At 63.3% G+C, this 55,900-nt stretch carries 52 protein-coding genes, 1 tRNA gene and 3 pseudogenes (1 of these 56 cut by a window edge); 25 read left to right on the top strand and 31 right to left on the bottom strand.

The genetic code is table 11. The features are described 5' to 3' along the window. Both aroB and NKG99_RS22060 read right to left on the bottom strand, forming a co-directional pair. A protein-coding gene (aroB, locus tag NKG99_RS22065) for a 3-dehydroquinate synthase (protein ID WP_352870729.1) crosses the window boundary here: on the bottom strand, positions 1-698 show its 5' portion. It extends 445 nt beyond the left edge of the window; only the first 698 of its 1,143 coding nucleotides appear in the window; the start codon lies at positions 696-698; its stop codon lies off the left edge, out of view. Then, complete coding sequence (locus NKG99_RS22060) at positions 695-1,306, bottom strand: shikimate kinase (RefSeq protein ID WP_352870728.1); 612 nt, start codon at positions 1,304-1,306, stop codon at positions 695-697. Before NKG99_RS22060 ends, aroB begins: the two co-directional genes overlap by 4 nt. A 210-nt stretch (positions 1,307-1,516) precedes the next feature. Here NKG99_RS22060 and NKG99_RS22055 point away from each other — a divergent pair, with 210 nt between their 5' ends. From NKG99_RS22055 to NKG99_RS22035, 5 genes are all read left to right on the top strand, one after another. Then, positions 1,517-1,669, top strand: coding sequence for a histidine kinase (locus NKG99_RS22055; protein WP_183454671.1), 153 nt, complete (start codon positions 1,517-1,519; stop codon positions 1,667-1,669). A gap of 17 nt (positions 1,670-1,686) precedes the next feature. Beyond that, positions 1,687-2,604 (top strand): site-specific tyrosine recombinase XerD, encoded by a 918-nt coding sequence (locus NKG99_RS22050; protein WP_352870727.1) that lies wholly within the window; start codon positions 1,687-1,689, stop codon positions 2,602-2,604. 99 nt (positions 2,605-2,703) lie between these two features. Further along, complete coding sequence (locus tag NKG99_RS22045) at positions 2,704-3,654, top strand: acetyl-CoA carboxylase carboxyltransferase subunit alpha (protein ID WP_352870726.1); 951 nt, start codon at positions 2,704-2,706, stop codon at positions 3,652-3,654. Positions 3,655-3,871: 217 nt separating this feature from the next. After that, positions 3,872-5,170 carry a L,D-transpeptidase family protein gene (locus NKG99_RS22040; RefSeq protein WP_352870725.1) on the top strand — a complete coding sequence of 433 codons (1,299 nt, stop codon included), beginning with the start codon at positions 3,872-3,874 and terminating at the stop codon, positions 5,168-5,170. Between the two features lie 8 nt (positions 5,171-5,178). Next, entirely contained in the window at positions 5,179-5,421 is a 243-nt protein-coding gene (locus NKG99_RS22035; protein ID WP_352870724.1) for a sulfurtransferase TusA family protein, read from the top strand. Between the two features lie 3 nt (positions 5,422-5,424). On the opposite strand, the gene NKG99_RS22030 is transcribed toward NKG99_RS22035, so the two are convergent. Together NKG99_RS22030 and NKG99_RS22025 are read right to left on the bottom strand one after the other, a co-directional pair. Further along, complete coding sequence (locus tag NKG99_RS22030) at positions 5,425-6,555, bottom strand: CobW family GTP-binding protein (protein ID WP_352870723.1); 1,131 nt, start codon at positions 6,553-6,555, stop codon at positions 5,425-5,427. Positions 6,556-6,643: 88 nt separating this feature from the next. After that, positions 6,644-7,807, bottom strand: coding sequence for a D-alanyl-D-alanine carboxypeptidase family protein (locus tag NKG99_RS22025; RefSeq protein ID WP_352870722.1), 1,164 nt, complete (start codon positions 7,805-7,807; stop codon positions 6,644-6,646). A gap of 216 nt (positions 7,808-8,023) precedes the next feature. Here NKG99_RS22025 and NKG99_RS22020 point away from each other — a divergent pair, with 216 nt between their 5' ends. The 3 genes from NKG99_RS22020 to NKG99_RS22010 all read left to right on the top strand — a co-directional run bounded on the left by NKG99_RS22020 (position 8,024) and on the right by NKG99_RS22010 (position 10,094). After that, the gene (locus tag NKG99_RS22020; RefSeq protein ID WP_352870721.1) at positions 8,024-9,187 is read left to right on the top strand and encodes a M20 aminoacylase family protein; all 1,164 of its coding nucleotides are present in this window, start codon (positions 8,024-8,026) and stop codon (positions 9,185-9,187) included. 85 nt (positions 9,188-9,272) lie between these two features. Continuing rightward, positions 9,273-9,349: transfer RNA gene (locus NKG99_RS22015), tRNA-Arg, on the top strand. Positions 9,350-9,482: 133 nt separating this feature from the next. Next, positions 9,483-10,094 (top strand): cytochrome b, encoded by a 612-nt coding sequence (locus NKG99_RS22010; RefSeq protein WP_352870720.1) that lies wholly within the window; start codon positions 9,483-9,485, stop codon positions 10,092-10,094. Here NKG99_RS22010 and NKG99_RS22005 read toward each other — a convergent pair. From NKG99_RS22005 to NKG99_RS21995, 3 genes are all read right to left on the bottom strand, one after another. Then, positions 10,077-10,511, bottom strand: a complete 435-nt coding sequence (locus NKG99_RS22005; RefSeq protein WP_352870719.1) for a YqaA family protein — start codon at positions 10,509-10,511, stop codon at positions 10,077-10,079. The two genes, NKG99_RS22010 and NKG99_RS22005, sit on opposite strands and share 18 nt — an antisense overlap. 6 nt (positions 10,512-10,517) lie before the next feature. Beyond that, positions 10,518-12,026 carry a multicopper oxidase family protein gene (locus NKG99_RS22000; RefSeq protein ID WP_352870718.1) on the bottom strand — a complete coding sequence of 503 codons (1,509 nt, stop codon included), beginning with the start codon at positions 12,024-12,026 and terminating at the stop codon, positions 10,518-10,520. Between the two features lie 214 nt (positions 12,027-12,240). Then, complete coding sequence (locus tag NKG99_RS21995) at positions 12,241-12,594, bottom strand: cupin domain-containing protein (RefSeq protein WP_352870717.1); 354 nt, start codon at positions 12,592-12,594, stop codon at positions 12,241-12,243. Between the two features lie 158 nt (positions 12,595-12,752). On the opposite strand from NKG99_RS21995, the pseudogene NKG99_RS21990 reads away from it, so the two are divergent. Next, a pseudogene (locus NKG99_RS21990) lies at positions 12,753-13,175 on the top strand (carbohydrate kinase); the annotation flags it as partial. Then, positions 13,171-13,839, top strand: a pseudogene (locus tag NKG99_RS21985) (TIGR01459 family HAD-type hydrolase); the annotation flags it as partial. The pseudogenes NKG99_RS21990 and NKG99_RS21985, both read left to right, overlap by 5 nt. Here the strand turns inward: NKG99_RS21985 and NKG99_RS21980 are convergent. Next, the gene (locus tag NKG99_RS21980) at positions 13,826-14,836 is read right to left on the bottom strand and encodes a sugar-binding transcriptional regulator (RefSeq protein WP_352870716.1); all 1,011 of its coding nucleotides are present in this window, start codon (positions 14,834-14,836) and stop codon (positions 13,826-13,828) included. The pseudogene NKG99_RS21985 and the gene NKG99_RS21980 overlap by 14 nt on opposite strands. A 158-nt stretch (positions 14,837-14,994) precedes the next feature. Between NKG99_RS21980 and NKG99_RS21975 the strand changes: the two genes are divergently transcribed. After that, the gene (locus tag NKG99_RS21975) at positions 14,995-15,795 is read left to right on the top strand and encodes a hypothetical protein (protein WP_352870715.1); all 801 of its coding nucleotides are present in this window, start codon (positions 14,995-14,997) and stop codon (positions 15,793-15,795) included. A 15-nt stretch (positions 15,796-15,810) separates the two neighbouring features. Here NKG99_RS21975 and ptsP read toward each other — a convergent pair whose 3' ends face one another. From ptsP to NKG99_RS21950, 5 genes are read right to left on the bottom strand one after another with little or no spacing between them, the layout of a single operon-like run. Further along, positions 15,811-17,790 (bottom strand): phosphoenolpyruvate--protein phosphotransferase, encoded by a 1,980-nt coding sequence (gene ptsP, locus NKG99_RS21970; protein ID WP_352870714.1) that lies wholly within the window; start codon positions 17,788-17,790, stop codon positions 15,811-15,813. Between the two features lie 57 nt (positions 17,791-17,847). Further along, a complete protein-coding gene (locus NKG99_RS21965; RefSeq protein WP_352870713.1) occupies positions 17,848-18,228 on the bottom strand; it encodes a PTS glucitol/sorbitol transporter subunit IIA in 381 nt (126 codons plus the stop codon). 27 nt (positions 18,229-18,255) lie between these two features. Next, the gene (gene srlE / locus NKG99_RS21960; protein WP_352870712.1) at positions 18,256-19,254 is read right to left on the bottom strand and encodes a PTS glucitol/sorbitol transporter subunit IIB; all 999 of its coding nucleotides are present in this window, start codon (positions 19,252-19,254) and stop codon (positions 18,256-18,258) included. 16 nt (positions 19,255-19,270) lie between these two features. Then, complete coding sequence (gene srlA, locus NKG99_RS21955) at positions 19,271-20,032, bottom strand: PTS glucitol/sorbitol transporter subunit IIC (protein WP_352870710.1); 762 nt, start codon at positions 20,030-20,032, stop codon at positions 19,271-19,273. A 60-nt stretch (positions 20,033-20,092) separates the two neighbouring features. Further along, positions 20,093-20,530, bottom strand: coding sequence for a transcriptional regulator GutM (locus tag NKG99_RS21950; protein ID WP_352870709.1), 438 nt, complete (start codon positions 20,528-20,530; stop codon positions 20,093-20,095). Between the two features lie 195 nt (positions 20,531-20,725). Here NKG99_RS21950 and NKG99_RS21945 point away from each other — a divergent pair, with 195 nt between their 5' ends. Beyond that, positions 20,726-21,367 (top strand): hypothetical protein, encoded by a 642-nt coding sequence (locus NKG99_RS21945; protein WP_352870708.1) that lies wholly within the window; start codon positions 20,726-20,728, stop codon positions 21,365-21,367. A gap of 91 nt (positions 21,368-21,458) precedes the next feature. After that, positions 21,459-22,133: an HAD family hydrolase gene (locus NKG99_RS21940; protein WP_352870707.1), complete on the top strand. Its 675-nt coding sequence runs from the start codon at positions 21,459-21,461 to the stop codon at positions 22,131-22,133. A 4-nt stretch (positions 22,134-22,137) separates the two neighbouring features. On the opposite strand, the gene NKG99_RS21935 is transcribed toward NKG99_RS21940, so the two are convergent. From NKG99_RS21935 to NKG99_RS21910, 6 genes are all read right to left on the bottom strand, one after another. Next, positions 22,138-23,301 carry a DUF930 domain-containing protein gene (locus NKG99_RS21935; RefSeq protein WP_352870706.1) on the bottom strand — a complete coding sequence of 388 codons (1,164 nt, stop codon included), beginning with the start codon at positions 23,299-23,301 and terminating at the stop codon, positions 22,138-22,140. Between the two features lie 163 nt (positions 23,302-23,464). Then, a complete protein-coding gene (locus NKG99_RS21930; protein ID WP_352870705.1) occupies positions 23,465-24,223 on the bottom strand; it encodes a 5'/3'-nucleotidase SurE in 759 nt (252 codons plus the stop codon). Then, positions 24,220-25,386 carry an MBL fold metallo-hydrolase gene (locus NKG99_RS21925; protein WP_352870754.1) on the bottom strand — a complete coding sequence of 389 codons (1,167 nt, stop codon included), beginning with the start codon at positions 25,384-25,386 and terminating at the stop codon, positions 24,220-24,222. Before NKG99_RS21925 ends, NKG99_RS21930 begins: the two co-directional genes overlap by 4 nt. Next, positions 25,386-26,465 carry an ABC transporter ATP-binding protein gene (locus NKG99_RS21920; RefSeq protein ID WP_352870704.1) on the bottom strand — a complete coding sequence of 360 codons (1,080 nt, stop codon included), beginning with the start codon at positions 26,463-26,465 and terminating at the stop codon, positions 25,386-25,388. Before NKG99_RS21920 ends, NKG99_RS21925 begins: the two co-directional genes overlap by 1 nt. Beyond that, positions 26,453-28,156: an ABC transporter permease gene (locus NKG99_RS21915; RefSeq protein WP_352870703.1), complete on the bottom strand. Its 1,704-nt coding sequence runs from the start codon at positions 28,154-28,156 to the stop codon at positions 26,453-26,455. Before NKG99_RS21915 ends, NKG99_RS21920 begins: the two co-directional genes overlap by 13 nt. Positions 28,157-28,248: 92 nt before the next feature. Continuing rightward, a complete protein-coding gene (locus NKG99_RS21910; RefSeq protein ID WP_352870702.1) occupies positions 28,249-29,235 on the bottom strand; it encodes an ABC transporter substrate-binding protein in 987 nt (328 codons plus the stop codon). Between the two features lie 262 nt (positions 29,236-29,497). Between NKG99_RS21910 and NKG99_RS21905 the strand changes: the two genes are divergently transcribed. Beyond that, positions 29,498-30,469, top strand: a complete 972-nt coding sequence (locus NKG99_RS21905; protein WP_352870701.1) for a sugar-binding transcriptional regulator — start codon at positions 29,498-29,500, stop codon at positions 30,467-30,469. 30 nt (positions 30,470-30,499) lie between these two features. On the opposite strand, the gene NKG99_RS21900 is transcribed toward NKG99_RS21905, so the two are convergent. The 5 genes from NKG99_RS21900 to NKG99_RS21880 form a co-directional block, all read right to left on the bottom strand. Next, positions 30,500-30,868 carry a hypothetical protein gene (locus NKG99_RS21900; protein WP_352870700.1) on the bottom strand — a complete coding sequence of 123 codons (369 nt, stop codon included), beginning with the start codon at positions 30,866-30,868 and terminating at the stop codon, positions 30,500-30,502. A gap of 109 nt (positions 30,869-30,977) precedes the next feature. Continuing rightward, a complete protein-coding gene (locus tag NKG99_RS21895; protein ID WP_352870699.1) occupies positions 30,978-32,387 on the bottom strand; it encodes a pyruvate dehydrogenase complex dihydrolipoamide acetyltransferase in 1,410 nt (469 codons plus the stop codon). Between the two features lie 3 nt (positions 32,388-32,390). Then, complete coding sequence (locus tag NKG99_RS21890) at positions 32,391-33,389, bottom strand: alpha-ketoacid dehydrogenase subunit beta (protein WP_352870698.1); 999 nt, start codon at positions 33,387-33,389, stop codon at positions 32,391-32,393. Further along, the gene (locus NKG99_RS21885) at positions 33,389-34,417 is read right to left on the bottom strand and encodes a thiamine pyrophosphate-dependent dehydrogenase E1 component subunit alpha (RefSeq protein ID WP_352870697.1); all 1,029 of its coding nucleotides are present in this window, start codon (positions 34,415-34,417) and stop codon (positions 33,389-33,391) included. The genes NKG99_RS21890 and NKG99_RS21885 overlap by 1 nt, the downstream gene beginning before the upstream one ends. 2 nt (positions 34,418-34,419) lie before the next feature. After that, positions 34,420-35,748 (bottom strand): NAD(P)H-dependent oxidoreductase, encoded by a 1,329-nt coding sequence (locus NKG99_RS21880; RefSeq protein WP_352870696.1) that lies wholly within the window; start codon positions 35,746-35,748, stop codon positions 34,420-34,422. A 150-nt stretch (positions 35,749-35,898) separates the two neighbouring features. Between NKG99_RS21880 and NKG99_RS21875 the strand changes: the two are divergent. Then, a pseudogene (locus tag NKG99_RS21875) lies at positions 35,899-36,033 on the top strand (Lrp/AsnC family transcriptional regulator); the annotation flags it as partial. A gap of 17 nt (positions 36,034-36,050) precedes the next feature. Here the strand turns inward: NKG99_RS21875 and NKG99_RS21870 are convergent. Beyond that, positions 36,051-36,584, bottom strand: a complete 534-nt coding sequence (locus NKG99_RS21870) for a TetR/AcrR family transcriptional regulator (RefSeq protein WP_352870695.1) — start codon at positions 36,582-36,584, stop codon at positions 36,051-36,053. A 145-nt stretch (positions 36,585-36,729) separates the two neighbouring features. Here NKG99_RS21870 and NKG99_RS21865 point away from each other — a divergent pair, with 145 nt between their 5' ends. Then, a complete protein-coding gene (locus tag NKG99_RS21865; protein ID WP_352870694.1) occupies positions 36,730-38,067 on the top strand; it encodes an efflux RND transporter periplasmic adaptor subunit in 1,338 nt (445 codons plus the stop codon). Next, positions 38,064-41,147, top strand: coding sequence for an efflux RND transporter permease subunit (locus NKG99_RS21860; RefSeq protein ID WP_352870693.1), 3,084 nt, complete (start codon positions 38,064-38,066; stop codon positions 41,145-41,147). The genes NKG99_RS21865 and NKG99_RS21860 overlap by 4 nt, the downstream gene beginning before the upstream one ends. A 111-nt stretch (positions 41,148-41,258) precedes the next feature. Here the strand turns inward: NKG99_RS21860 and NKG99_RS21855 are convergent, their stop codons facing one another. Beyond that, positions 41,259-41,714, bottom strand: coding sequence for a L,D-transpeptidase (locus NKG99_RS21855; RefSeq protein WP_352870692.1), 456 nt, complete (start codon positions 41,712-41,714; stop codon positions 41,259-41,261). Between the two features lie 355 nt (positions 41,715-42,069). On the opposite strand from NKG99_RS21855, the gene NKG99_RS21850 reads away from it, so the two are divergent. Together NKG99_RS21850 and NKG99_RS21845 are read left to right on the top strand one after the other, a co-directional pair. Then, positions 42,070-42,402, top strand: coding sequence for a hypothetical protein (locus NKG99_RS21850; protein ID WP_352870691.1), 333 nt, complete (start codon positions 42,070-42,072; stop codon positions 42,400-42,402). Between the two features lie 55 nt (positions 42,403-42,457). Then, the gene (locus NKG99_RS21845; protein WP_352870690.1) at positions 42,458-42,625 is read left to right on the top strand and encodes a hypothetical protein; all 168 of its coding nucleotides are present in this window, start codon (positions 42,458-42,460) and stop codon (positions 42,623-42,625) included. Between the two features lie 72 nt (positions 42,626-42,697). On the opposite strand, the gene NKG99_RS21840 is transcribed toward NKG99_RS21845, so the two are convergent. Next, on the bottom strand, positions 42,698-43,399 hold the full coding sequence (locus NKG99_RS21840) for a winged helix-turn-helix domain-containing protein (RefSeq protein WP_352870689.1): 702 nt from the start codon (positions 43,397-43,399) through the stop codon (positions 42,698-42,700). A gap of 46 nt (positions 43,400-43,445) precedes the next feature. Here NKG99_RS21840 and NKG99_RS21835 point away from each other — a divergent pair, with 46 nt between their 5' ends. Both NKG99_RS21835 and NKG99_RS21830 read left to right on the top strand, forming a co-directional pair. Next, the gene (locus NKG99_RS21835) at positions 43,446-44,219 is read left to right on the top strand and encodes a response regulator (RefSeq protein WP_352870753.1); all 774 of its coding nucleotides are present in this window, start codon (positions 43,446-43,448) and stop codon (positions 44,217-44,219) included. 79 nt (positions 44,220-44,298) lie between these two features. Further along, positions 44,299-46,386, top strand: coding sequence for an ATP-binding protein (locus NKG99_RS21830; protein WP_352870688.1), 2,088 nt, complete (start codon positions 44,299-44,301; stop codon positions 46,384-46,386). Positions 46,387-46,502: 116 nt separating this feature from the next. Here the strand turns inward: NKG99_RS21830 and NKG99_RS21825 are convergent, their stop codons facing one another. After that, positions 46,503-46,913, bottom strand: coding sequence for a hypothetical protein (locus tag NKG99_RS21825; protein WP_352870687.1), 411 nt, complete (start codon positions 46,911-46,913; stop codon positions 46,503-46,505). A 494-nt stretch (positions 46,914-47,407) separates the two neighbouring features. Here NKG99_RS21825 and NKG99_RS21820 point away from each other — a divergent pair, with 494 nt between their 5' ends. Next, a complete protein-coding gene (locus NKG99_RS21820; protein WP_352870686.1) occupies positions 47,408-48,610 on the top strand; it encodes an aromatic ring-hydroxylating oxygenase subunit alpha in 1,203 nt (400 codons plus the stop codon). 202 nt (positions 48,611-48,812) lie between these two features. On the opposite strand, the gene NKG99_RS21815 is transcribed toward NKG99_RS21820, so the two are convergent. Then, complete coding sequence (locus NKG99_RS21815) at positions 48,813-50,234, bottom strand: aminotransferase (protein WP_352870685.1); 1,422 nt, start codon at positions 50,232-50,234, stop codon at positions 48,813-48,815. A 271-nt stretch (positions 50,235-50,505) separates the two neighbouring features. Here NKG99_RS21815 and NKG99_RS21810 point away from each other — a divergent pair, with 271 nt between their 5' ends. Genes NKG99_RS21810 through NKG99_RS21800 form a run of 3 tightly spaced genes read left to right on the top strand, consistent with a single transcriptional unit; the run spans position 50,506 to position 53,355 of the window. After that, complete coding sequence (locus NKG99_RS21810; RefSeq protein WP_352870684.1) at positions 50,506-51,423, top strand: ABC transporter permease; 918 nt, start codon at positions 50,506-50,508, stop codon at positions 51,421-51,423. Continuing rightward, entirely contained in the window at positions 51,420-52,244 is an 825-nt protein-coding gene (locus NKG99_RS21805; protein ID WP_352870683.1) for an ABC transporter permease, read from the top strand. Before NKG99_RS21810 ends, NKG99_RS21805 begins: the two co-directional genes overlap by 4 nt. A gap of 37 nt (positions 52,245-52,281) precedes the next feature. Then, positions 52,282-53,355, top strand: coding sequence for an ABC transporter ATP-binding protein (locus tag NKG99_RS21800; protein ID WP_352870682.1), 1,074 nt, complete (start codon positions 52,282-52,284; stop codon positions 53,353-53,355). On the opposite strand, the gene NKG99_RS21795 is transcribed toward NKG99_RS21800, so the two are convergent. Further along, positions 53,319-54,629 carry a flavin monoamine oxidase family protein gene (locus tag NKG99_RS21795; RefSeq protein WP_352870681.1) on the bottom strand — a complete coding sequence of 437 codons (1,311 nt, stop codon included), beginning with the start codon at positions 54,627-54,629 and terminating at the stop codon, positions 53,319-53,321. The two genes, NKG99_RS21800 and NKG99_RS21795, sit on opposite strands and share 37 nt — an antisense overlap. Further along, a complete protein-coding gene (locus tag NKG99_RS21790; protein WP_352870680.1) occupies positions 54,626-55,702 on the bottom strand; it encodes an extracellular solute-binding protein in 1,077 nt (358 codons plus the stop codon). Before NKG99_RS21790 ends, NKG99_RS21795 begins: the two co-directional genes overlap by 4 nt. Positions 55,703-55,900 lie beyond the last annotated feature (198 nt).

Raw genomic sequence — 55,900 nt, 5'->3', positions numbered from 1 at the left:
TCGGCCTTGGCGCGGCAGGCTTCGGCAATAGCCTGCGCCCTCTCCGGTCCGCCGGCAAAAACCTGCACCCAGTTCTCTTCCAGCCAGGTGAAAAATTCCGGCCGGTCGATGAGCCCGTATTTGGCGAGCTCGGCATAGCCGGCGCGGAATTCGCGGATCGGCAGCGTGTCGAGCACTCCGGTGTCGGCCAGCACCAGCTTCGGCTGATGGAAGACGCCGACAAGGTTCTTGCCGCGCGCGCTGTTGATGCCGGTCTTGCCGCCGACCGAGGAATCGACCTGTGCCAGCAGTGAGGTCGGGATCTGCACGAAATTCATGCCGCGCCGCACGATTCCGGCGGCAAAGCCGGCGAGATCGCCGATAACGCCGCCGCCGAAGGCGATGACGATGTCGCCGCGTTCCAGTTTCGCAGCCAGCACGCCGTCGACCACCTCTTCGAGATGGGCAAAGCTCTTGGTCTTCTCGCCGGGCGGCAGCGTGATGACGGCTGGTTGGATGCCGCTCGTTTCGAGGCCGGCCTTCAGCGCATCGAGATGCGCTGCCGCGACATTGGCGTCGGTGATCACAGCGGCGCGCGTACCCGGCAGGCGGCGCGCAATCTCGGCACCGGCGCGCGACAGCAGCCCCGAGCCGATCAGGATGTCGTAGGTCCGGTCGCCAAGGCCCACTTCGACAACAACGGGTTCATCGACGCTCACGATCGCACCTCGCCTGTCGCGGCAGTCTCATCGATGCCGAAATGCCGGCGCAGCGCGTCCACCACCTCGGTCGCGATGACCTCCTTGCGGTCGTCGCGGGTCGGCACGGTGACGTCAGATGTCGCGTAGACCGGATAGCGCTCGCTCACCAGCCGCTCCAGCACGGCGCGAGGATCGGCACTTTTCAACAGCGGCCGGTTCTGCTTCTTGGAGACGCGGTCCATCAAAAGATCGAGTTCGGCCTTCAGCCAAACCGACACGCCTTGCGCGGCGATAGCCTCGCGCGTCTGCGCGTTCATGAAGGCGCCGCCGCCCGTCGACAGCACTTGCGGGCCGTTTTCCAGCACGCGCAGGATGACGCGCTGCTCCAGCGCTCTGAACTCGGTCTCGCCATAGCGCTCGAACAGTTCCGGAACGGTCATGCGCGAGACGCTTTCGATCTCCTGGTCGCTGTCGATGAAGGGCAGCGCCAGCATCGTCGCCACCTTGCGGCCGATCGCCGTCTTGCCGGCGCCCATCAGCCCGACAAAGACGATGGAACGGCCGCCCAGCCGGCCAAGCAGCGCGGCGTGGGTCTCGTCTGGGGGATTTGCTGGCAGCGCGTTCATCGAATGCTTCGAGGGCCCTCTTTGCCGGCGTATCGACATGAAAAGCCCGTTTGCGTCAAGCGTGGCAAGCACCTTGAGCCCGATATGGGCTGGCTGGGTCCGCATCGGAAGTTGCTAACAGGCCTCAGCTTCTTCCTTGAATTGGGCGGATTGGCGTCCCATAAGGGCACAGGGTTTGGAAACGCAGAACAAGAAGACGGGCGAAAATTGATGCCGACACTGTTTCGCTTTGTCGTGATAACAGCGATTCTAGCTGGCATTGCCTATGGTACGATGTTCGCGCTGGTGATGTTCGTGGAGCCCAAGAAGGGGGAAATGAGCGTGCGCATCCCCGCGGAAAAGCTGAACCCCAAGAAAAGTTGAATGACAAGAAAAGCTGAATGAACAGCGCCGCCCGCATCGAAGCCTTTCTGGAAATGATGAGCGCCGAGCGGGGTGCGGCCGAAAACACGCTTTCCTCCTACCGCCGTGACCTCGAAGACGCCTCGAGCGAGATCGATGGCGGGCTCGCCGGCGCGGCGGCCGCCGACATCCGCGCCTATCTCGATGACATCGCCGCGCGCGGCTTTGCCGCCACGTCGCAGGCGCGCAAGCTGTCGGCGATCCGCCAGTTCTTCAAATTCCTCTACGCCGAAGGCCTGCGCGGCGATGACCCGACGGGCACGCTGGACAGCCCGAAAAAAGGCCGCCCGCTGCCCAAGACGATGAGCGAGGCCGACACCGGCCGGCTGATCGACCGCGCGGCACTTGAGGCCGGCGGTTTAGGGCTCGGCAACAGTGAGTGGCTGGCGGCACTGCGCCTGCATGCGCTGGTCGAGGTGCTTTATGCCACCGGCCTGCGTGTTTCCGAGTTGGTCGGCCTGCCGGTGACGGTGGCACAGCGCGACGACCGCTTCTTCATGGTGCGCGGCAAGGGTGACAAGGAGCGCATGGTGCCGCTCTCGGTCAAGGCGCGCACGGCAATGAAGACCTGGCTTGCCGCCCGTGCCAAGGTTCCAGCCTTCGCCGACAGTCCATTCCTGTTCCCGGCCGCATCCGACAGCGGCTATCTCTCGCGCCAGGTCTTCGCCCGCGACCTGAAAGGGCTGGCAGCGAGGGCCGGCATCGCCTCGGCGAAAATCTCGCCGCACGTACTGCGCCATGCTTTCGCCAGCCATCTCCTGCAGAACGGCGCCGATCTCAGGGCCGTGCAGCAGTTGCTCGGCCATGCCGACATATCGACGACACAGATTTATACCCATGTGCTGGAAGAGCGGCTGGTGCGGTTGGTCAACGATCATCATCCGCTTGCCGACTAGGCCTCATATCGCTATGTGAGGACGACGTTTCACCGCCCGGAGCCTTGGATATAAGGGTTCCGTCAGCCATTGCCTTCCGATGTATCGGTCCGCCCACGCATGTATAATTACCTCGATTTCGAAAAGCCGGTGCAGGACCTCGAGGGCAAGATCCTCGAGCTGAAGAAGCTCGCCGAGAATGGCGAGGCGGTCGATGTCGGCGACGAGATCAGCCGTCTCGAGAAGCGCTCCCGCGACGCGCTGCGCGACGCCTACAAGGCGCTGACGCCATGGCAGAAGGTGCAGGTCGCGCGCCATCCCGACAGGCCGCATTGCGTCGACTACATCAAGGGCCTGTTCAACGATTTCACGCCGCTGGCCGGCGACCGCAATTTCGGCGAGGACCAGGCGATCGTCGGCGGCTTCGCCCGCTTCCGCGGCGAGCCTGTTGCCATCATCGGCCAGGAAAAGGGTTCCGACACGACCAGCCGCCTGAAACACAATTTCGGCTCGGTGCGGCCGGAAGGCTACCGCAAGGCGGTGCGGCTGATGGAACTCGCCGACCGGTTCAACATCCCGCTACTGACACTGGTCGACACCGCCGGCGCCTACCCCGGCGTCGGCGCCGAGGAGCGCGGCCAGGCGGAAGCCATCGCCCGTTCGACCTCCACATGCCTTAGGCTCAGGGTGCCGTCGATCTCGGTTGTCATCGGCGAGGGCGGTTCGGGCGGCGCCATCGCCATCGCCACCGCCAACCGCGTCTACATGCTCGAACACTCCATCTATTCGGTGATTTCGCCGGAGGGTGCGGCCTCGATCCTGTGGCGCGACACGACGCGATCCAAGGACGCGGCGACGAACATGAAGATCACCGCCCAGGATCTTCTTGAGCTGAAGATTATCGACGCCATCATTCCCGAGCCGCTCGGCGGCGCGCATCGTGGCGCCGAAACCGTGATCGCCGCGACCGGCGACCTCATCGCCCGGACGATGAAGGAATTTGCCGGAGCCAACACCGATTTTCGCGAGCAGCGCCGCGAGAAATACCTGGCAATGGGCCGCAGCCTCTGACCACAGGCAACCTTGCCCGCCACAATTGTGGCGGCGAGGAGCATTTTTGCCACAAAAATGCCGCTGCATTCGGCTCAATGAGACTGCCGCAGGGGGACGCGTCGGCACTTGCGGTAAGGAATTTGTTAGGGTTAACGGGCTTAGGGTCCGTCCACGTTCAGTGCAGTAGCCGGGTATGAATTGCCCTCGCGCCAGAGAAAAGACGATATCCGCAGCCATGTTTGTCAAGCTTGCCCGCACCGGAATCCTGATCGCCGCCCTCGGCGTTGCCGGGTGTAACAATTCGTCGATGAAGGATTTTGCCCCGGAGGCCAACAAGCCGCTGCCCGACAAGATCCTCGCCGACATGAGGGCCAAGGGCATGGTTCGCACCTCGTCGGTGATGGCCCGCATCTTCAAGGAAGAAGGCAAGCTCGAAATCTGGAAGGCCAAGACCAACGGCCGCTACGACATGGTGGCCAGCTACGACATCTGCAAATGGTCGGGCAAGCTCGGGCCGAAATACACCGAAGGCGACCGCCAGGCGCCGGAAGGCTTCTACACGGTGCGCCCGGCGCAGATGAACCCGCGCTCGAACTACCATCTGTCGTTCAACATCGGCTATCCCAACGCCTACGATCGCGCCAATGGCCGCACCGGCTCCAATTTGATGGTGCACGGCGCCTGTTCGTCGTCGGGCTGCTATTCGATGACCGACGCGCAGATCGAACAGATCTACGCCTTCGGCCGCGACGCCTTCCAGGGCGGCCAGACCGAATTCCAGATCCAGGCGTTTCCGTTCCGCATGACCGCCGCCAACATGGCACGCTACCGCAACGATCCGAATTACGAATTCTGGAAGATGCTGAAGGTCGGCTACGACAATTTCGAGATCACCAAGGTGCCGCCGAAGGTCGATGTCTGCGAGAAGCGCTACGTCTTCAACCAGGTTGCCGCCGACGGCCAGACATTCGATCCGACCGGTGCCTGCCCGGCGACGACGCAGCCTGATTCGCTGAAAAGCGCCTACAACTCCTACATGAGCACCTACGACGCGGCGTTCAGCGGCGCGGTCAAGGCCAGCGTGCCGGCGCCCAAGCCGACCATCGCCGGCATCAAGGAAGCCAGCATCGTCTCCGACTGGTCCAAGCGCAGGGCGCGCGGCGAACGCGTGCCGATCGACCCGCCGTCGCTCAACAACGACGGCTCGGTCACCGAAACGGCGCGCATGGGCCGTATCGATTCGCCGGCCGGCCGCAAGATGGCCGCCCTCGACGCCGAACGAGCCGCCAAGCAGAAGGCCGAGGAGCGGAGGCTGGCTGCGATAGAGGCGGCCAAGCAAGCCAAGGAAGCCGCCAAGGCTCAGGCTCTGGCTGAAAAGGAGGCCGAGAAGGCCGCCAAGGAAGCCCCTGTCGCCACCGCGACCATCGCGACCCCTACCGAAGCCGCGCCAGTGGCTGAAACGCAAGCGGCGAGTGCCGACGAGAGCCGGGTGACGAAGCTGAAGAACAAGTTGCTCGGCATGTTTGGCGGTTGATCTCACCCGTGGCTGATCGCGCCGTTGTCTATGACCTCAAAGGACTGAACTGCCCCCTGCCCGTGCTCAAGGCGAAGAAGCGCCTTGCCGGCATGCAACCGGGCAGCCGGTTGTGGTTAGAGACCACCGACCCGCTCGCCGTCATCGACATTCCGGCATTCTGTTCCGACAGCGGCCACCAGTTGATTGAAACGGCGGCAATGTCCGGTGGTCATCGCTTCCTGGTCGAGCGCGGAAAACAGCAATCGTAGAGTTCAACGTCCGGCAATCGCCAGCGGATTGTTTTCCAGCGCCGCGCGGTCGGGCGTATCGATTGACGGCCGGTTGGTGAAGGCGGCGAACAGCCGGCGGATATAATCCTCCGGCATGTCGAGCGTGATCAGCACCAGCCGCGTGCCGCGCTGGCCATCCGGCCAGGCCGGCAGTTGCACCGGCGGATGCAGGATTTTTTGCACACCATGGATCACCAGCGGCCGCGACGGGTCTTCGCTGAGTTCGATGACGCCCTTCATCCGCAGCAGGCGCTCGCCATGCGTCGAACGCAGCAGGTCGAGAAACATCTCGATGGCTGAAAACGGCACCGGGCCGTCATGCACCAGCGAATAGGAGCGCACACGCGAATCGTGCCGATGGCCGTGGTCATGGCCATGTTCGTGATCATGCCCATCATGATGATCGTGGTCGTGATGATGATGGTGGTGGTGATCGTGCGCTGCTTCCTCGCCAAGCCAGCGCCGCACATCAGCGGATTTGGTGGCGGGATTGTAAAGGCCGCAGTCGAACAGCGCCGCCACTCCTGTTCCGGTGTCGGCGGCATCGAACAGTTCGGCGCCCGGATTGATGTGCCGCAGGCGCGCGCGCAGCGTTTCCAATTCGCGGGGGTCGCTGAGCAGATCGGCCTTGCTGAGCACGATACGGTCGGCAACGGCAACCTGCTTGACCGCCTCGACATGGGCATCGAGCGTGGCATTGCCGTTGACCGCATCGACCAGCGTGATGACGCCGTCGAGCCGGAAAGCCTGGACCAGCGCGGGATGCGCCATGATCGACTGCAGCACAGGCGCCGGATCGGCCAGCCCGGTGGTCTCGACGATGACCCTGGCAAGACGGGCGATGCGGCCGGTCTGCAGCCGGTCGACCAGATCGGCCAGCGTATCGACCAGTTCGCCGCGCACCGTGCAGCACAGGCAACCGTCGGAAAGTTGGATGATGCCGTCGGAAGACTGCTCGACCAGCAAATGGTCGATCGCCACCTCGCCGAACTCGTTGATGATGACCGCCGTGTCGGCCAGCGCCGGATCCTTCAACAGCCGGTTGAGCAGCGTCGTCTTGCCGGCTCCGAGGAAACCGGTCAGCACCGAGACGGGGATCGGGAAGCCGCTCATTGATCTCTATCTGCCTGTTTGAGCATGTCTTTTCCGAAAAACGGTATCAAAGTTTCGCTGTCGCGGACCTTCGGTTCGGCATCAGGCTTTAGTTCGCAACCTTGACCGGCTGGTCGCCCTGCGCGGCGGAGCCGGCAATCTTCGGGCCCGCGCCGGTCGGCGCCGGTCTGTCGGGCCGCCAACTCGGAATAGGCACGTCGGCGTATTCCTGGCCGCCCTGGTCGAGAATAGCTTTCGGCGCTGGACCCGTGGCGCCGCCAAGGCCGACGGCAACCAGCGTCGGCACATGGTCGAGCTTTTTCTGATAGGGCGATTTCGGCACGTTCTTGGCAACAACCGGCGGCGCTTCGGATTGTTCCTGCGGCGCCTTCCTCTTGCAGACCTCGTCCTGCATGTCGTTGGGCGAGACCGTGTCGCCATAGGGCGCCAGCGTGGTGACGGTGGCCGACCCAGCGGCAGACGTGTCAAAACCCTGGTCGAGCAGTCTCGCGGCGGCCTCGGCACGGGTGACCGCCGATTTCTCGCCAAGCACCACCGCGACCAGCGTGCGCCCGTTGCGGGTCGCCGAACCGATCATGTTGAAGCCGGAGGGGCAGACAAAGCCGGTCTTCATGCCATCGGCGCCGGGATAACGGCCGATCAAAAGATTGTAGTTCGCGATCGCCTTCTTGCCGACGGCAAGCCCTTCTATCGAAAACCAAGACGCATATTGTGGGAACTCGCGCCGGATCGCCATCACCAGGACGGCAAGGTCGCGCGCCGTCGTGTACTGGTCCGGCGAATAGAGCCCATTCGGATTGACGAAATGCGTGCCGTTCATGCCGAGCCGGGTGGCTTCGGCGTTCATCCGTTCGGCAAAGGCTGCCTGCGAACCGCCGACATTCTCGCCGACGGCCATGGCGATGTCGTTGGCCGATTTGACCAGCATCATCTTCAGCGCGTTGTCGAGCCGCATCACCGAGCCCGGCTTGAAGCCCATCTTGCTTGGCGGCTCGGAAGCAGAATGTTTCGTCACCTTGATCGGCGAATCAAGCTGGACCTCGCCGGCCGCGATCGCCCGAAAGGTCACATAAGCAGTCATCAGCTTGGTCAACGACGCCGGATACCAGCGCTTGAATGCATCCTGATGCTGCAGGATCTGGCCGCTGCCGAGGTCGAAAACAACCACCGGATTGGCCCGCGCAGGCCCGGCCAGGACCGACAGCGCGATTGTGCCAGCCGAAAATAGCTTGAGGAAATGCCTGTGCCGCATGATCAAATCCGAAATCGCCTCTTGCCGTAGTCGCCCCTGGCTCCGTAAGATTTCGTTACGCGGTCGCCAGCATGATAGGTCCGACCCTCAAAAACCGGACCGCATCGATGCGGTGCTATTTACCCTATGTGACGCCAAGATGGCAAAGTGCCTGGCGATCACAATTGCAAGGCAGCGGCCAACACCCGCCTGTCCCAACAGCGAGATGGAACCATCATGCCAATCCTGAACCGTGCCGCCGAAATGCAGGACGAAGTTGCCGGCTGGCGCCGGCATCTGCACCAGACGCCAGAATTGAACTTCGACGTCTTCAAGACCGCTGCCTTCGTCACCGAAAAGCTGAAGGCCTTCGGCTGCGACGATGTGGTCACCGGCCTTGGCAAGACCGGCGTGGTCGGCATCATCCGCGGCCGCCAGGGCCAAGGCCCCACCATCGGCCTGCGCGCCGACATGGACGCGCTGCCGCTCAACGAGATCACCGGCAAGTCCTACGCCTCGACCATTCCCGGCAAGATGCATGCCTGCGGCCATGACGGCCACACGGCAATGCTTTTGGGTGCCGCGAAATATCTCGCCGAGACGCGCAACTTCACAGGTTCGGTGGCGGTGATCTTCCAGCCGGCCGAGGAAGGTGGCGGCGGCGGCAACGAGATGGTCAAGGACGGCATGATGGACCGTTTCGACATCTCAAAAGTGTTCGGCATGCACAACATGCCAGGCCTGCCTGTCGGGCAATTCGCCATTCGCCCGGGCCCGATCATGGCCGCCACCGCCGAATTCACCATCACCGTGCGCGGCAAGGGCGGCCACGCGGCGATGCCGCACGGCACGATCGACCCGATCGTCATCACCAGCCAGCTGGTCGGCGCCTTGCAGACGATCGCCTCACGCAGCACCGACCCGGTCGAGGCGGTGGTGGTGTCGGTGACTAAATTCCATGCGGGTGACGCCTACAACATCATCCCGGAAACCGCCGAAATCGCCGGCACCGTGCGCACCTTGCGCAAGGAAATCGCCAAGAAGTCCGAAGAGCGCATCCGCACCATTTGCGACGGGCTGGCGACCGCGTTCGGCGCCAAGATCGAGGTCGATTATCAGGCAAATTACCCAGTGACCTTCAACCACGCGGAAGAGACGGTGTTTGCCGGCGACGTCGCGATCGGTGTCGCCGGCGACGCCCATGTCCACCGCGGCATCCAGCCGGTGATGGGCGGAGAGGATTTCTCCTATATGCTGGAAGCCCGCCCTGGCGCCTTCATCTTCATCGGCAATGGCGACACCGCCGGTCTCCACCACCCGGCCTACGACTTCAACGACGAGGTCATCCCGCACGGCATGAGCTACTGGGTGAAACTGGCGGAAACGGCGCTAGCGGCCTGACGCCTACCGCGCGGAGAGCTGGCCGAATTGCGTTCGGCCGGCCTCTTGGCGAAACGATCCGAAGCGGCTATGTGTCTGCCCGCGTGGTCCCGTAGCTCAGTAGGATAGAGCGGCAGATTCCTAATCTGTAGGTCACAGGTTCGATTCCTGTCGGGATCACCATGCTTTTCAATGGCTTAGTGAAGAACCGCCATATTTTTTGCGAAACTAGGCCCGTTGGAGAGGGTGAAACCATCACGCCCTCATGCGCGCATTTGACAATCGTCGGGCCTCGGATGTGAGAGAGAACCCTCGCTTGCGCTGGCATTTTGGCATTCGTATTCTGCATTGGCTAACCGTGATCGCGCTCGCGGCGCAGATAGCCATTGCCTTCGGGCCGATGAACGGGCCGGGTATGGCGACGATGAACTGGCTTCCGCTCCATATGTCGATCGGCGTGACGATCCTTGCCATCATTGTCCTCAGGCTTTGCTGGCGCGTCCTCACCCAGGCTCCTGCCGGGCAAACTTCACAGCCCGTACGATTTGCGACTTCATTCTTCCACGTGCTTCTCTACGTCACGATTCTCGCCGTCCTGATAACGGGATGGCTGGGCTACCGGCCAATGCCTTTCATGCCTCCCGCACGGCTTTTCGGATACTTGCCTGTCCCGCCGGCGCCATCCGTCGGAGCGGCAAGGGCTTTCGCGTTCATCCACGCAAAGCTGGTCTGGATACTGCTTGGATTCGTCGGCATTCACATCCTGGCTGCGTTTGTGCATTTCGTGCTGCTTCGCGATGATGTCATGTACACCATGCTCTTTGGACGTTCGGACATCGTTTCGCGCAAAGAGGACATCGCTTCGCGCAAAGAGAAAGCGCAGCTTGCTGTCGACGATGACGCCGGCAGCTCACGCAATCGCCCATAATCCTCCCGCAATGACAGCCGCGTATCGCGCCGCCTTGCCCAAGGCGACGAGAACAACGAACACGCCGAGATTCACCCGTGCCGCGCCTGCCGCGATGGTGAAAGCATCTCCGATTACCGGAAGCCACGCAAACAGCAGCGTCCATTTGCCAAATCGTCGGAAAGTCCGGCTTGCCTGCTCATAACGATCGGGAGTGACCGGAAACCAGGGTCTGAGCCGGAGCGTATCGACGCCACGCCCCACAATCCAGTTCACCACGGAGCCGAGCGTGTTACCAATCGTGGCGACTGTCAGAAGCAGCGCCGGATCACCACGACCCGATGCGATAAGGCCGGCGAGGACCACCTCCGACGAGACCGGCAGGATGGTTGCGGCGAGGAACGCGCTGATGAACAGCGCGCCATAGAGCGTCACCACGCCGGACTATGCCCGCATGTCTACAACGCCCATCATGCCCAGCTGCTCATGCTCGAGGATGTGGCAGTGATACATTCTCGGCCCCGGCCGATCCTGCCGCAACAGCAGCCGCACCGTCTCTCCGCGTGCGACGTTGACGGTGTCTTTCCAGGCGCGATAGGCCGGCTTTGATATCTTGCCGCCGCGCTCGTGCTCGACCACCTGGAACTGCGTCCCATGCACATGGAATGGATGATCCATGTCCGCCTTGTTGACGATCTCCCAGAGTTCGACCTGTCCAGCTTTGCCGACGACGTCGACGCGGTTCATGTCGAAAGCGACGCCGTTGATCAGGAACCCCATCTCCATGCCGGTGGCATTCATGGTCATGGTCTCGGTGAAGACGAAGCGACGGCTGACGCCAGGAATGCCGAGGGCCGCGATTGGCCGCAGCCTGTCGGGCAGTGGCGGGACCGGCTCGGCCGGCGTCTCCGAAACATTGACCGTAAAGAGCGTCAGGCCGGCATCGGCGGGACGTCCAGGACCCATCCAGCCGCGATCGTAGTCGAGCGTGTACAGCGTGACGGGGCCAGGCTTCTCGAAGGAGACAATCAGTTCAAGCCGTTCCGCCGGGCTAAGCAGGATGTCGTCGGCTGCCACTGGCGCCTCCAGCAGACCGCCGTCCGTTCCGATGATCGTCATGGCCGCACCGTCGAAGGAGAGCCGCAAGAAGCGCGCGTTGGTCGCGTTGTAAAACCGGAAGCGCCGCTTCGTGCCGAAAGGGACCGTCAGCACCGGATTCTTCTGCCCGTTGACCAGCACATGGTCGCCGACGCGCCCATTCATCAGGTCGGTCATCGTATTGTCCGGCATCGTGCCATCGGCTGCGAGGCGTAGATCCGTGAACACCAGCACGGTGTCGCCGTAAGCGGCCGGGATCGGATCGGCCTTCGGCTTGACCACGAACGCGCCGGCAAGGCCGCGATAGACCTGCTCGGCCGTCTTGCCGTGCGGATGCGGGTGATACCAGTAGGAACCGGCGCTGCCTTCCGGCAGGTCGAAGCTGTAAGTGCGATCGGTGCCCGTTGCGACCGGGTCCATCGGATTGCCGTCCTGGTCGGCTGGTACCGGCATGCCGTGCCAATGAATGGTGCTCGCCTCGTCCGCAATCCGGTTGGCGAAGGTAATCTCGACCCGGTCGCCCTCGACCGCCTCGATGAGCGGCCCGGGGGAGATACCGTTATAGCCGAGGATCGGCGTGTCCAGCCCTTCTAAAAAACGCACCGTGGTGGACCCAGCCGTCAGCCTCGCCTTGAACAGGCCGGGCGTGCTGGCTTCGTTGGCGAGGCGGGACAAGTCGCGAAGGGCTTCTCCTTCCGGCAGCACGGCTGAGCCTTGCGGCGCGGCGCCCATATCGTGGCCTGCGTGGCCGCCCATATCCACGTCAGGCATGTCGTCCATCTTCATCTGGGCGACGGCACGCTCGCTCACGAGAACCATCGCAAGACCTGCCGCCAGAAAACCGCGTCGATGCATCTGCCGTCTCCCCGATCAGTCCTGGAATGCCAAGGATGATCCTAAGAAGAAGACTGCCAATACCCGGTCAGGTCAATGCGGCGTTTAGGCCATCTGATCGGCCCAGCATCATGGCCATTGGAAGCTCGTCGGTGATCGAGCAGCCTGCGCAACCATTGCGCCAAAGACCCGCCATGGGCACCGACCGTCAGCGGCTGACGCGAACAGGACCGTCTCAGCCGACCCTGACGACAAAATGCTTCGTCACCGGCTCGATGATCTTCCAGGTTCCCTTGAAATCGGCTTCCACGACGAAGGCGTCGCCGGGGCCCACTTCGACCGGCGTGCCGCCGTCGGGGGTGATGATGATGCGGCCGGCGATCATGTGCACGAACTCGTAGTCGGTGTAGGTCGCGTGATAGGTGCCGGGCGTCGCCTGCCAGGTCCCCGACAACACCTTGCCGTCCTCGGTCGTGTGCTGCACGGCGGTTTTCATGGTCGGCTTGCCCTCGACCACTACCCAGCCGGCCAGATCGCCGGCTTCCGCGTTTTCGACGGCGCCGAATTTGAGGATCGTGCTGCGTGTCATGTCCTTGGCTCCGTCTATGCGTTGTGGGCGTTATTTGCCTGGACGGTCAGATATCCGATGCACCTGCCGCGGGCAATGCCGCCGGCAGTGCCAGGCGCCCGCGCATCCGGTTTGGGCCTAGGGTTTGTGCCGGGCCGAAACCAGCTCGGCCTTGCGCCCTCACCGCGGCCGCCTCGGAGCTGTTCGGCCTGCCGCGCGATGTGGCCGTTGTCGCCGGCACCACGGACGGCTGCGCCTCGTTCCTGGCGACCGATGCTGCGGCCATCGGCGACGGCGTCACGGCGCTGGGATCCTCGCTGACCATCAAGATCCTGTCCGACAAGCCGATTTCGGCGCTTCGCTTCGGCATCTACAGCCATCGGCTCGGCAATGCCTGGCTGGCGGGCGGCGCGTCGAATTCGGGCGGCAAGGTGCTGGCCCAGCATTTTACGCTCGCGCGTATCATCGAACTCAGCGCGGCAATCGACCCGGGGACCACGACCGGCCTCGACTACTACCCGCTCAGCGCCGCTGGCGAGCGCTTCCCGATCGCCGATCCGGCGTTGCCGCCACGCCTCCTGCCCCGGCCAGCGGCGCAAGCGGGCGCAGCCCAATGAAAGCCGGCTCATAAAACTTGGCTTCGAACCGCGAAGCTGGGACCATTTTGTCTCCTTCGGAGAGGTGGCGTGGCGATCCTTTCATGACATGGCGGCATCGGGAAGGCTGCGCCCGGGGACAAAATGCCTGCTGATCAGCCGCGACGACGACCGCACGGCCATCGAGGGCCTGCCTTTTATACTGACCGAGGCCGGCGAAGACGCCGAACTGGTGCTGCTCTCGGCCAGCGGGGGCGACCGCTACGATCTCGACCATTACCGCCGGCTGCTTGGCCCGGCAGCGGCGCGGCGCGTGCCATGCTTCTGCACCAACCCCGACAGGATCATGCTGACGGCGGTCGGCCCCCGCTTCGGCGCCGGCGAGATCGCCGATCTCTACGAAAGCCTTGGCGGCAACGTCATCCGCATCGGCAAGCCCTACAGGGCGATTTTCGACGTGGCCCTGACGCTGGTCGGCGACCCGGAGCGCCGTGGCGTGGTCTGCGTCGGCGACAGCGTCGAGCACGACATATCGGGGGGAAAAAGCGCCGGAATCGCCACCGCGCTGGTGCTAAGTGGAATACTGGCGGACACTTCAGATCTCGCCGCCGTTTTCGACGAACAGCAGGCCTGGCCGGACTATATCACCGAAAGCTTCAGCTTCCGGTGACCGCTTCCAGCATGCGCCGCGCGCTTTCCTCGTCGGTGATCAGGATCGTCGGTGCGATCAGGGTCATGGCGCCGAGCAGCGCCTCGGTCTTCTCCGCACCGCCGGAGGTGAGGATGCGGATCGGCGCCTTGCGCAGACGGTCGACATCCACCGACATCACGTGGCTGTTGACGGGATGGTCGACCAGATCGCCATTGAGGTCGAAGAAATGGAACAGAAGGTCGCCAACGGCGCCACGCGCAAGCAGGGCCTCCCGATCCGCTTCCTTGAGAAAGCCGCCGCGAGAGAAGGTGGTGGCCGAGGCGATGCCGCCGACGCTCAGCAGAACGGCATCGAGCACGTTGGCCATTTCAAAAACCTCCTGCAGGCCGCATCGCTCGACCAGCGCGATCTTGGTCTCGACGCTGTCGACGACGGCCGGCGTCGGGATCAGATAGCCGTCGCCCTGGAAGATTTGGGCGAAGCGCCAGGCGAACTCCGCCGGGTTGTAGCGCCGCACGACGCCGACGCCGCCAAGCAGAGAAATGACCTTGAAGTCGGTGAGCGACTTGGCGCTGATGAAGGGCAGGCTCGAGAACAGCGTCCGGCCCCAGCCCACGCCGACCCGCATGCCGGATTTCATCGTGTCGGACAGGAAACTGCCGGTCTTGGCGCTGATTGCCGGCAACGGATCGGCGTCGGGCGTGGAAAGCGGCGCCACCAGCGCCTGCTGCAGCCCGAACGTCTTTTCCAGCGCGCGCTCCAGCCGCACGATTTCGGACAACTCGCTTTCGATGCTGATCTTAACCTCGTTGCGCGCGCGGGCGTCCGCCAGCATGCGTACGATGGTGACGCGGCCGACGCCAAGCACATCGGCGATCTCGTTCTGCGTCATCTGCTCGACGAAATACATCCAGGCGGCGCGGATCCTCAGGCGATCCGTCCGGCTTTCGCTGGCGACCTGCTCGGTTGCCTCGCCTCGGCCGTTTTCGCTTTCGCCCTGTCGTCGCCTGCCCACGCTTGTCTCTCCCCCTGCGGCAATGGACGAGCGCGCCGTCGCCGATTCTGCATGCTGGTCTAGTATCGCCTATTGATCTACCAATCGATAGGAACAATGTAGAGGTGATGGCCGCCACCTGTTGGCGGCCATCCGCAGCAATTTCGAGGCGATCCGCGATGCTCCGACAAATCTCCGAAGATGTCCGCGTCAATCTGAAAGACCGGCTGCGGGAAGTCCGCGACGTGATCCGCCAGAGCCGCCATGACGGCAGCGGCGACGCCAGTGTCCTGCGCGAAGCAACCAGCCATCTGCCGTCGTTTCCGGGCAAGGGCATCGAAGGCCTGCTCAGCCATGCCGCGAGTGCCGTCGATGAAGCGCTGTCGATCGCTGAATCCTTCGTCCCGCATGAGCGCCCGATAGAGGTGGACGGCACGACGGTAAAAGGCCTCGGCACCTATTTTCCGGTCGGCAATGAGGATCGCCAGCTGAGCGCGGAGCGCCTGTTCCGGCGCGATATGTACTATCTGACCAAGGCAGTGCTTGCCGGCCTGAACATCGACAATGCCCGCATCCACGAAGCCGATTTCGCGGCCGTCCATGCAACGATGCGCAAGCGGCATGGCGACCTTTTGGCCGCATTGGCCGCGCCGGGCGCCGGACTGCAGGCGATCGCGGCCATTTGTTCGGCGTTGCTGGTCGAGTGCCTCAACCAGCGTCCCGTTCGCTTTGCCGAGACCGCGCCGGAAACGCCGGCGGTGGGCGGCCAAGCGCTCGACATAAGCTGCCTGGCGCCGCTCGCTTTGGCTTGCGGCCTGGCCACCACCGGCAGGGACGGTTCGCCGGAGCCGGATATGCTGGAGATCGCGATCCTGGCAGCCGATATCCGCCACGACCGCATCGTTCAGGCCTGCGCCAGGGCGAACCCGATCAGTGAATTGACACCGGTTTTCGCCACCTTGCTTGCCCATTTGCCGTAATTATCGAGACCTCGGCTAGCCTTCCGCCGCCATCGCCATGATCGTTTTCTTGGCGCGCTGGATCGAGGCCGGGCTCATCGAGAGTTCGGTCAGCCCCATCCTCACGAAGGTCGCAATGAGATCGGGGCGGCCGGCCGCCTCACCGCACATGCCGACCATGATGCCGGCGGCGACGCCGGCTTTGGCCGTCATGTCGATCGCCGACATGACGGCCGGATTGGTGACATCGTTGAGCTTCGCCACGGTCGGGTTGAGCCGGTCGGCGGCCATGATGTACTGGGTGAGGTCATTGGTGCCGATCGAGAAGAAAGCGACCTCCCTGGCCAAAGCCGGGGCGATCAGCACGGCGGCCGGGGTTTCGATCATCACGCCGAGATCGAACGTCGCATGTGGCACGCCTTCGGCTTTCAGTTCGGCGGCGCATTCATCGACCAGAAGCCGCGTCTGCCTGACCTCACCAATATCGGACACCATCGGCAGCATCACCTTGATGTTGCCGTGGACGGCCGCCCGCAGCAGCGCCCGCAGCTGGCGCTTGAAGATGTCGGGCCGGTCGAGGCACATGCGGATGCCGCGCCAGCCGAGGAAGGGGTTTTCCTCATCGGGAAATTCGATGCCGGCAATCGGCTTGTCGCCGCCAATGTCGAGCGTCCGCACGATAACCGGATACGGCGCAAAAGCCTTGGCCAGCGCCGCGTAGGTTTCCGCCTGCATGTCTTCCGAGGGCAGGTGCATGTGGCGCATGAACAGAAGCTCGGTGCGGAACAGGCCGACGCCCATGGCGCCGGCCTCCAGCGCCGCCTCGATTTCCTCCAGCGAGCCGATATTGGCCGCGACTTCGATGATCCTGCCGTCGGCGAGCTTCGGCGTCACCGTCTTGAAGACGGTCAGCCCGGCGCGCTCCCTTGCCGCCGCTTCGACGCGGCCGGCGAAGTCGGCGCGGGTCGCCTCGTCGGGGTCGATGATCACATGGCCGGCATTGCCGTCGAGCGCGACTTCTCGCGCCGTGCGCAAGGCATTGACCTGATCGCCGAGGCCGAGCACCGCCGGAATGCCGTGCGAGCGGGCGATAATGGCGATGTGCGAGGTCGCGCCGCCATGGCCGCAGACCACGCCGCCGATGCGCTTCAGCGGCGCGCGCGCCAGATCCCAGGCGCCGATGTCGTCGGCAATCAGGATAGCCCCTTCGGGGATGTTTTCGAGGCTGACATCGTCCTGCCCCAGCAGCACCAGGCAGATCTGCCGGCCGACCGCCTGGACGTCGTCCGCCCGCGCGTTGAGATAGTGATCGTCGACAGCGCCGAAATCGGCGGCGATGGTGGAAGCTGCTGTGATGACAGCCGAAATCGCATCGTTGCCGCCCTTGATCAAGGTCTCGGCCTCGCCGGTCAGGCTGTCGTCGGCGGCGATGTCACGAAGCGCGGCGACGATGCCGCGGTCTCCAGCCGACAGGCTGTCCTGCGCCAACGCATGGTCCATGCGCGCCTGGACGGCGCCAACGGCGGCGCGGAACCTGTCGATCTCGCCGGCAATCTCCTCCGCCTGCAACATGCGGCCTTGTCCGGCAATATCGGGCGGGAAATGCGCAAAGGCCGGTCCGATGGCAAATCCTTCGCTTGCGGCTACACCACGCAAGCCGGTTGCTCGACCAAGCGTCGCCGGCACGGATTCGGGCGCTGGCGCGGGTGCCATTTCCTGCCCATTCGCCGGGCTCTGCGACTCAGCTTCATCATCCAGGCCCGCTCTCGGATTTTCCAGATAGCCGATCAGCGCCTCGATCGCCTCGATGGCGTCGGCGCCGTTCGCCCGCACAGTGACTTCCTGGTTCTCCTTGACCGCCAGCAGCATGAGCTTGACCGAACTCTTGGCGCTGACCGCCTTGCCGTCCTTGACCAACTCGACATCGGATTCGAAACCCTTGGCGAGCTTGACGAACCGCGTCGCGGGACGGGCGTGCAAACCTTCATGCACTCTGACGATGGTCGAGCGTTCCATGGCAAATACTCTGCTTTTCTTGGCGCCACCGCCAGACGGGTGACGGCTCGGATACTGTCAGGCGGCGATGGTGATGATCGTGCCGGTCTTCAGGGCGGCCACGAGCGCTTCCGGATCGACCGGCGATGCGCAGATTTCCCCTGGCCTCTCGGCCTCGGCGGCGCCGTTGAACGAGATGACGACATGGCCCATTTCAACCACCTTGCTCCAGGCGCTGGCGCCGATCGCCGTTATGGCAGCTGAAACCGGGCCGAGGGTGATCGACGCGCCCTTTTGAGGCGCGCCGTCGCTGGGTCCGTGCTCCGTCTTGTGGAGCACGGAAACCTCTGCAAGTTCCGGCGGCGAGCCATCCGCAAACAGTATGACCACGCCCGCTTCGGCGAGGTCCGCCACTTCGGGGCCGATGGCGGTGACCCGTGTTCTCAGAAGAACCGTCATATGGCGAACCTCATTTTGTACCTGTCTCTAGAACACGATCAGGCTGACGACCCAGGCGATCAGCACCGAGACCGGGCCCATGATCTGGCGGCTGATGAGCACCGCCGGAACCCCGATTTCGATCGTCTTCGGTTTGGCTTCACCGAGCGCCAGGCCGACGGGGACGAAGTCGCAGCCCACCTGGGTATTGTAGGCAAACAGCGCCGGCAGCGCCATTGCCGGCGAAATCGTGCCGTTGGCGATCTGCGGGCCGATGATGGCGACACCGATGACCTGCGCGATAACAGCGCCCGGCCCGAGGATGGGCGACAGGAACGGCAGGCCGCAGATCGCCGAGATGATCAGCAGGCCGACGATGTTGTTGGCCAGCGGACCCATCGGCTGTGCCAGCACATCGCCGATACCGGTGTAGAGGATCAGGCCGATGAGCATGGTCACGAAGGCCATGAACGGCAGCACGTTGCGGATGACCTGATCGATGGTGCGGCGGCCGGCGTTGAAGAAGATGCCGACGATACGACCCATGACGCGGCCGATCGTGCTGATGAGGCCGATCAGCCCGCCCTCGCTAGGCAGCGCCGTCGGCGTCGCATTGGTGTTGCTCGAACTCATCGCTGCTGCTCCCCCTGCGGTCGTGACCGTTTCGGATCCGTCCGCCATTGTGATGTTGGCCGGCTTCACGCCCGAAACGTAGATGTCCTCGGTGATGAACTGGGCCAGCGGCCCGGACTGACCGACCGGCGTCAGATTGACGGTCGGGATGCGCTTGCGCGGATAGACGCCGCATCGTGCGGTGCCGCCGCAGTCGACGACGACAACCGCCATCTCGCTTTCGATCGGCGGCGCCCTGAACCCGTCGACGGCTTCGGCACCAGTCATATCGGCGATGAGTTGCGCCACGGGATGAATGCCACCGCCGGTCACCGAAACAACCTTGCTTCGCTGCGCGGTCGGCTCGATGACCAGCGGGCCACCCCAGCCGGTCTTGCCCTGGGAAATCCGTACCGCTTTGTATGTCCTGTCCATGATGTCCTCCCCGCCCTTACAGCTCGACGCCCTGGCGGCGTGCCATGATGGCGGTGATGCGTTCGGTCAGCATGCCCTTGAGCAGGATGATGACGAGACCGACGATGGCGTACCAGATCGCCACCTTGACGTGGTAGCCGGCCACGACGACGCCCTTCTTCTCCAGCTCCAGCAGCGCGACGAGAATGCCGCCCCAGACGAAATATTCGCCGGGATTGATGTGCGGGAACAGGCCGAGCGGCGGGTGCACATAGGACACGGCCGCGTCATAGAAGGCCGGCTTGTGCTTTTCTTCCAGGAACGATCCGAACGTATAGGCCATCGGATTGGTGAGGAAGAACACCGCAAGCAGCGGCAACAGCGTGTAGCGAGTCAGTGCGATCCGGCCGGCGCCGCGCGCCAGGCCATGCACGCGCTCTTCGCCGACCAGTTCGGTGACGGCGTAGAAGGCCGTCATCAGCACCACCAGCGTCGGAATGATGCCGGTGACGAAGCCGGCGAACACCTCGCCGCCCTTCTGGAAGATGCCGATGAAGTACTTGCCGATGGCGGTCAGCCAGCCGAGTTGCTCTTCCTGCTGGACGTCTTTCAGCTTTTCCTTGAACTCATCGACGGTGATGGGTCCGCTGTCCGCTTGCGCCAGGACAACGAGATGGTCGGAGGCATGCTCGACAGCGAGCTTGCCATGCAAAGCAGCATCCGAGACCATGGCACCTGCGACATGCAGATTGTGCACGGCCATGTCGGCATGCTGCGCCAACAACGAAAATACAGACATTTCTCCTCCTTATGCCGCCCGCCGGTTAATCCCAGTCGGTGCGCGGCGTCCTCTCGTCCTCTAGGCCCTTGCTACGTTCAAACCGGACAGACCCGGCTTCTTCCCCGGCTCCGACCGTGTTTTGTCGATCTGTTCGATCGCCCGTTTCACGGCCTCGGCCACACCGGATTCCCCCTCCCCCATGATTGCAGGGTTGGACCGGAGCCGATCGAGGGGAACGCCCTCGAACTCTTCATGTCTTTTGAATTTGGTGAACACGGAACGGCCGCTCATCACCATCAGGCGGCGCACGACCAGATCGGGTGTCACCACGACAAGCGCGATGGTGCCCTTGGCCAATCGACCGCGAAAATTGCCGGCTCCGACGAAGCCATCCTTGTACTGATCGGTGACGCCCCTGAAGACATCCGAATAGTGCCGCATCTGCAGCCAGACGCCGAGCGATTGCAGCGCCCACACGATAACCAGCAGAAGCAGTCCCCACTGCCAAATCGCCATTCGGTTCTCCTCCCGAAGCCTCAGTTGAACCGCACCTTGGACCAGCACGCGACAACAGCAAAGTGAGAACATTTGTTTCCGAGAATGTCAATATGTATGATATTGACCTTATCTGCCATCATCCACAGGAACGCTGACAGATTTCGGCGACGGCGCCATTGTGCTACCCTGGCCGGGAAACAGGATACGAGGAATATGGATCTGCCCTTTAGGGACGAACTGGCCTTAATGCCCGACCTTCGCCATCGGTTGCGGCAGCTGCGCTGGTTCCGCGCCACCTTTCGCGGCAGCGCCAAGGTGGTTTCGGAGACTTTTGGCGTGCGCTTTGAAATCGACGAGGCCAAGCTCACCAGGGCCTTTCTCGACTGGGTCGAGATCATGGAGGCGCAGAAGCGCTTCGCCGCGATCGACCGCGCCGACTTCATCGTCTTTGCCGCCGGCCTCGTGCTGCGCGAGCTGATCAAACAGGCGCCGGCCAGGGAAATCTCCGGCCTCACTCAGCTGATCGAGACGGAAACGAATGCCGGCACGCTGGAAATCGTCCGCTTCTGGCCGGAGGGTTTCCTCTACACCAACTACTGCGTCTCGGTGATTTCGGCGATCCACGAGCAGGAATTCGGCACGGCACCCAGCATCGACAAATGCGCCGACGACCTGCGCACCTGGTGGTCTTATCGCGAGAACGTGACCGAGGTGCCGGCGTATGCGGTGGCTTTCCTCGACCGCTTCCTCGGCGCCGAGCCGAACTGGATAACGCCGGATCGAGCGCAGTCCCGGCAAGCCATGCAACGGGCGCTCGGGACTTCCCGTGCGAGCGATGCGCTGCGCCAGCTTTGAGCCCGTCGGCTTGTGGCCCAAACACCCGCGCTATTGAACATTTGATTTTTTGCCGATAGCGATGTGCGGAATTGACTCGATGGAGAAGCGCGTGGCGCGACCAAGGCCTATTATTTTCGATTGCGACGGCGTTCTCGTCGACAGCGAACCGCTGGCCGCCAGGGCCTATGAGCGCGTCTATGAAAAGCACGGCATGCCCGGCGTCCATGGCGGCATTATCGCCCAATGCGTCGGCATGAAGCAGTCCGACATCATCGCCAAGATCAAGGATTTGACCGGCCACCAGTTTCCGGCGGCGGCGGATGACGATATCTGGGCCGAGACCAAGGTGGTGTTTTCGCAGGAATTGAAACCGACACCGGGCATCACCGCGTTTCTGCGGACTCTTGCCGGCGACCGCTGCGTTGCCTCGTCATCCTCCGTCGAGCGCATCAACCACAGCCTGGCCGTTACGGGACTGGCGCGATTTTTCGGCGATGCGATCTACAGCTCCTCGATGGTCAAGAACGGCAAGCCCGCGCCGGACATTTTCCTGTTCGCCGCCGACAAGATGGGCGCCAACCCCGCCGACTGCATCGTCATCGAGGATTCGCCCTTCGGCATCCAGGGCGCCGTCGCCGCCGGGATGACGGCGATCGGCTACACCGGGGGTGGTCATACCTACGCCGAACATGGCGCACGGCTGATGGCGGCGGGTGCCGATTTCGTCTGCGTCGACTGGCATGAAGTTAGCCGGCAATTGGCTGGACTCGGTGTTCCTGCCTGATCTGCTAGCGAACAGGCAGTCCAAGACGGACCCAATCGCCAGGCGGGATCACTGGCCCGACACGGAAATTGAAAGACAAGACCCTCGTCGCATCGCTGTCGACCTCGCATCGAAAGCCCAGATGATACCAGGTGGTTGTCGTGCGGAAGGCTACATCGGGGGCGTCGAGGATGTTGCCAGCCTTCAGCGGAACACTTGGGATCAACTCGGGAAAATAGGAGGCATCCAGCAATTGCTGCTGCAACGCGCTGGCGCAAAGTTTGGCTGCCCGCTTGCCGCGAGGCACTCCGGCCATCGAGCTTGTGGCCGACGCGTCGCCGGTCGCGCCCTGTGAGTAGAGCTTGCGGACGCCCGGAAGGTCCGAATAGCGCCGCGATGCAGCGGCTACGTCCGTGGAACTTGGCCTCCTAGCGCTCTCGCTTGCGGACTTCGAGACCTTTGAAGGCTCGGGCTTTGGCGCATTTGCAGGCCTGGGCTTCGGCGCTTCGGCTGATGTGGGAAGCTCGATTGTGGGAAGCTCGGCCTCACTGTCGCTACCGGCCGTAGCCAATGGCGTTGGTGCCTCGGCCGTTTGCTTGTTTGCGTCGTGCGCGTCTTGTTGGACTGCCTGCTGTTTGTCTACGTCCTGGGCTGAAGCTGCCTGTTTCTCCTGCGTGGGCTCGGCCTGCTTGGCTGCGGTTGCCGGCTTCTCGCCGACTCTGGTTGAATCTGCCGGCGCGATGGATTTTTCCTCTGCCTGCTTCGGCACGACAGGCTTCGAATCCTCATCCTTGGCCGGCGCGGGCGAATTGTCTTCAGCGCTGGCCCCATCCAGGGATTTCCTGGGGCCGCCATCCTTGTCGCCGAACTGAAAAACGGGCTTCAGGACTTCGATTGGAGGGGGCTTGCGCGCCTGCTTTTCCGACGGAGGCGGTTTTTCAACTTTCTGTTCGGGCGGCTTTTCAACCTTCGGTTCCGGCGGCTTAGGGGGCAACACGGGAGCAGGTCTCGGCTTCGGCTGCTCGGGCGGAGGCACGAGCGCGACATTGACTGGCTGCTCCTCCTGCGGCTGTTCCGGAGGCGTGGGTATGCCATATACCAGGAGCGCCGCGACAAGCGCATGCAGGATCAGCGATGCGGGGATGCCCCACAACAGATTCCGACGCCGTTCTCCTGTCTCGCCCTTCATCCTGACCGATGTGGAATGAAATAGCGGCGGCTTCAAGCATAAGCACTGGATTGGCGCAATTTGGCCCCTGAGAGGTTGGTGATCTGGATCACCACGCGCAGGGCCTTGCTATCGAGGCGCGACTCAACAAGCGGCCGCCCGTCCGATTTCATCAGACCTGGGATCAGCTAGCTTGCTGCGGGCCCAGGACCCCGTTCAGAAGCCCCTGGTCCAGCCGCGTTTCTCCAAACCAGTTCAGCCGGTTGATGCTGATGAAGCCTGCATCGATCGCCGCGTTTTCGTCGCCCGGCTGGCTGGCATGGTCGCGGCCGCGCGGAATGGTGATGACCGTGCGATTACCATCGCTCTCCATGATCTCGGCCTTGCGGGCGATCTTGTCGCGGCCGATGCGCGGCTGCCTGACTTCGGCCGGCAGCGAAGTCGGCAGGTTGATGCTCAACCAATGGCCATCCGTCGCCCAGTCGGCACGCGACCGCCACAGTGAGGCGATCAGTGTGCCCAGCCACTGGTCATCGGCATCGGTGAAGTGAGGGTTCTTCACGCGAGAGAAGCCTATGGCAGGCAAGCCCCAGAAGGTCGCCTCTCGCGCAATCCCAAGCGTGCCGGAATAGGCGAGATCCTCGGCGACGTTGCGGCCGTCATTGACGCCCGCCAGCACCAGGTCCGGCTTCCGCGCATCGGCAAACAGCCACGTCATTGCGCTCACCACACAGTCGGCGGGCGTGCCGGAACAGGAATACCAGCCCGGCCTCACGCGCTGCATGGTCAAGGGCCGAGCGATCGTCAGCGACGAACCGGCGGCGGTGCGCTTGCCATCGGGCGCGACCACCCACACATCGTCGCTCAACAAGCCGGCGGCCTTGACGAGACGGGCAAGCCCCGGGGCTTCGATGCCGTCATCGTTGCAGATCAGAATTCTCATGGTTTTCTTGCCTCCGGCACCGTGATGCGCTGGCCGGTGCGGCATTGCGTGCGCAGCGGCGGGATGTGGCTTTTGAGATCATCGAGAAGATCGGCGGCGCAGGAATGACCGAGCGCCATAGGGCGCCCCGCTCTTTCCCAGATTTCGACATTGCCCGACAGCGTCGGATGGGTGGGCATGCGCACCCAGTCCGCCCGACCGGCCTTGTGCAACAGATCGCCCGGCGAGCCGGACGGCAGATGCCCGGTGAGCAGCACTGGAAAACCGGCCTGGTCGGCGCGCGGCAGCAGCCGCGACGAGGGTCCGGCCTCACCCATGCCGTCATCGGCAAGCAACGGAAGCGACGGCAGGGGATCGGCATCGGTCCAGTCGGCTGCATCCTGCAATCGGCGAAGCAAGAACTCCGAGACACCTGGCAGCAGGGATGCGGTGGCGCCGATCTGCGCTTCCAGTGACGAACGCATGCCGGCATGGATGGCAAACGGTCCCGGCAAGGCCGCGATCAATTCGAGCGACCGGCCCGACAGCGGCGTCGGCAAAAGACACCCCTGCGGATGCTTCGCAACCCACTGCGAAATCTCGCGCGCCCGCGCCGCGCCCGGCACTGGATCGGCGCCGTAGGAGGCGTCGAGGACAAGAAGGTCGCATTGCGGGATCGTGTCCATGACGAAGACATTGCTGTCCGGCACCACGTCGGCGGAATAGGCAACGCGGCTTTCGCCATCATCGACGGCAAACCAGACGCCGCCAACGACATGCCCTGACCGTCCAGTCCTGATGGAGAGATTGCCGCTCTCCAGCGTATCGCCGGGCTCGAAAAGCTCGACGCGATCTTTTGGAAAGGGGAACTGCTTAAGATCATTGGGGTCCGCGTAGCCGGCAAGTGCGGCCGGAGCCTCGTCGCGGGTCTCGGCCGTCATGAAGATCGGGCCGACATAGCCGCGCGACAACAGCCAGCTCAGCGCGCCGATATGGTCCTCATGGGCATGCGACACGAGCAGCGCGTCGATGTCGGCGATCGACCCGTTCAGCGCCGGATAATATTCTGCTCCGGAAGCGCCGACCTTGATGCCGATGTCGAGCAGGATGCGATCGTTTCCGCTGCTGACAGCAAGACTGGTGCGGCCCTTTTCCCCAAAGCCACCGAACAGATCGAGCATCATCATGATACCGCCCCCACCGCCGGGATCAGCCAGCCGGATCGTATCCGCAGGCGCGCCTGGGCTCCGCTCTCCAGCACGACCGGGTCGGGCTGTTCGAAATGCAAGATGAGGTCGGGGCTGGCGAAAGGCGTGAATTCGATGCGCGCCGAGCCGCCCTGGTAGATCACTCGCTTGACCAAGCCGTCGAAACCGGGGCCGTCCGGCGACACGTCGAGATCGGCTGACCGGCAGCAGATCCTTGCGCCAGCGCGCGGCCGCTCGCCAAGCCGGCAGCGGACAACCAGCTCAGCGCCGAGAACCCGGACCTTGCAGTGACCTGCCTGCTCCGCGCCGAGCACATCGGCGGGCAGCAAAATACCTTGCGAAATGAAGGACGCCACCATTTCATTTGCCGGCTCATGATAGAGTTCGCGCGGCGTCGCCAGCTGGGCAAGGCGCCCGCCATCCATCACCGCGATGCGGTTGGCCAGAGCCATCGCCTCGGCCTGATCATGGGTGATGTAGACGATGGTCGTGCCGGTGCGCTTGTGGAAGGACGCGAACTCGTCCTCCATAGAGGCCCTCAGATGCACGTCGAGATTGGCGAGCGGCTCGTCGAACAGCACCAGCGAGGGCGCGGCGACAAGGCAGCGCGCCAACGCCACGCGCTGGCGCTGGCCGCCCGAGAGATTGGCCGGCCGGCGGTCGCCCAGCCCTTGCAGGTTGACCAGCGCCAGCGCATCGGCAACCTTCCGGCGTGCGACAGCCCTATCGAGCTTCGCCACCTTCAGCGAATAGCCGATGTTTTCTGCCACCGTCATGTGCGGCCACAGCGCATAGTTCTGGAAGACGATGCCGACCCGCCGCTTCTCCGGCGCGACACTGCCGCCCTTGCCCGACACGACCTCGCTGCCGATGCGGATTTCGCCTGATGTCACTTTCTCGAATCCGGCGACCAGCCGCAGCAACGTCGTCTTGCCGCAGCCGGAGGGCCCGAGCACCGCCAGGAACTCGCCGTCGGCGACATCGATCGACACATCCTTCACCGCATCGAAATTGGCGAAGCTCTTGGTCACATTGTCCAGGCTCAATCGCGCCATGGCAGCACTCCGCTGGGAAGGTAGGGGGCAAGCAGATTGGTCACCAGCATCAGCATGAAGGTGACCGCCACCGTGATGACCGACATCGCCGCCGCGTAGTTGGAATCGCCGCCCTGCTCGAAGGAAAACATCACGACGCCGATCGTCTCCGAGCCCGACGACCACAGCAGCGCCGACACGGTAAGCTCGCTGAGCGCGGTCATGAAGATCAGCAGGCCGCCGGCGATCGCCGCGGGTGCGACGAGCGGAAAGATGATCGTGCGCATGCGCGTGAACAGCCCGGCGCCCGCCACTTGCGCAGCCTCCTCCAATGCCCGGTCGATCTGATGATAGCCGCTGATGGTTGGCCGCAGCGCCAGCACCAGGAAGCGGGCGAGGTAGGCATAGAGGATGATCCAGACCGTGTTGTAGAGCTGGATGCCGGTCAGCGGGATCGGCCGCAGGAACAGCAGCAGCGAGGCGATCGCCAGCACCACGCCCGGCAAGGCATAGGGCAATTCGACCGAAAGGTTGAGCAACCGCACCCAGCGCTGCTTGCCCCAGGCGATCAGATAGCCGATCGGCACGGCGACGATGACCGCGAAGAAGGCAGCCGCGATCGATAGCCAGAAGCTGTTGAAGAAGGCGCGATTGGCCGCGTCATGCTCGAACAGCACGAAACGATAATTGTCGAGCGTTATCGTCTTGGCGGTGAGCGCAATTCCGTAGCCCGGCACCAGCGACGTCAGCGCTAGCCCGAACAGCGGCAGGACCAGCACCAGGACGACCAGCAGCCACATGCCGGCCTGGACGGCGGGCCGCCACCGGCCGAGTTCATAGGGCTCGGCCGCCAGCGATGTCGAGCTGATGCGATAGTCGCGGCGGCGGCTCATGACCTCCTGGGCCAGAATACCCGCCATGGCGATGACGCCGATCAGCACCGACAGGAATGCGGTTTCGCCCAGCACGGCGGGGCCGCCGCCGGCCAATTTTTGATAAATCAGCGTTGGCAGCACGAGATAGTTGGCGGGAATGCCAAGGAAGGCCGGGATACCGAAATTGCCGACGCAGGACACGAAGGCGAGTGCCGCTGCCGCCATGATCGACGGCGTCATCAGCGGCAGCACGATGGTGATCAGCACGGTGAACCAGCCGGCGCCGCCCGCCCGCGCCGCCTCGACCAGTTCGCGCGGCAGCTTGCGCAGGCCGGCACGCACCAGGAGGAAGACCAGCGGGCCGTACTGCACGCCGAGCAGCAGGACAATGCCTGATGTGGAATAGAGCGGATTTTTGGTACCGAGCGGCGGTGCCGCGCCGAAGAGTTTGAGGAACGGGCTCGCCGGGCCGAACAGTTGCAGCCAGGCCAGCGCCGTCACCTGTGGTGCGATCATCAAGGGCATGACGTAGCAGAGCACCAGGGCACCGCGGCGACGGATATCGGTCAGCGTGATGAGGAGGGCCACCAGCGTTCCAGACAGCACCGCCAGCAGGGTGCCGCCGACGCCGACTACCAGCGTGTGCCAGGTCGCGATCCAGGTCGCTGGGCTGGCGAGCCCCGCCTTTATCGCGGCGGCCGACAGTGTGCCGCCGGGTGCGACGATCTCCTTGATGAGGCGCAGCATCGGCAGCAGCGACAGCAGGACGATGACGATGGCTACCGCCGCCGTCAGGGCCATTTCCTGGCCACGGCTTTCCCTGATCCGTGTTGACATGATTGCTTTTCCTGGGGATCGATCGGCCGATGCGCTCGGGTCTCGCCCGTCAGGGATGCCGTTGTGACGGCATCCCGCCGGGATTTGCCGGCTCAGCCGCCGAACAGTTCCGAGAACTTCGCCTTGTCGGCGACGGTCTTGGTGACGATTGCCTTGGTGTCGAACGGCATCACCTTGATCTTGACGCCTTCCGGCAGCCATTCGGGGCGGCCGACCGAGGCGCGCGCCGGCAGATAGCCCATGGACAGTGCGAGCTTCTGGCCGTCGTCGGAAAGAATGAAGTCGACGAACTTCTTGGCGCCGTCGACATTCTTGGCGGTCTTCATGATGGCGACCGGTTCGGTCACCGCCGGCACGCCTTCGCTGGGGAACACGAACTCGACCGGCGAACCCTTCTTCTTGGCATTCATCGCCATGAAGTCGACCAGGATGCCATAGGGCTTCTCGCCTGATGCCACCGACTTCAGCACGGCGCCATTGCCGCGCACGCTGACGGTATTGTTGGCCTTCAGCTTCTGGAAGAAATCCCAGCCATAATTGCTGTCGCCGACGAAGCCCGAAAGCAAGTAGGCGGCCGCACCCGAATAAAGCGGGCTCGGCATGACCAGGCCATCGGCATAGACGGGCTTGGTGAGGTCGGCCCAATGCTCCGGCTTTTCAGCGGCCGCTGTGTTGTAGACGATGCCGGTGGTGATCAGCTTGCTGCCGAAATAGGTCTTGTCGGCGTCATAGGCATCCGGCTCGATGCCATCAAGCTCTGCCTCTGGATAGGGCAGCAGCCGGTCGTCCTTCTTCAACAGCTCCATGCTGACCGCATCGGCGATCAGAAGCACATCGGGCTGCGGGCTGCCGGCGGCGAACTCCGCCGCCATCTTGGTGAGGATGTCGCTTGTTCCGGAGCGATAGATGTTCACATCGATACCCGGCTGCGCTTTCTTGAACGCATCTACGGTCTTGGCCGCGTCGGCTTCAGGCTGTGATGTATAAAGCGTCAGTGCTTCGGCGTTTGCCACGCCGGCAAACAAAGTTGCCGCGAGCGCCAGCTGGCTGGCCAGCAGCTTGATGAAGTGCGTCTTCATGAGACCTCCTGTCTTGTCTGTGCATGACCGGTCCGGCCCCTGGCCAGTTCCCCGTCTCTTCCTCCCTGCACGGCGCATATGACTGGTGGATGACACAGCGCATGAAACCCACAAAATATGTTCATATGTACAATGTCAATTACAAATGAACAGGGGTTGTGCGACAATCGACGTGCCGGAAACCGGCATCAGTTGACATCCGGCCGGCGTTTCTCCGAAGAGGGCATCCGGCCATGCCATGGCTCATGAGGGAGGAGGACCGATGCCCCCGGAAAAACCCACACCGGCTCGCCTCCCGATGGTCTCGTCGGATCTCAACGTCAAGACGGCGTGGCTCTACTATGTCGAAGGCTTCACGCAGGAGCAGATCGCCGAAAAGCTCGATGTCTCCAGGGTGAAGGTCATGCGCACACTTGCCGCCTGCACCGCCGAAGGCATCGTCGTCACCATGATCAATGCCCCGACGGCCGAACAGGTCGGGCTCGAGCGCGCGCTTGAGAAGCGCTGGGGTCTCAACGCCGCCGTGGTCATCCCGACGCCTTCGGCCCATGACCATCTTGAAAAGGCGATCGGCCATGCCGTCGCCGCCTACCTCGGCGAGCAGATGCGGGACGGCATGACGCTGGCGATCGGCGGCGGCGCGACGCTGCATGCCAGCCTCGGTTTCCTCGCCCGCCGGCAGCTGAAGCGCGCCTCCGTGGTGGCGCTCGTCGGCAGCCTGCCGCACTCGCAATGGATCAATCCGTCCATCGTCGCCGCCAAGGTCGCCGATGTCTTCGATGTGGACAGCTACCAGATTACCGCGCCGGTGATCGTCGACTATTCCTCGCTGCGCGATCTCCTCTGGGCACAGCCGACCCTGCAGGACGTACGCCAGCGCGCGGCCGCCGCCGACATCGCGCTACTGACGGTGGGCGACATGTCGCCGGATGCCACCATCTTCCGGCACGGCATCGTGCCATCCTCGCTGATCGCCTCGCTGAAAGCGAAGGGCGCGGTCGCCAACATGCTGTGCTATTTCGTCGACGCCAATGGCGCGTTGGTCGACCATGAAGTCAACGGACGTGTCATGGCCATCGATCTCGATGTTGTCGCCCAGGTGCCGAACGTGGTGCTGGCCGCCGGCGGCAAGCGCAAGGTCGCGGCGATCCTCGCCGCGCTGAAAGCCGTCAGCACCAATGTGCTGATCACTGATAGCAATACGGCCACGGCGCTGCTTGCCAAGGGTGGCTGAAACGGCTTCGATCCGACGGGTTTTTACGGGCTATATCAGCCCGCGCTCGCGCAAAAAATCCTCGACGCCGACATGGGTCATGGACTCGAACTCGGCGATCGCCTCGGCCACCCGCTTGCGCTGGGCCGCCAGCAGCGTGAACACCTGCTTCATCTCGCCGGAAACGCCAAAACGGCTCCAGCGCTCTGCGATATGCAGGGGAAGGCCGATGTCGGCGCAGAACGCATCCAGGCTGTCATAGCCGAGGCCGACGACAAGCTGCCTCGTCTCCTCCGCCGACATGCGCGGCTCGAAGGCGTGATCGTGCAGGCGCTGCGCCACCAGCTTGATATCGGACGGCGACGCGCCCATGACCTTGCTGAACAGGGTTTTGACGTCAGATGGGTCGAATGCGGGCATGTTGGCCTCCGTGGATAGCGATCCATCTAGAACATGGGTCAAGGGTCGGCGCCTGACAAGTCGTTTCTGTTTGTGAGCCGGCGCATCATCTGGCGCCGGCCTACAGAGCCTAGACCAGCATGCCCATCGGGTTCTCAATCAGCCGCTTGAAGGCGACGAGCAATTCGGCACCGAGCGCACCGTCGACGGCGCGATGGTCGGTCGACAATGTCACCGACATCACGGTGGCGATTTTGATCTCGCCGTTCTTGACCACTGCCCGCTCCTCGCCGGCGCCGACCGCCAGGATCGTCGCATGCGGCGGGTTGATGACCGCGGCAAAATCCTTGATGCCGAACATGCCGAGACTGGACACCGCCGTGGTGCCGCCCTGATACTCTTCCGGCTTCAGCTTGCGGCCGCGCGCGCGACTGGCCAGATCCTTCATCTCGTTGGAGATGGTGGACAGCGTCTTTTCGTCCGCCTTGCGGATGATCGGCGTGATCAAGCCACCCGGGATCGACACGGCAACGCCGACATCGGCATGCTTGTGCTTGACCATGGCGCTTTCCGTCCACGACGCATTGGCATCCGGCACCGCCTTCAGCGCCATCGCCATCGCCTTGATCACCATGTCGTTGACCGACAGCTTGTAGGCGGGAGCCTCGCCCTTTTCGGTCTTCTTCACCGGCGCCGCCGCATTGATCTGCGTGCGCAGCGCCAAGAGCGCATCGAGTTCGCAGTCGAGCGTCAGGTAGAAATGCGGGATGGTGGTCTTGGCCTCGACCAGCCGGCGCGCGATGGTCTTGCGCATGTTGTCATGCGGGACGAGTTCGTAGGAGCCCGCTTCGAACAAGCGCAGCACGTCCCCCTCCCCCTTGAGGGGAGGGTGGCCGGCCAACGGCCGGTCGGGTGGGGTCGCTTCGACCGGGCTCGGCGTTATGGCAGTGCTGGATTGGGCGGTGCCTTCTGAGGCGACGCCCTCCGTCCGTTTCGCGGACACCTCTCCCTCGAGGGGGGAGGAAAGTGCCGCATCGACATCGGCCTTCACCACACGGCCATGCGGGCCCGTGCCTGATATATTGGAGAGCGCAATGCCTGCCTCACGGGCAAGGCGCCGTGCCAAAGGTGTCGCGCGGGTTCTCCCCTCCCCCTCGAGGGGAGGGTGGCCGGCCGCAGGCCGGTCGGGTGGGGTCCTCTCGGCAGTGCTCGACGCGGGGGCGGTGCCTCCTGAGGCAACCCCCTCTGTCGACTTTGTCGACATCTCCCCCTCGAGGGGGGAAATTGGCGCATAGCTTTCATCGTCGGCATAGATCCACGCGACAGCCGCGCCGACCGCGATATCGACACCTTCCTTGCCGGTGACATCGCGCAGGACGCCGCTGGCCGGCGCGTCGATTTCCATCGCCGCCTTGTCGGTCTCGATCTCGAACAGCACATCGCCCTTCTTGACCCTGGCGCCTTCCTCGGCGAACCAGCGCGAGATCTGTCCGGTCGCCATGTCCATGTCGACCTTTGGAAGAATGACTTCGGTCGGCATGGGCTAGCGAACCCCTTTCACGAGGGCGCGCGCGGCGGTGATGATGTCGGGAACCTGCGGCACCGTCGCTTTCTCGAGTTCCGGATTGTAGGGGATCGGCGTTTCGGCGCCGCCCAGCCGCACGATCGGCGCGTCGAGGTAGTCGAACGCCTCGCTCTCGGCGATCATGGCGCTGACCTCGGCGCCGATGCCCAGCGTCTTGACCGCTTCGTAGACGCACATCAGCCGCGACGTCTTCTTGACGCTGTCGATGACGGTCTGCTTGTCCATCGGCCGGATGGTTCGCAGATCGACGACTTCGACGTCGATGCCTTCGCTCTCCAGCGCGGCAGCGGCGTCGAGCGCCTTCTGCACCATGATCGAGGTGGCGACGATCGTCAGGTCGCGGCCCTCGCGGCGGATATCGGCCTTGCCGATCGGCACCGTGTAATAGCCTTCGGGCACCGGGCCCTTCGTCTTGTAGAGCAGCTTGTGCTCGAAGATCATCACCGGATCGGGATCGGCGACCGCCGCCAGCAGCATGCCCTTGGCGTCGTAGGGCGTCGCCGGCTGGATGACTTTCAGACCCGGCACATGGCCGAGCCAGGCCTCGAGGCTCTGGCTATGCTGGGCCGCCGCACCGGTGCCGGAACCGGCGGGAAAGCGCATCACCACGGGAACCGAGACCTCGCCACCCAGCATGAAGCGCATCTTGGCCGCCTGGTTGACGATCTGCTCCATGGCGAGCGTGGCGAAATCGGAAAACTGGAATTCGAAGATCGGCCGCATGCCGGTGAGGGCAGCGCCCACCGCGACGCCCGCACCGCCCAGTTCCGAGATCGGTGTGTCGATCACGCGGCCAGCGCCGTAACGTTCGACCAGATCGCCGGTGACCTGGAAGGCGCCGCCATAGACGCCGATATCCTCGCCCATCAGGAAGACGCGTTCGTCCATGTCCATGGCGATCGCCATGGCTTCCTGGATCGCCTGGGCGTAGCTCAGTTCACGCACCATCGCGTCCATCACGCCTGCTCCGTATAGACATAACTCCCGGTGTCGCGAACGTCGGGCGACGGGCTCACCTTGGCGAACTCGATGCCGTCGGCGATCTCCTGCGCCACCGCGTCACGGATGGCCTCGATACCCTTGTCGTCGATGAAGCCGAATTCCCTGAGCTCGCTCTCGAACAGGGTGATCGGATCGCGGTTCGACATCCAGTCCTCGATCTCCTCCTTGGTGCGATAGCGGTTGCGGTCGCTCTTGGAATGGCCGCGATGGCGATAGGTCTTGGATTCGATCAGCGTCGGCCCCTCGCCCGCGCGGGCTCGGGCGACGGCCTGATGAGACGCCTCGGCGACCTCGGAGAAGATGTTGCCATCGACGATGACGCCCGGCATCGAATAGGCGGCGGCGCGCTCGGCGATGTTCTTGACGGCGGTCGAGCGGGCCGTCGATGTCGACATGCCGTAGCCATTGTTCTCGCACACGAAGATGACCGGCAGCTTCCAGATCGCCGCCATGTTGAGTGCCTCGTGGAAGGCGCCTTCATTGTTTGCGCCGTCGCCGAAGAAGGAGACTACGACCTTGCCGGTCTTCATCATCTTGGAGGAGAGCGCCGCGCCGACAGCGATCGGGATGCCGCCGCCGACGATGCCGTTGGCGCCGAGATTGCCCTTGCCGACATCGGCGATGTGCATCGAGCCGCCGCGTCCCTTGCAGTAGCCGGTGGTCTTGCCGAAGAACTCGGCGAACATGCGCTTGACCTCGGCGCCCTTGGCGATGCAGTGACCATGGCCGCGATGCGTCGAGGTGATCTGGTCATCCTCGGCGAGCGGCATGCAGATGCCCATGGCGCTGGCTTCCTGGCCGATCGACAGATGCATGGTGCCGTGGATGAGGCCGCGCGTGTAGCACTCCTCCGCGCCCTCCTCGAAGCGGCGGATGAGGTACATCTTGTAGAGCACCTGCCTGAGCTGCTCGGCGCTGTACTGGCGATAGACGAAGGGCAGGTTGGCGCGACTGTCCGCGACGGCTTTGCTGGCTCCGGCCATGATCACGCCCCCACGGACCCATAGACGAGCTTGTCCTGGCGGGCGCGCAGTTCGGCGATCTTGGAGCCCGCCGCGGGAGCTGCATTCGCATAGGTGATGAGCTCGCCCTTCTTGATCGGCGCCGTGACCGAGCCGCCCTGCAGCAGGCCGCAGGGAATGGCCTTGGCGGCGCGCGCCTCCGGCGTCGTCATGATCCAGGCGCGGTAGCAATATTCGCCGATCGCATCGAGCTTCTCGCCCGGCTTCATGTCCTTCTTGGCCACCGCGCAGACCTCGGCCACGGGCTTCGCCAGCGGCACCATGTCGGCCTTGCCGTAGAGCACGACGCGGGCGCAGGTCAGCGGCACTTCGAGCGAGGTCAGGTGATAGGGACGGTGGAAGGTGAAGTACGGGCCTTTGCCCATCTTCAGATCTTCCATGCGCTCCGAGATGCGCGGATGCGACATGTCGGCGACGACGAAGACGCCGGGCGCGACACCCTTGCCGATCGAATAATCGACGACGCCGACCTTCGACAGCACGCCGCCATCCTTCTGCGGCACCAGGACCTTGGACAATTCGCCGAGCGTCGCGGCCGGGCCGTGCATGCCAGCCTTGTCGGGAACCAGCCCGGTGGCGTTGGCGATCGCCGCCATCTCGACCATGGTCTTGGAGCCATCGACGAATTCGACCAGCATGCGCACATTCATGTGCCGGCGCCGGGCTTCCTCCTCATAATCGGGGGGAATGGCATCGACGTTGAGCGGATTGTTCTTACCCTTGCCGGCGGCAACGATCGGGTGGCCCATGGCCGAGACGAACTCGATCAGCTCCATACAGGAGGACGGCTCGTCCCCGGCACCCAGCGAATAGGTGACGCCAAGCCGGTCGGCCTCGCTCTTCAGATAGGCGCCGATGGTGACGTCGGCCTCGACATTCATCATCACCAGATGCTTGCCATGTTCCATGGCCCGCAACCCGATCTCGGCGCCGACGGCGGGAACCCCGGTGGCGTCGATGACGACGTCGATGAGATCATTGTTGATGACCAGGCTGGCATCGCTGGTGACCGCCACCTTGCCGGCCTCCATCGCCGCCGTCATCGCCGAGGCGTTCGAGACTTGGCGCGCATGCCCGGTTTCCTGGAAGGCGATATCGACCGCCTTGCTGGCGGCGGGCAGGTTCAGTTCGGAAATGGCGCCGATCTCGATGCCCGACATATGAGCGACGCGGGTGACGATGTCGGTTCCCATCTCGCCGGCGCCGATCAGCCCGATGCGGATAGGCTTGCCCGACTTGGCGCGTTCCTCGAGATCGCGGGCAAGACCCGTCAACGAAACATTGGAAGCCATACCGCTTATTCCTCCCACATTGCAGGCTTGTTCAATTGCCTGACGGGTATTGAACATATGTATTTCTGTCAAGACTAATGTCCATATTCCGTCGGCTTTTAGGCCACTTTCCCGGCAGTCCGGACGGGAGCGAAAAAGAGGCGGGGAATGCTCATTGTCGAGGTCGAGGTGCCATCCATCGACAGGCTGAACACGCTGCGCGATCTCATCGCCACTCATGGCGTTGTCGAGGATTTGACAACCGCGATCGTCCTGCGCCGCGACATTGAGCGCGCCGTGGATTGAGCGCTTCGATCAGGCGCCTATTTGGCAATCTCGAGCAAGGACGACACGAGCAGCTCTCGTTCGTCCTTCGACAGGACATCCGCGTCGAAGAGGTTCATGCTGCGCAACCCCTCAATGGCGAGATAGCAGACCAGCAGCGATTTGAGGTCTGGCGTCTCACCCTTCAGCCGCTCGAAAAGTTGCCGCTTGAATGTCTTTATCGGCGTCATGAAATCGGGATCCTCGGCGATCGCCGAGAATATCCAGGACGCGGACGGCCGCTTCTCCTCGCAATCATTGGCCGACAGCCTGATGTAGACGGCCAGCGGGTTTTCGTCCTTGTCATTCGCGCGGGCGGAGTCCAGCGCTTGCTCGAACTCGCGCAGATAGCCCTCGACCAACCCCTGCATCAATTTGGCCTTGGTCGGGAAATTGTAGAGCAGCCCGCCCTTCGATACGCCGGCGCGGCTGGCGACCGCTTCCAGCGACAGGCTGCCGGGCCCGGATTCCCGTGCGACGTCGGCCGCCGCGGCGAGAATCTTCTCGCGCGAGTTCGTTCGCTGGACTCTCATGGCGTCTCCCTTCGCAAACTTAGGCCCAATTGACAAGACCGTCCAGACGGTACAGTAAGATCGCCGTTATTTGAAATCGGGACCCGCAGTCGATATGTGTCCCGATGTCCGCGCTTCGCGCCGGATTTCGACTGAGGGGACTTCCTTGTTCAAGCGCATACTTCGTATCTTTCTTATCGTTCTGGTTCTGGCCGTGCTCGTCGTCGTGGTCGGCGGCATCGTCGGCTTCAACTTCCTGCGCGACAACGGCATCAAGCAATATTTCGCATCGATGAAGCCGCCGGCGGCAACCGTTTCGACGACCATCGCCAAGCCGTCGACCTGGACGCCGGGCGTCGAGGCGATCGGTACGGTCAAGGCGGTGCGCGGTGTCGACCTGACGGTTGAGACCACCGGCATCGTCAAAAGCATCCTTTTCCACGCCAACCAAAAGGTGGCGGACAATGCGGTTCTGGTGCAGCTCGACGACGCCGTCGAGCGCGCCGATCTGGACGCCCAGAAGGCGCAGGCCGCGCTCGATCAGACATCACTGGCCCGCGCCATCGAACTGACCAAGCGTGGCGTCGGCTCCGATTCGACGCTGGACACGGCGCGTGCGGCGGCCTCGGCCTCGGCGTCCCAGGTTACCAAGCTGCGGGCCGTGCTCGATCAGAAGCAACTGGCGGCGCCTTTCGGCGGTACGGTGGGCATTCCCAAGATCGATATCGGCCAGTACCTGGCCCCCGGCACCGCCGTGGTGACGCTGCAGGATCTCGACACGATGCGGGTCGATTTCTCGGTTCCCGAACAGCAACTCCCGTTGCTCAAGATCGGCCAGACGGTTCGGTTGGGCTTCGGCGGTGAGGACAGGCCGTTTGCCGGCGCCATTCGCGGCATCGACCCGAAGATCGACTCGTCCAGCCGGCTGGTGAACATCAGGGCGGAGGTCGCCAATCCCGACGGCAAGCTGACCCCTGGCCAGTTTGTGCAGGTGCGTGTCGAACTGCCTGAAGAGCAGAACGTGCTGACGCTGCCGCAAACGGCACTGACGACCAGCCTCTATGGCGACTACATATTTGTGGTGCGGCCGGCGAAGCCCGCCGAGGCGGCCCCGGCGCAGGCAGACAAGCCGGAAGAAAAACCCGCGGCGCCGGCAGCCGACAAATCGGCGGACGCCAAGCCCGCGGACACGAAGCCGGCCGATGCCACGAAGTCCGCGGCTGACGCAGCCAAGCCTGCCGCCGATGCGGCAAAGCCGGCGGACAAGGCTGCCGATCCGGCCAAGCCAGCGGCGGAAGGTGACAAGCCCGCGCTGGTGCTGTCGCAGGTGTTCGTCAAGCCAGGCCGGCACAATCAAGGCATGGTCGAGATCGTCGAGGGGCTGAAGACTGGCGACGAGGTCGTCACCGCCGGTCAGAACCGCCTCTTCAACGGCATGTCCGTCGTTGTGGACAACACCATCGACCCGACCAAATCGGCGAACAAGCAGGCCGACCCGCAATGAGCGTTTCCGATCTCTTCATTCGCCGGCCTGTCCTTTCGACGGTCCTTGCTTGCATGATCCTGCTCTTGGGTTTCCAGGGCATCTTCAACCTGTCGATCCGGCAGTATCCGAAGGTCGACGAAACGGCGATCACCATCACGACGGCCTATCCAGGCGCCAGCGCCGATCTGATCCAGGGCTTCATTTCCGCCCCGATCGCCCGCGCCGTCGCCTCGACCGAGAACATCGACTACGTCACCTCGTCCAGCCGCCCGTCCTCCAGCACCGTTACGGTGCAGATGAAGCTCGGCTCCAACCCTGACGTCGCGCTGACCGAAGTGCTGTCCAAGGTCCAGGGCGTGCGCGGCACCTTGCCGGACGCCTCCAAGGACCCTGTCATCGTCAAGGGCACCGGCCAGCAGTTCGCGATGATGTACATCTCGATGCAGAATCCGAACATGACGAAGGAGCAGCTGACGGAGTACATCGAGCGCGTCATCAGGCCACGCATGTCGACGGTCGAAGGCGTCGCCGACGTGCAGATCTTCGGCGCCCAGGAATACTCGATGCGCGTCTGGATCGATCCGATCAAGCTTGCCGCGCGCGGCGTGACGGCCTCCGAACTGCTGACGGCGATCAACAATTCCAACTTCCTGTCGGCGCCCGGCACCACCCAGAACGAGTATGTCGTCTCATCGATCACCGTGCGCTCGACATTGCAGACGCCGGAGGCGTTCGCCGAGCTGCCGCTGCGCTCGACCGACGGCAATGTGGTGCGGCTGCGCGACGTGGCTCGCGTCGAACTCGGCGCCGAGAACACCGATACCAGGGTCAGTTTCAACGGCAAGCCCGGCACCTTCCTCGCCATCTTCCCGACGCCGGCAGCCAATCCGCTGACCACGGCGGCGGCGCTCACCAAGCTGGTGCCGGAGATTCAGGAGACTCTGCCGAAGGGCATGACGATCGAGGTCGTCTACGACGCGACCGAGCAGATCAGCGCCTCGATCGAAGAGGTGTTCAAGACCATCGCCGAGGCGGTTGCCATCGTCGTCGTCGTCATCCTTTTGTTCCTTGGCTCCTTCCGTTCGGTGATGATGCCGATCGTCACCATCCCGCTGTCGTTGATCGGCGTCTGTTTCCTTTTGTTCGCGATCGGCTATTCGATCAACCTTTTGTCGCTGCTGGCCATGGTGCTGGCGATCGGCCTGGTCGTCGATGACGCCATCGTGGTGGTGGAGAACATCCATCGTCACATGGAAGAAGACCACATGTCACCGATGCAGGCTGCGTTCAGCGGTATGCGCGAAATAGCGTCAGCCATCGTTGCCATGACCATGACGCTGGCAGCTGTGTTCGCGCCGCTGGCCTTCACCGGCGGCCTGACCGGCGCGCTGTTCCGTGAATTCGCGGTCACGCTCGCCGGCTCGGTGGTGCTATCGGGCGTCATCGCCATCACCATCACCCCGATGATGTCGGCACGCCTCCTGAAATCCGGCACGCCGGGCCGTTTCCAGCGCATTGTCGACGGCACCTTCGCACGCGTCGAACATGTCTATGAACGGGCCGTCTCCGGCTCGCTCAACTATCGCCCATTGACGCTGATCATCGTGCTTGCGCTTGCCGGCGTGACCGGTTTCATGTTCACCAAGACCTCAACCGAGCTGGCGCCGGAAGAAGATCAGGGCTTTCTGCTCTCGATTGTGACAGGACCACGTTATGCGACGTCCGATTACACCGAGACATACGTCAATCAGATCCTCGGTCTGGTGAAGGATATTCCCGAGACACGGGCGCAGTTCTCGGCCGTTGCCTTCGGCGGCACGACAAACAGCGCCTTCGTCGGCTATGCCTTCAAGGATTGGGCGGAACGCAAGCGCAATTCGAAGGAACTGCAGGCCGACATTACGGCCCGTATTGCCAAAGTCGCCGGCGTCGAGGCCTTCGTCTTCGCGCCGCCGACGCTGCCGGGCTCCGGCGGCGGCCTGCCGATTTCCATGGTGGTGCGATCGACCGGCGCTTCCTCGGAGGTGTACGAGGTGGCCGAGCAGATCAAGAAAAAGGCGCAAGCCTCCGGCCGCTTCATCGTCGTGCAGAATTCCATGGCCTATGACGCGCCGGAAGTGACGGTGACCATCGACCGTGACCGCGCAGCGGCGCTGAACCTGCCGATCGCCGATATCGGCCGCACGCTGACACTGCTGGTCGGCGGCGCCGAAGTGGCGCAGTTCGACCGCGACTCCAACAGCTACGACATCATCCCGCAGGTGCCGCAGGAATTTCGCGACAACCCCGACAAACTCGGCGAATACTTCGTGCGCAGCGTAACGGGCGAGATGGTGCCGCTGTCGGCGGTGGTCAAGATTTCGACCAATGCGGCGCCGGCGGCAATCGAGCAGTTCAACCAGTTGAATTCATCGACGATTTCAGCGCTTCCGTTGCCCGGCGTCACCACTGGCGACGGGCTGAAAGCGCTGGAGGACATCGCCAGGGAGAGCCTGCCCGACGCCTTCTTCCTCGACTATTCCGGCCAGTCCCGACAGGAAAAGGAACAGGGCAACACCATCCTGATCGCTTTCGCGGCGGCCGTTGTCGTGATCTACCTGGTTCTGGCGGCGCAGTTTGAAAGCTTCCGCGACCCGCTGATCATCATGATGGCGGTGCCGCTGTCGATCTTCGGCGCGATCGTGCCGCTCAATCTGGGCCTCGGCACGCTCAATATCTATACGCAGGTCGGCCTGATCACGCTGATCGGCCTGATCACAAAACACGGCATCCTGCTTGTCGAGTTCGCCAACCAGCAGCGCGAAATCCATGGCATGCGGCGGCGTGACGCCATCATCGCCTCGGCCAAGGTACGCCTGCGGCCGATCCTGATGACGACAGCGGCGATGGCGCTTGGCGTTGTGCCGCTGATCACGTCCAGCGGCGCCGGTGCCGCGGCCCGCTACTCGATGGGCCTGGTGATCTTCACCGGCATACTGGTCGGCACCATGTTCACGCTCTTCGTCGTGCCCATGTTCTACACCTTCATCGCCAGCAAGGACCTGCCTCATCTGGCCGAGAAACCAGATCCCAAGCTGATGCCGGCACTGCCGAGCTAATTGCACAAAAAATAGCTGGAAATAGAAAGTGGCCGGATTTTTCCGGCCTCTTTTTCTGACGGTCGCTCCACGGCTTCGGCGCAATGGGCCGAAGGCAGCGACCCCGTCAGGCTACTTTACGATGACGATGCTGGTGTTGGTCGCCCCGAAGGTTTCGACGAGCTGGTAGAAATCGGCGGCGTTGTCGGGATGCAGCCGCACGCAGCCATGCGAAGCCGGCTGGCCGAGACGCTTGATCGCATAGGTCGCATGCACCGCGTAGCCGCCGCTGAAGAAGACCGAGTGCGGCATTGGGGCGTTGTCGTATTTCTTCGAGTACCACATCTCATGCATGCGGGTCGGCTTGAACGAGCCGGTCGGCGTCACATGGGCCCGGTCGCCGGTGGAAACCTTCCAGGCGAAGGTCGGGCGGCCGTCGACCGAGACTTCCATGATCTGCTGTGAAAGCGAAACGCGCGCCACGATCTTGTTGGCGGCGTGCGCGGCGCCCGAACCAAACAGCAGTGCGGCACCCGTCAAGGCGGCTGCGGTGATGTTGATGAGCTTGGCGGCAATGGCGGTATGCATGATGATGTTCCCCTCTCTCTGCCGGTCCAGCCGGCTCCAATTCGATGGCCGCTTATCCCAACGTCATGTTTCGAGCAGATTTCGCAAAACGCTCGTTTGTGTTTCGAATCTGTTTCCACTGGTTAACAAATGCAGCCCTTCCTAGAACCCGATAGGAGCGGTTCCGTAACCCGGCGGGCTAGGCCGAAATCGGAAACATGGGTATCCGCCTCTAAACGAAAGTGCGAATTATCACTATACGAAGAAAATCCGACAATCTCGAAACCGAATTGCAACAAAGCGCGGCTTCGAGCGGCATGATCCGGAAACGCGCCGCAAGCAAGGTTGACGCAACGAAAACAGCCGGTAACGAAACATGGGAACGAAATCGAACGCGCTGTCCTGGCTTCTCAGGATCAGCATCGCGACAACTGTCATCGGTGGCGTCGGCACGGTTGCCGGCACCCCATTGGCAAGGCTCGGCGCGATGACTTCAGGCGAGATTTCGACACTGCATGCCGCACTGTTTTTCGCCTCGGTCTGGATTGTCTCCAGCCTGCGCATCGCCCGGCTCAAGGCCCTCTGGCGGGTCGGCCTTAGGCTGACGGGTTTGCGCGGCCCCTCCGGCAACTTGCTGCCGAGAGGACCGAAGGCCCGCGCCGAGACGGGGGGTTCCGTGGGCGGCGCGGGCACTTCGGGGGTGTCCTGAAGCGACCCGCAACACGTTCATTTCTAAAGAATTGCCATTTTGGAGAACTGCTGCGATGAAAACGAAATTTGCCGCTTCGGTGCTGTCGGCACTGCTCTACGCGCAGGGCCTGCTCGGCTTTGCCGGCCTTGTCACCGTGCTGCTCAGGGACCGCGCCCATGCCAGCGAACTCACCATGGGCGGTGACATGCCGGTGGGCCCATCACTTCTGCTGGTACGCTGAGCGCCAGGAGCATCGGACCCAGAGATGGAAAAGCCGATGCCCAACAAAAGAGACCGCGTCAGCGTCCGGCAATCAGTCGGCGAATTGCCGCGGCGGATCGAAGCGGTAGCCGGCGCCGCGTATGGTGGTGATGGTTTCGGTGTCGAGCTTGCGGCGCAGCCGCACGATGCGCGAATCGATCGAGCGATCGAAGGCGTCGGCGTTTTCCGCCGGTGCGGCGGCGATGATATCGTCGCGCGTCAGCACCTTGCGCGGACTGGCCAGGAACAGCCTAAGCAGCGCCACCTGGCCCGGCGAGAGCTGTTCCTCCGTGCCGGAGCGATGCATGACCATGGCCGACCTCAGATCGACGGTCGCGTTCTCCAGCACGATCAGTTCCTGGATGCCCCTGCCGCGTCGCGAAAGCAGGCCGCCAACACGGGCAGCCAGCTCCCTGACATTGAGCGGGCTCTCGACGACGTCGGCCGCACCAAGCTCCAGCGCCAGCACCTTGTCGACGAGATCGGCCGGCCGGCAGATCAGGATGAAATCCGGCCCGCCCTCGCCGCCCCCGCCTTGGCCGCCATAACGCCGGAGCAGGTCCCGCCCCTCCGCCTGGCTGAGACTGTCGCCGACGACGACGACATCGATGCCCTTTCCCGACAGCAGCGATTCGGCCTCCCAGGGCTGGCGCGCCTGATGCACATCATGGCCGCGCCGCTCAAGATGGTCGGCGAGCTCGGTCGCGACCACTTCGGCAACGGAAACAAGCGCGATGATCGATCGTGCGGCCATGTTTTCCAAACCGTTCCCTGGCAACCGGATATGAGTGCTGGACATGATGTTTATACCCAATCTACTTTCCACTGAAAGTGGGAGCGAAAACATCGTGCGGGCAAGAATTGTCATCGTCGAGGATGAGCCCGATTTGAGGGACGCGGTCGCCGAATATCTTGGCGCCGCCGGCTATGACGTGGTCACGGCTGAAAGCGCCGCCGCCGCACGCAGCCTCGTTGAAACGCAGTCGTTCCATCTCGCCATCCTCGACATCGCCATGCCCGGCGAGGACGGCCTCTCGCTCGGCCGCTGGCTGCGCTCGAAACTGCCGATCGGCATCATCTACGCGACCGCCGCCGGCACCGCGCTCGACCGCATCGTCGGGCTGGAACTCGGTGCCGACGACTACATCGTCAAGCCCTACGAATTGCGCGAAGTGCTGGCGAGGGTCCGCAGCGTGTTGCGCCGGGTTCCCCAGCCGCAGGAGCTTCAGGACAAGAAGGCCAGGACGGATCGCCGTGCCGTTGCCTTCGGCCCTTTCCAGGCCGATCTCGACGGCAGGCTGGTCACCGGCGCCAATGGCGCGGTGATCGACATGGCCAAGAGCGAATTCGACGTGCTGGAGGTTTTCCTGACTCGCGCCAACCGGCTGCTGACCCGCGCCGCGATCTCCGAGGCGATCGGCTTCACCGAAGACCCGGAATCGTCGCGCGCGGTCGACATTCGCATCATGCGGCTGCGCAAGAAGATCGAGACCGACCCGGCCAACCCAAAATTCCTGCGCACGGTGCGCGGCGAGGGCTATATCTTCTCGCTGCCGACCGGCGACGGCAACTGAGCAGCGAGGCCAGAGGGGTTAGCATTCGCAGCAATTGCTCGCCGATCGAATTGGCACGACTCCGGAATGACGGCACAAGATGATCGCTGAGGCAGCAAGCACGGATATGCAAGGGTTCAGGCAGGGCGCGGCGATGGCGGCCGTGCGTGTCGTTCGCCGGCTGCGTGAGGCCGGCGACTGGCAGCGCGAGATGGACGGCATCCTGGAAACGCTCTGCCGGGCCATGGATTGCCAGCGCGGCATCCTGTTTCGCTTGCGCGAGCTGCCCGGCCAGGGTTTCGCCCAATCCGTCGCCGCCTACTGGATCGACCCTCTTTTCGGCGGCGAACTGGCGTCGCCGACCGTCATCATGCAGTCGGTCGTCAATTCGGATCCGCTGCTGGAGCGGCTGGCCGAGGACGAACGGCAAGGCAAGATCTTCGCTGGCCATACGCGCGATCTCGAAGGCTTTCTGAGGACCGACTTCGAAAAGCAGAACATCAAGTCGTTCCTGTCGGTGTCGGTCTTCGCGCATGGCCATCTGTGGGGCACGCTGGCGGTCAATGACTGCGTCAACGAGCGCGAGTGGACCGACGAGGAAGAAGCGACGCTGCACATCATCGCACTCGCCATCGGCGACGCCATCGAGCACTCGCCCTCCGAAGCCCATGCCAGCGAGGTCATTCGCCGCACCATGCTGCAGGCCTCGCTCGACGCCATCGTCGTCATCGATGAGACCGGCTCGATCATCGAATTCAATCCGGCCGCCGAGAAGATGTTCGGCTTCCAGCGCAGCGACATCCTCGGCAAGGACCTGCTCGATACCATCGTGCCGATCTACTACCGAAAGGGCTATGCTTCGGGGGCCGAATACATGTCCGGCCGCGGCGCGCCGATGGTCGGCCAACGGCTCGAGACGGTGACCCAGAACGCCGCCGGCGAAGTGTTCCCGATCGAACTGACGGCGACCGAGATGCGGGTCGCGGACCGTCGCCTGATCTTCGGCTCCATCCGCGACCTGCGCGACAAATTGCGCGCCGAGGAGGAGATCGGCCGTCAGCGCGAGAAGTTGCATCAGAACGAGAAGATGGCGGCGATGGGTTCGTTGCTGGCCGGCGTCTCGCACGAGTTGAACAACCCGCTGGCCGTCGTGGTGGCGCAATCGACGCTGCTGCACGAATTCGCCTCCGATCCGCAGACCAAGGTGCGCGCCGAGAAAGTGCGCGCGGCCGCCGAGCGCTGCGGCCGCATCGTCAAGAGCTTCCTGTCGATGGTCCGGCTTCATCCGGCGGCGCAAGCCGAGACCGACCTCAACCAGGTGATCCGGGCGGCACTGGAAGTGACCGCCTATGGCGCGCGCTCCAGCGGCATCATCATCGACACCGACTTCGCCGCCGGTCCGCTGCTGGCCATGGCCGACGCCGACCACGTGACGCAGGTGGCGGCCAACTTCCTCATCAACAGCCAACACGCCTTGGCCGGCATTGCCGGCGACCGGCTGATCAAGGTGCGGACGTTCCGCAGCGACCGGGGTCACCCCTGCTTCTCGGTCGAAGACAATGGGCCCGGCGTGCCGGAAGCGATCCGCGGCCGCATCTTCGAATCCTATTTCACCACCAAGCCGGTCGGCGTCGGCACCGGCATCGGCCTGTCGATCTCGAAATCGATCATCGAGCGGCACAATGGCAATGTCTGGTTCGAGGAAGCGATGCCGAGGGGGGCGCGTTTCGTCGTCCAGCTGCCCGCCATTGTAGCCGGCCTCGCCACTGTTGGCGACAACCAGCCGCGATCGAGCGGCCTGCGCCATGCCCTGATCATCGACGACGAGCCGGATGTCGCCGGCTCGCTCTCCGACATTCTCGAATTGATGGGCATCAAGTCGCGGATCGCTCCGGTCTGGGAATCGGGCGCGGCCACCTTGGGCGGCCACATGCCGCCCGACATCGTCTTTTCGGACCTGCGCATGCCCGGCATCAGCGGCATATCGATCTATCGCGAGCTGCTCGCCGAAAAGCCTGACCTGGCGCGGCGTTTCGTGCTGGTCACCGGCGATCTGATCGGCGCGAAGGCCGAAATCGAGGCCCTGCCGGCGCAGCAGCGGCCGCAGATCCTGGAAAAGCCGTTCAGTACGCTGGATGTGCGCAGTGTGCTGTCAGCCATCGCCGAACAGGCGGCCTTGAAAGGATAAAAAAGGAGGCCCCCGGGGGCGGGGGCCGAAGAAGAGCGCGCCTGGAGGGAGCGCTCGGGGAGTTCAGAGCATGATCCCAAAGTGGGAACCGGTTCGAGATCATGCTTCGACGGAAATCAGAAAATGTTCGGCGTGCCGGTCAACGGCGCGGCGTTGGCGATCATGCGTATCGCACGGGTCTTGTGCGCTCCGGACTGCTCGGCGATGGCGTGCAGGCAATCGATGCTCTCGGCACCCCAGGCCTGGCCCTTGCAGGCGAAGTCGGTCACCGGCATCGGCAGACGCGCGGTCCTGCTCGTCGTCTGCGCGCCGTCGATGAGGTTGGCCGGCGGATTCAACGAAGCGAAGGCCGGCCCGATTGTCGGCATGAACGCCATGCCGACGAAGGCGCAAGCAGCCAGCACCATGAACATCGCCATGGGGTGGTCGCTGGCCCGCTGGCGCAGCGCCAGCTTCGGACGGCGGTCATTGCGCTCTGGAGCCTGAAGGCGGCAATCGCCGCGGATCGTCTGGATTTTCGCATGCATTGCCTTCCCCTTCGCCGAGTTTCTTTTTGGTGATGAAACGAACTTAGCCGCGCTTTGTAACAAGGCAACGGTGGCGCATGACTGACAATGTAACGAGTTGGAAACAGCATTTCGGGCAGAATCGGGCAAAAGCGGGCGCGCTGATGCGTTCTTCATCCCGACAGCGACTCTCGACTGATTCCGCCGACTGTGCTGATCCGAATGCCTGTGAATCAGCGAACCGGCCGGAGAATAGCGAAGCCATTTTCGCCCTCGCGAAAGCGCCTGGTCCTGCTCCCCTTCGCTTCCGAAGTCGGGTCGGTACAGTGTCCCCTGAAACCCCGACTAACACCCGGGATTCTCCGGGACTTTCCGGGCCTACAGCTGAGTGGATTTCGGCTCCGGACGAGATGAAAATTCCACTGCGGAAACCGCCTAATTTTCACAAACCATTGCATTTCAATGAGAAATATGCTTTTATTGAATAAGTATTCAATAAAAAGAAGAGACGTTTTATGAACCCGCACCTCCGTGACGTGGCGATCCCCAACGATTGGGACCGGCGGGGGCTCCCGGGCTGGAGTTACCATTCCGATGCTCTTCTCGAGCTTGAGAAGGAGCATGTTTTCCGCAATCACTGGCAGATCGTCGGACACGTTTCGGACGTGCCTGACGTTGGCGACTATCTAACCATGGACGTTGTCGGTGAACGCGCCTTGATCGTGCGCGGCAAGGATGGCGTCGTGCGCGGCTTCAACAACATGTGCCGCCACCGGGGCAGCCGCGTCGTCGCCGACAGCCAGGGCAATTGCAAGAACGCGCTGGTGTGCCCGTTCCATGGCTGGGTCTACAATCTGGACGGCACGCTGCGCGGTGCCGCGCGCCCGCGCTCCTTCCCCGATCTCGACAAGACCGAGTTCGGCTTGATGCCGCTCGATCTGGAGGTCTGGATGGGCTTTATCTTCATCCGCTTCCGCAATGGCGGGCCGCAGCCCTCGGTCGCCGAACTGATGAAGCCGATCGAACCCGAATTCGCGCATTACAACGCCGCCGACATGGTGCCCTCCTGGGGCATCTGGAGCCAGAAGACCCCGGTCAACTGGAAGTCGGTGCGCGATGTCGACAATGAGGGCTATCACGTCGCCATGGCGCATCCCGCCTTGCAGGATCTTTATGGCGCGACCTATTTCGACGAGCCCTTCATCAACGGCGTCTCGCGCTCATTCGCCACCTACAACCCACATGCCGGCCGGCGCTGGAGCGTCAAGAACTACGTCGAGATCGCGCCGGAGCCGGCACATCTGCCCGACTATCTGAAGAAGGCCTGGGTCTATTACGGCATCTTCCCCAATGCGGTCATTTCGGTGATGCCGGAATCGGTGCAGTTCTATCACGAATTTCCACTGTCGACGGGTGAGACGCTGCTGCGCGGCGCCATCTACCGCTACCGCGACGAAAGCCGCGAGCAGGCCGCCGCCCGCTACCTCTCCTTCCGCATCGACCGCGACACCATGTCGGAAGATGTGCAACTGTCGGTGTGGTCGAACGAATCCATGCTGTCCGAAGCCTTCGAGGGTTTCTATCTCTCGGACCTCGAATACGGCGTGCGCACCCACCACGACCACCTGCGCAAGATGCTGCCGGTGCTCGGCCTAGAGACCGCGCCCGAGGAGAAGGACATGTGGAACTTGAACGACGCGCTGAGGTCGCGGTCGTAGACGACGTTGGTGGTTGGCGAAATCGCCGATGAGAGCGCCCCTCTCCCGGTTCTACGGGAGAGGATGCCGGCTGGCAGGTGAGGGGCAGCGCCGAACTTGCGAAATTGTCGCCTCGACAGACGACTGCTTTGCAGCGGATGCGGCCAATCGCCAACGCAGCCCCTCATCCGCCTGCCGGCACCGTAGAACGGGGAGAAGCGAGTTACCCCCGCCACACGCCTTCTTTCCTCAGATCATCCATCGTTCGTGAAATGCCCTCGCGCAGAATGCCGATCATGTCGTCGATCTGCTCGCGCGTGATGACCAGCGGCGGCGACATCACGCACATGTTGATCAGCGGCCGGACCAGCAGGCCGAGCTCATGGCAATGGGCGTCGATGCGTTTTCCCACATCCTTGTCGAGCTGCAGCTGGTCCTTGCTTTCGCGGTCCGCCACGCATTCGACGCAGCCCATCAGTCCGAGGCCTCGCACCTCGCCGACCAGTGGCAGATCTTCCAGCGTCTTCAGCTGCGCCTGGAAATAAGGCGCGACCTCCCGCGTGTGGGCAAGCACGCCCTCTTCCAGCAGATCGAGGTTCTTCAACGCCACGGCGCAGCCGACGGGATGACTGGTGTAGGTCAGGCCGTGACCGAACATCGCATCGGGATGGTTCGACCGGCGCAGCTCTTCCAGCAGCCGCTCCGAGATGATGACGCCGCCGAGCGGGAAATAGCCCGAGGTGACGCCCTTGGCGAAGGTGATCATGTCCGGATCGATGCCGAACATTTCGCCCGAGGCAAAGACGTGACCGAGCCGGCCGAAGGCCGTCACCACCTCGTCGCAGACATAGAGAATGTCGTTGTCACGGCAGATCTCGCGGATGCGCTTGAGATAGCCATCGGGCGGCACCACGACGCCGCCGGATGCCTGTACCGATTCGCCGACGAAAGCACCGATCCGTTCAGCGCCGACACGGGCGATGGTGTCGCGGAACTGATCAACGAGGAAATCGGCGAAGGCGGCAAGGCTCATGCCGTGCGGACGACGGAACGGATCGGGCGACGACAGCTTGATGACCAGTTCGCCGGCACCGTCCATCCAGTCGCGGTCGCGGGGGCGGCCGTTGAGCGAGGCCGACAGATAGGTCGAGCCGTGATAGGCGCCGCCGCGGCTCAGGATCAGCTTCTTTTCCGGCCGGCCACGCACATTGTTGTAGAACTGCATGAAGCGCAGCGCCGTTTCGACCGCGGAAGAGCCGCCGGTGGTGTAGAAGACGTGGCTGAGGTCGCCCGGCGCGTGGCCGGCGATGCGCATGGCAAGCTCCGCCGACGGCGCGTTCATCGTGTACCACGGCGTGTTGTAGGACAGCGCCATCGCCTGGTCGTACATCACCTTGGCGAGCTCCTCGCGGCGGTGACCGACATTGACGCACCACATGCCGGCTGGCCCGTCGATCAGCCGCTTGCCGGTGCTGTCGGTGATGTAGATGCCGTCGCCCTCGCCGATCAGCGCGCGAGCCTCGGTGCCGACCGAACCGGCGAACGGCCAAGGCTGGACGAGATGGCGCTTGGCCAGTTCGACGGCATGGTCGCCGGGCTCCCCGCCGGCCATCTCGGTCGCCTTCAGGTCTCTTGCCGCAGCCATCATCGCCTCACATTGCTTCACAGAATTCATCGGTCATGAAATGAGATGCCAAGCGTCGGAAACAGCGGCTTTCGTCACTTCATTTTGAATGTTCGTTCAATCAATATTTCAGAATTGGCGCTTGATTTCAATCCAAGGATGCGCGCATGATGAAAGAAAGCCGGCAAGGGGAAAAAGCAGCCGGCGCCAGCACAATGGGATGCCGCATGGCGGGACAGTCCAGGCCAGCAACCGAGATCGCACCTGGGGCCCTGCCCCCCGGAGACTGGCAATGACGGCGGCCGCGGAAGGGTCGCCCCCGTTGCGCATGACGCGGGCCAGACGAAATGCCCTTCTGCAGTCCGAACCCGTACAGGGCCTCGCTCTAATCAGCCCGACCTTCATCTACGCACTCATTCTTCTGGTCCTGCCGATCCTGGTGGTCATCGCGCATTCCTTCTGGACGCAGCACTACCTGACCATCGACCGCACCTTCACGCTGGAAAACTACCGCGTCGCGCTGACCGAGCCGATCTACCGTGATCTGCTGTGGCGCTCGCTCTATATCTCGCTGACGGTCAGCCTGCTCACAGTCCTTTTGGCCTATCCGATCGCGTACTTCATCTCGTTCCATGGCGGCCGCCACAAGAGCCTTTGGCTGTTCCTCATCACCATCCCGTTCTGGACCAGCTATCTGCTGCGCGTGATGTCGTGGAAGGTCATCCTCGGCTACAACGGCGTCCTGAATTCCGGCCTGATGGGCCTCGGCATTATCGATGAGCCGTCGACCGCGCTGCTCTACAATTCGAGCGCCGTCATCATCACGCTCACCCATGCCTGGGCGGCCTTCGCCATCCTGCCGATCTTCGTCTCGCTGGAAAAGATAGACCGCACGCTGGTCGAGGCGGCCACCGATCTCGGTGACGGACCGCTGCGCTCGTTCGTGCGCGTGACCTTGCCATTGTCGGCGCCAGGCGTCATCTCGGCGGCGCTGATCGTCATGATCCCGACCGTCGGCGACTACGTCACGCCGAAGCTTGTCGGCGGCAAGGACGGCGTCATGATCGCCAATGCCATCCAGGCGCAGTTCGGCAAGGCGTCCAACTGGCCACTGGGTGCCGCCCTATCCGTCGCCACAATGCTGATCGTGACCCTGATGGCCGGCGCCACGGTGCTGATCATCCGCGCCGTCCAGAGGCTGGCGCGATGAGTGCGGTGCGGCGCCTCCTGTCCGGCGGCTGGCTGGCCGTCTATGCGTTTCTCTACGTCGTGTTCCTCTATCTGCCAGTCATTTTCCTGCCGATCTTCTCGGTCAACACGGCGGCGACACCAAAATTCCCGCTCACCGGCTTCACCTTGCATTGGTACGAGGACCTGCCGCGCACGCCGGCACTGCTCGACGCCACCTGGAACAGCCTGATCGTCGGGATGTCGGCAGCGGTCTTGTCCACTGTGCTCGGCATCCTCGCCGCCCGTTCGATCACCCGCTACCGCTATCCCGGCCGTCGCACCATCAACGGCCTGATCATGGCGCCGCTGGTGCTGCCGGAAGTCATCGTCGCCATCTCGATGCTGCTGGTGATGCTGCAGCTTGGCTTGAGCCTGTCGCTGTTCACCGTCGTGCTCGGCCATGTGCTGGTCTGCATTCCCTATTCGATGACGGTGCTGACCTCCGGCTTCGAAGGCTTCGACCGCAGCCTGGAGGAAGCCTCCGCCGACCTCGGCGAGAGCGCCTTCGGCACCTTCCGGCGGGTAACGCTGCCGATGGTGGCGCCTGCCATCATCTCCAGCCTGCTTGTCTGCTTCACCATCTCGCTCGACGAGTTCATCATCGCCTTCTTCCTCACCGGCACCGAGGCGACGCTGCCGATCTACATCTGGGGGCAATTGCGCTTCGCGGCCAAGCTGCCGGGCGTGCTGGCGCTGGGCACACTGTTGCTGGTTGCCTCTTTCCTGTTGATGACCGTCGCCGAAACCCTGCGTCGCCGCACGGCCAGACGCACCCGGAACGAGGGAGGCCTCTATGCCTGAGCAGCCCCAAATCTTGCGCCCCCAATCCGACCGATCCATGATCGAGATCAAGAGCGTCACCCGCAGCTACGGGGCGTTCAAGGCGCTTGACGACGCCTCCTTGACCATCAGGGAAGGCGAGTTCTTCTCGTTGCTCGGCCCGTCCGGTTGCGGCAAGACCACGCTGCTGCGCATGATCGCCGGCTTCGACAATCCGACCAGCGGTTCGATCTCTGTCGGCGGCCAGCCGATGGAAGGCATCCCGGCCAATCGCCGGCCAACCAACATGGTGTTCCAGAGCTACGCGATCTTCCCGCATCTCAATGTCGAACAGAACGTCGCCTATGGGCTGAAGCGGCTGAAGCTGCAGGGCGGCGAGGAAAGGCGCCGGGTCGAGGAGGCGCTGGCGCAAGTCTCACTGACCGGCTTCGGCAAGCGCCTGGCGACAGAACTTTCCGGCGGTCAGCGACAGCGCGTCGCGCTCGCGCGCGCTCTGGTCATGCGGCCCAAGGTGCTGCTGCTCGACGAACCACTGTCGGCGCTGGACAAGAAACTGCGCGAGCAGATGCAGGTCGAACTGCGCCGCCTGCAGCAGGCGGTCGGCATCACCTTCGTACTGGTCACTCACGACCAGTACGAAGCGCTCGCCATGTCCGACCGCATCGCCGTGATGTTCGGCGGCCGGATCGCACAGGTCGCCTCGCCGAAGGAGATCTACCAGCGGCCGGTCACCCGCCAGGTCGCCGACTTCCTCGGCGGCATGAATTTCGTCAAGGCTCGGATCGTCGAGGAGAACGGCGCGTCGCTGGTCGTCGACACGCTTGGCTTCGGCCGGATCAAGACCGACAAGCCCAAGGCTTTTGTCCGCAATGGCGGCGGCGCCACGCTCGGCATCAGGCCGGAGCGCCTACGCGTGCTGTGGGACAATGCGACAGCGAAGTTCGAGGTTGCCGGCAAGGTGGTCGAACGCCACTATTTCGGCGAGATCACCCATCTGATCGTCGAGATACCGGGACTGGAAAAGCCGCTATCGGTGACCGAAACCAACGATTTCGGTGCCGATGACATCCCGGTCGGGACCTCGATCCGCCTCGCCTACGATCCCGAGGCTTTGGTGGCGATGGCCGATTGAAGCTCGGCGATGATTCTTCGCGCGGCAATGCGCCCGGCAACGATCGCGCCTTCGACATAGCCGGGAAATGACGGCGACAGTTCCGACGACGCAAAATAAACCGGCGGCGCGCCGGCCAGGATGGTACGCTCGGCGTCGGTCGCATCCATGTCGACGATGAGGTCGCTGTAGCCGCCAACGCTGCCTTCGTCGTCGAACCAGTATCGGACGGCAAAGCCGAGCCATTTCGCAGCCTCTTGACCGAGAGCCGCAACGAGACGCGCCGCAATTCTGGTGCGGAGGCCTTCCTGCCCAAAGCCGCGCCATTCGATGGCGGACGGACCGCCAATGAAAACCACCAGCGCCGGATGATCGTCATCCTTGCTGGCGTCGCAGGCAAACAAACCTGGCTGGTCGCGCCACATCACCATGCCGCTCAAGCCCTTGGCTCGCCAGAAGGCGGTGGGATAGCGCACCAGCATCTTGATCACCGTACCGCTCCGCCAGACACCGAGTGCTTTCTCCAGGGCCGCCGGCAGTGGCGGCGAATAGTCGATCCTCGACGCCATGACTGGCGGCACGGCGACGAGCAGACAACGAGCCTCTATCGAACCCGCGCCGGCATGGACTGACACGCCATTTGCGCCTTGCTCGATGCGCGTGACATGCGCGCCAAGCCGCACCCGGATGCCCAGATCTTGAGCCAAATCCTCCGCCAGCGAATGCATCGTCTCCGCGAGAAAATATTGCAGCTCCGACACCTCGTTGGTAATACGGCGATCATTGTCGATGAGGTGCCAAAGCGGTAGCTTCTCCAGTGCCTGGCACCACAGACCTTCGATCATCGAGCGAAAGGCTGCCTTGGCGTCCTCGGGGTCGCCCTGGCGATCGAGCCAGGCGGCGGCTGATAAGCCGGCTGTATCAGGATCATCAGGCGCGATAGCATTCATGCGATCGCGGATCGCCATCGAGCCGACATAGGTTTGTGCCGCCTCCCCCGCGGACATCGCCGGCTGGGCGATAAATTCGCCGTCTACATAGGTCTCGACCAGCGTCTTGCCGTGCTCCTCGACCAACGCCATCAGCGCCGGCATATCCTCGCACAGGAACTGACCACCGCTGTCGACACGCTCGCCGTCGCCGATCTCCATGGACTCGACCCGCCCGCCGACGCGGTCGCCCGCTTCGAGCAACAGAAAATCTATGCCGGCTGCCTTCAGCTCAAGCGCCGCCGACAGGCCGGTGAAGCCGGCGCCGACGATGACGACATCGGTTCTTTCCTGTTCGCTCTTCAATAGCCGGCCTTGATCTTCTCGAACTCGGCGGCCATGCGCTGCTTGAGCTCCGGCGCCACAGGCTGCTGAAACAGCGTCTTGTCGAGAAACTCGTCGAGATTGTCGAAGCCGCGCTCGGCCAGCACCTTGTGGTCGATCGCTGCCATGCCGGCGCCGTTGCCATGGCCGTAGCCGAAGGTCTTGACCAGGTAGTCCGACACGCCGGGTGCGTTGACGGCGCTCAGGAATTCATAGGCTTCGTCGAGCTTGCCAGGCGCGTCCTTCATCAGCACATAACCGCACACCCAGGTCGAAATGCCTTCCTTGGTGTCGCGGTTCATGGCGATCGGCATCCCTTGCCCTTTTAGCGTCACGAAGGTCTCGTTCCAGCCCCAGACGAGATCGACCTCATTGCCGATAAACGCCTGGTTGAGGTCGGTGTCGTCGGTCCAGTAGAAGCGGATATTCTTGTGCACATCGCGCAGGAAGGCGGATGCCTCTTGGAACTGCGCATCGGTCATCTTGGTCCAGTCCTTGAGGCCTATCACCAGGCTTGCCAGCGCGTAGGCGTCATCGACATTGTCGCCGATGGTGACGCGGCCCTTGAACTTGGGATCGGCGAAGACCTTCAGCGACTGCGCCTGTTCTGTCGTCACCTTGTCGGTGCGGTAGAGCAGCGAGGTGTTGCCCCAGTCGAACGGCATGAACCAGGCCTTGCCGTCGGCGGTGACGGCGAGATCCCTCATCGCCATGATGCCGGGATTGAGATCCTTCCAGCCTGATATCCTGGACGTGTCGAGCGGCTGCAACATGCCGGCCTCGCGCCATTTGACCACGCTTTGCGAACAGGGATGGGCGATGTCGGCCTTGAAGCCGGCGCGCATCTTCTCGAACGCTTCATCCTCGTCGCCGAAGAAGGCGAAGGTCGGCTCGGCGCCATATTTGGCGGTGTAGGCCGGATGCAGCAACGGATCTTCATAGCCCGACCAGTCGAACACCACGAGGTCGCCGCCGCCCTCGGCGAAGGCATGGACCACGCCGACGCCGATCATGCATGCGGCGGCAAGGGCAAGGCGGCGTAGCATCGATTTCATGGCTGAGAATTCCCCCGGTCGCGAAAACGTCACCGCAAAGTTAGGAGAATTCCCAGACTTTTGCGAGCCGTCTGCCACTCGATCGACGCGCAGGCGGGACACCCAGAAAGGGGCTAGTACCTCTGCACAGGGATTATGACTCTTTGGCCGTTGGCTTTGGATAGGCCTTGGCCAATTTAAGGCGCGCTTGTTCGGTTG

The sequence above is a fragment of the Mesorhizobium sp. M1409 genome (genome assembly GCF_040317535.1).
In the GTDB taxonomy this organism is placed as follows: Bacteria; Pseudomonadota; Alphaproteobacteria; order Rhizobiales; family Rhizobiaceae; genus Mesorhizobium.
Note: the sequence above shows the minus strand (reverse complement) of the source record. Positions and strands in the feature narration are given on the sequence as shown.

Excerpts from the sequence above, each read along its gene's own strand:
- NKG99_RS21910 (WP_352870702.1), bottom strand. The coding sequence starts at position 29,235 with ATGAAGACGCACTTCATCAAGCTGCTGGCCAGCCAGCTGGCGCTCGCG.
- NKG99_RS21840 (WP_352870689.1), bottom strand. The coding sequence starts at position 43,399 with ATGGCCGCACGATCGATCATCGCGCTTGTTTCCGTTGCCGAAGTGGTC.
- NKG99_RS21845 (WP_352870690.1), top strand. The coding sequence starts at position 42,458 with ATGAAAACGAAATTTGCCGCTTCGGTGCTGTCGGCACTGCTCTACGCG.
- NKG99_RS21815 (WP_352870685.1), bottom strand. The coding sequence starts at position 50,234 with ATGGCTGCGGCAAGAGACCTGAAGGCGACCGAGATGGCCGGCGGGGAG.
- NKG99_RS21820 (WP_352870686.1), top strand. The coding sequence starts at position 47,408 with ATGAACCCGCACCTCCGTGACGTGGCGATCCCCAACGATTGGGACCGG.
- NKG99_RS21880 (WP_352870696.1), bottom strand. The coding sequence starts at position 35,748 with ATGGCTTCCAATGTTTCGTTGACGGGTCTTGCCCGCGATCTCGAGGAA.
- NKG99_RS21805 (WP_352870683.1), top strand. The coding sequence starts at position 51,420 with ATGAGTGCGGTGCGGCGCCTCCTGTCCGGCGGCTGGCTGGCCGTCTAT.
- NKG99_RS22025 (WP_352870722.1), bottom strand. The coding sequence starts at position 7,807 with ATGCGGCACAGGCATTTCCTCAAGCTATTTTCGGCTGGCACAATCGCG.
- NKG99_RS21885 (WP_352870697.1), bottom strand. The coding sequence starts at position 34,417 with ATGGCCGGAGCCAGCAAAGCCGTCGCGGACAGTCGCGCCAACCTGCCC.
- NKG99_RS21800 (WP_352870682.1), top strand. The coding sequence starts at position 52,282 with ATGATCGAGATCAAGAGCGTCACCCGCAGCTACGGGGCGTTCAAGGCG.
- srlE (WP_352870712.1), bottom strand. The coding sequence starts at position 19,254 with ATGGACAGGACATACAAAGCGGTACGGATTTCCCAGGGCAAGACCGGC.
- NKG99_RS21925 (WP_352870754.1), bottom strand. The coding sequence starts at position 25,386 with ATGATGCTCGATCTGTTCGGTGGCTTTGGGGAAAAGGGCCGCACCAGT.
- NKG99_RS21860 (WP_352870693.1), top strand. The coding sequence starts at position 38,064 with ATGAGCGTTTCCGATCTCTTCATTCGCCGGCCTGTCCTTTCGACGGTC.
- NKG99_RS21930 (WP_352870705.1), bottom strand. The coding sequence starts at position 24,223 with ATGAGAATTCTGATCTGCAACGATGACGGCATCGAAGCCCCGGGGCTT.
- NKG99_RS22050 (WP_352870727.1), top strand. The coding sequence starts at position 1,687 with ATGAACAGCGCCGCCCGCATCGAAGCCTTTCTGGAAATGATGAGCGCC.
- NKG99_RS22020 (WP_352870721.1), top strand. The coding sequence starts at position 8,024 with ATGCCAATCCTGAACCGTGCCGCCGAAATGCAGGACGAAGTTGCCGGC.
- NKG99_RS21945 (WP_352870708.1), top strand. The coding sequence starts at position 20,726 with ATGGATCTGCCCTTTAGGGACGAACTGGCCTTAATGCCCGACCTTCGC.
- ptsP (WP_352870714.1), bottom strand. The coding sequence starts at position 17,790 with ATGGAACGCTCGACCATCGTCAGAGTGCATGAAGGTTTGCACGCCCGT.
- NKG99_RS21890 (WP_352870698.1), bottom strand. The coding sequence starts at position 33,389 with ATGGACGCGATGGTGCGTGAACTGAGCTACGCCCAGGCGATCCAGGAA.
- NKG99_RS22040 (WP_352870725.1), top strand. The coding sequence starts at position 3,872 with ATGTTTGTCAAGCTTGCCCGCACCGGAATCCTGATCGCCGCCCTCGGC.
- NKG99_RS22000 (WP_352870718.1), bottom strand. The coding sequence starts at position 12,026 with ATGCATCGACGCGGTTTTCTGGCGGCAGGTCTTGCGATGGTTCTCGTG.
- NKG99_RS21870 (WP_352870695.1), bottom strand. The coding sequence starts at position 36,584 with ATGAGAGTCCAGCGAACGAACTCGCGCGAGAAGATTCTCGCCGCGGCG.
- NKG99_RS21825 (WP_352870687.1), bottom strand. The coding sequence starts at position 46,913 with ATGCATGCGAAAATCCAGACGATCCGCGGCGATTGCCGCCTTCAGGCT.
- NKG99_RS21855 (WP_352870692.1), bottom strand. The coding sequence starts at position 41,714 with ATGCATACCGCCATTGCCGCCAAGCTCATCAACATCACCGCAGCCGCC.
- NKG99_RS21790 (WP_352870680.1), bottom strand. The coding sequence starts at position 55,702 with ATGAAATCGATGCTACGCCGCCTTGCCCTTGCCGCCGCATGCATGATC.
- NKG99_RS21850 (WP_352870691.1), top strand. The coding sequence starts at position 42,070 with ATGGGAACGAAATCGAACGCGCTGTCCTGGCTTCTCAGGATCAGCATC.
- NKG99_RS21810 (WP_352870684.1), top strand. The coding sequence starts at position 50,506 with ATGACGGCGGCCGCGGAAGGGTCGCCCCCGTTGCGCATGACGCGGGCC.
- NKG99_RS21835 (WP_352870753.1), top strand. The coding sequence starts at position 43,446 with ATGTTTATACCCAATCTACTTTCCACTGAAAGTGGGAGCGAAAACATC.
- NKG99_RS21920 (WP_352870704.1), bottom strand. The coding sequence starts at position 26,465 with ATGGCGCGATTGAGCCTGGACAATGTGACCAAGAGCTTCGCCAATTTC.
- NKG99_RS22060 (WP_352870728.1), bottom strand. The coding sequence starts at position 1,306 with ATGAACGCGCTGCCAGCAAATCCCCCAGACGAGACCCACGCCGCGCTG.
- NKG99_RS21975 (WP_352870715.1), top strand. The coding sequence starts at position 14,995 with ATGCTCCGACAAATCTCCGAAGATGTCCGCGTCAATCTGAAAGACCGG.
- NKG99_RS21935 (WP_352870706.1), bottom strand. The coding sequence starts at position 23,301 with ATGAAGGGCGAGACAGGAGAACGGCGTCGGAATCTGTTGTGGGGCATC.
- NKG99_RS21895 (WP_352870699.1), bottom strand. The coding sequence starts at position 32,387 with ATGCCGACCGAAGTCATTCTTCCAAAGGTCGACATGGACATGGCGACC.
- NKG99_RS21950 (WP_352870709.1), bottom strand. The coding sequence starts at position 20,530 with ATGGCGATTTGGCAGTGGGGACTGCTTCTGCTGGTTATCGTGTGGGCG.
- NKG99_RS21965 (WP_352870713.1), bottom strand. The coding sequence starts at position 18,228 with ATGACGGTTCTTCTGAGAACACGGGTCACCGCCATCGGCCCCGAAGTG.
- NKG99_RS21905 (WP_352870701.1), top strand. The coding sequence starts at position 29,498 with ATGCCCCCGGAAAAACCCACACCGGCTCGCCTCCCGATGGTCTCGTCG.
- NKG99_RS22030 (WP_352870723.1), bottom strand. The coding sequence starts at position 6,555 with ATGAGCGGCTTCCCGATCCCCGTCTCGGTGCTGACCGGTTTCCTCGGA.
- NKG99_RS22045 (WP_352870726.1), top strand. The coding sequence starts at position 2,704 with ATGTATAATTACCTCGATTTCGAAAAGCCGGTGCAGGACCTCGAGGGC.
- NKG99_RS21995 (WP_352870717.1), bottom strand. The coding sequence starts at position 12,594 with ATGACACGCAGCACGATCCTCAAATTCGGCGCCGTCGAAAACGCGGAA.
- NKG99_RS22055 (WP_183454671.1), top strand. The coding sequence starts at position 1,517 with ATGCCGACACTGTTTCGCTTTGTCGTGATAACAGCGATTCTAGCTGGC.
- NKG99_RS21900 (WP_352870700.1), bottom strand. The coding sequence starts at position 30,868 with ATGCCCGCATTCGACCCATCTGACGTCAAAACCCTGTTCAGCAAGGTC.
- NKG99_RS21915 (WP_352870703.1), bottom strand. The coding sequence starts at position 28,156 with ATGTCAACACGGATCAGGGAAAGCCGTGGCCAGGAAATGGCCCTGACG.
- NKG99_RS21830 (WP_352870688.1), top strand. The coding sequence starts at position 44,299 with ATGATCGCTGAGGCAGCAAGCACGGATATGCAAGGGTTCAGGCAGGGC.
- srlA (WP_352870710.1), bottom strand. The coding sequence starts at position 20,032 with ATGTCTGTATTTTCGTTGTTGGCGCAGCATGCCGACATGGCCGTGCAC.